This window comes from Candidatus Trichorickettsia mobilis, from assembly GCF_034366785.1.
Taxonomy (GTDB): domain Bacteria; phylum Pseudomonadota; class Alphaproteobacteria; order Rickettsiales; family Rickettsiaceae; genus Trichorickettsia; species Trichorickettsia mobilis_A.
Genome location: NZ_CP112936.1, coordinates 1 through 57,671, shown reverse-complemented (window position 1 = coordinate 57,671; position 57,671 = coordinate 1). Strand labels below are relative to the sequence as shown.

The following is a 57,671-nucleotide window of genomic DNA, read 5'->3' as shown; positions in this document are numbered from 1 at the left end:
CAAAGAGAACATAACGGCGAGAGTTTTGCATATGAGAAAATGGGTGAGCAAGGCGAGTCATTCCGTCAAGCAGTCAATCATGCTAAACAGTTGCATGATACCAAAGGATACGGATGGCAACAAGCAGCTAATAGTTCTGCAGAGATACACGCTTCAGCAGGATTTGGTATCGGTGGATTTGGCGGCGGTGTTAGTGCTAAAGCAGGTGTATCTGCAGAAAATAATAGCAATCAATCTGTTGGAGGAGGTACGCAGATCAGTAGAGACAATAGTACTGAACAAAATAAAAGTAATAGTGAGTAACTAACTCCAAATAATCAAAGATTTATAATTTATGCAAAATGTAGTAGAGCAAAAAGTTAGGTTAGAACAAAAAAAGAATAGACTGATTGCGGAGGAAACAAGGTTAAAACTCAAAGAGCGTAAAATGCGTACTAGGCATTTAATAGAAGTCGGCGGATTAGTTACTAAGGCAGGTTTAGATTATTTACCTACCAATACTCTTTACGGCGCATTATTATCAATTGCCTCATCATTAGAAACTAATCAAACAGTTAAAGATGAATGGGCTAGAATCGGTAAAATTAAGCTAGATCAAGAACAAACAAATAAGCATGCCGTGATTTTAAAGTTTGAACAAGAGCCGAGTAGTGAAATTCGTAAGTCTATTAGAAATCATGGTTTAAAATGGAACAACTTACGAAAAGAATGGTACGGGTTTATTAGCGATCTTGATTCTCTAAAAGTAGAGCTTAGCACCGCCGCTCATAATCTTGAAATTATAAATTAAGCTTAATCCCAAATCTTTTGTACTTATTGCTTTCTGTAATAATAGAGTAATCTTATTGTTATAATATGTAATATTATTATGCAAAATATAGATTAATTATTCTTTTAACTCTATCTTACTTATTGTAGTGTCTCTATAATACATAGTTTTATTTTATCTTACTTTTAATTATGCCCCACGTGGGACAATTATCTCGACTAAGCGATATTATTATGTTATTTATATTATAATCTAATCATACTAAATAGACTATATGCAGATAATTGAAATCAATCCTAGAGATTGCACTAGATGGAAATATGCAGATCGAAGTCATTTTGAATTCGGCAACACAGGTAGCCTTAGTGAAGATATCAAAGAAAACGGACAGGTAGAACCCGTTATCGTTCGCCCTCTCCTTAATAGTCAATATAAATATGAGATAATTGCGGGTAGTCGTAGGTTTCAGGCTTGCTTTAATGCGGGGCTAATGCTCAAAGCCGTTATTCGTGACGTTTCGGATGAAGAAGCCGCTATTATTCAAATTAAAGAAAACGAGCATATTTCGATCTGTGATTACTCTAAGGGCATTTATTACGCAAAACTAATGAAGGATCAAAAAATAACTCAGGATAAACTATCGCAAGTAATAGGCTGCTCAAGACATAAACTTAATAGCTATCTTTGTTTTGCCAAAGTCAGCGATACTATTTGGAAAGCGGTCGGTAATACTTCTAAAGTATCGGCTAAAACCGCAGAAACAATACACGCACTTGAGAAAAACGGTAAAGCCTATGTCGATGCTTTAATTGATCTTGCCGAAGAAATTCGCAAAGGTACCGGAACTCATAGGCTAACAAGGATGGTCAACGCTATTATTGTCGGTGAGGATTCAGAAATTATAGAAGACGGCGTCATTAAATTACCGTCCGGAGCTATTATCGGTACTTGGAAAAACAACAACCTAAAGTTAGCTAAACATCTAAATATTGACCAAGATAAGTTTATTAAACATTTAATCAAGTTTTTTTAGAGAAACTGTATGAATAGCATCCAACATTATAAAGACCGCAATAACTTTATAGATCATCCGCTTGCAACTTTGTTTTATCAATTTGTTGAAACTTTAGAAAAACGAGGCTTTTATAAGGAAGCCGAAGACTTACAAAAAATAGCCGAAAAATATTATTTACCTGAAAACCGTACTATAATTTTTAAAATAATTATTGAGATGCAAAGGGCTGTCGTCTCTGATGAAGAAAGCAAGCTTGAACAATTGTTGCAACAATTATAAATTAACGTTATTATCAACTAAATTTGAGGAGATTCTTATGATAAATTCAAATTACGGCAAAACATATAATACTTTTGCGGAACACCCTCTTGCACCGCTATATTTTAAATACATAGATATTTTGATAGCTAAAGATTTAAATCAAGACGTACAACATTTATTAGATATTGCAAATAGTCCTTTAACTAATGAGAATATCAAAGTCATAGTCGAAATAGTAGCGAGTATGGAAATGTTGATTAAAAACGATTATAATGAATTTAGTGAGTTAGCGGAGTTATCCGGTAACCCGAACTAACCCCATATAATTAAACTGTTTGAACACTCTATCTCTACATAGAGTGTTCAACGTTTAGTTGTTAATTTATATTAGTCTTTTTATTTTTAAACAAGCTGCATAAAGCATATCCCTAAGATTGCCGTTAGCTTTGCAGGTAATACCCGTTCTATCGTACATCGGCACGATTTGTAACTCGCCTAGTACATGCTCGGGATGATCAATAAAATATTCATTCATAGGTTTGGTACGTCCACCTATGGTAATATTTTTAGTCGTTAACCATTTTGTATCGGTTTCGGCTTTTTGTAAAAAGACTATATCAACCGTTACTTTGGCATTAGTAAAAAGATTGTCCGGCAATCTATAGGCTACCAGCATATTTACGCCGCTGTTATTGATAATATCCCTTGCGTGGTCTTTGATATTGTCAAGAAAGAATTGCGGCATTACCATTGCTATAATACCTTTGTCTTTAAGTATTTTGGCGGATTTTGCAACAAACCAGTGATGAATTATTAACCGTGATAAATCGGTATCAAAGATGTCATTGATTGCCTCTCGACCGTACGGTGGATTAGAAACAATCAAATCATATTTTTTCTTACCGAAATAAACCGTTTCAAAACCCGAACATATTAAATTAATCTCCGGGTGTTTGTTGACTAAAATATTGCAGGTTACACTGTCAATTTCTATAGCGTCGATATTACTTGCCTGCTTTATTTTCAACGGCATATGATCTAAAAATATGCCCGTTCCTACGGCAGGTTCTAATATATCCCCTCTCTCAAAACCCATACGTAGTAAAGCCGTCCAAATGAATTTTACCAATAGCTCGGGGGTGTAATAAGCACTACCTAAAGTTTTTTTAATAGAACTTATCTCGTCGTCGTTTAAATGCTTTTTTAATTCCCGATATATTGCGGGTGTGAAAATTGCATCCCTCAAACCTCCCCAACCGGTATAACTCTTAAGCGCATCGGGACTAATCGTAGTTTTGTTATTATTTGCTAGAGCTTCTAATGCTTTTAAATTTTGCTTTACTCGCTGAGACGACAAGACGCAATCGGCATATTTTCTTAGTCGTTCGAGCAATTCCTCCTCGCTGATTTCGTCTATCACGGTTAATAGCTCTAATTCACCTTTGCTAAAAGGAAATAGACGACAAGCTAAGGCTATTTTCTTATCCAAGATTTTTGGTTCGTAGGATATTAGTTCGTCTATATTGTGTTTAGTAAAAAAGTTTTGCATAAATTTGCCTCATAATGAACGGTTAATTTGAAACAATAAGGATTTACTCCTTATGAATGCAGCTTGTGCATTCATCTTGAAGCGGGAAAAGCGTAAGCTTTATGAAAACTCAAGTGCGCTGAAAGCGGCAAAGCGTACACTTGAATTTTCATAAAGGTGAAGCTATTAGGATTTGATCTTACTTTTCTGACTATTTATCCGGTTCTAGCAATTTTGATCTTGTTATGATAGTATCCCGATGAACGGTAAGTGCCGTTTACGGCAAATATAAGTAAGCATCCGAAATGAATACAAAACCTCAGGATACGATTAATAAATCACTACTGCTTAATTGGATTTATCAAGCTGACAAAGACCTGCCTCTTAATGAAATTAAGCATAAGTAAATATGAAAACTCATGATCTAAAAAAACTAGCAGCAATTTTAAGTGAATCCGATCAATATCGAGTTACTGAAAAATATCAAAAGCCGGAGTTTTATAATACGGACGATGCTAGTAACAAACTAATAGGAGTGTTTCTAGATATTGAGGCTACGGGCTTATCACATAGCAATGATAAACTTATCGAGCTGGGCATGGTTAAGTTTGAATATACCGAAGACGGTCCTATCTTTCGTTTACTTGATGAATTTAGCGGCTATCAAGACCCAAACATACCGATTCCGGAATATATTACTAAACTTACGGGCATTACCGACGAAGCAGTCAGAAGTCGACAAATAAGCGAGGTCGAGGTTGCCGAGTATTTACAAAATGTTGATTTAATCATCGCTCACAATGCTCAGTTTGACAGGGCTTTCTTTGAGATGACTTTTCCTTCCGTTCCTGCGAAAGCTTGGGGTTGCTCGATGTACGACGTCAACTGGAGTGTGGAAGATATTTCAAGTCACAAACTAGAATACATTGCTTATAAATATGGCTTTTTCTATGAAGGTCATCGCGCCGTTATCGACTGTTTAGCGGGAATTCATATTTTGGCTCAAAGCTTACTGAATTCACAAGAATTAGTACTAAAGCAATTACTCACCAATGCTCTAGCCGTAAGATTTAAACTATATGCAACTAATTCCCCCTATGAAAGTAAGGATTTATTAAAAGCGCGCGGTTACAGATGGAGTATGAATCAAAATTATAAATATAGGGCTTGGTCTATTGAACTGACGGAAGATAAAGTGGCGGAAGAAATCAATTACTTACGCTCAAATGTTTACGGCGGGTCTTCTGTTAATATACGGGTAGAGATATTCGATGCCTATAGTAGATTTTCTAACAACGGTCAGCATGATCCTCTAAAGTACCGAGATAAACTAGACCGGTTTCAAACTCTCTGTTTAGGATAGATTTATATAATAATCATGAATATTTTTGTAACTAGCGACTGCCATAAACTATCAGCGCAAGCTTTGGATAACAAACGTGTCGTTAAAATGGTGTTGGAGACTGCTCAATTATTAAGTACCGCTATATTTATTAATAGTACTATTACTTATGATAATCTTTACAAACCGACTCACGTAAAACATCCGTGTACTATTTGGGCAGCATTAAACCTAGGAAATTGGGACTGGTTATTCGAGCATTTTATAGCTTTATGTGAAGAATATAATTTTCGCTATAACAGACAACATGCTTCTGAAAAAATATCACCCTATTTACTGAAGCATCGAACAGATATCAAGAGCGGATCAATAACGGCTTTTGCTAATTGCACTAGATCGGAAGCCCTGCAAATAGATTTCAAACATATACAAGATACTTGCGAAGCTTATAAGAAGTATCTTGTTGCCAAATGGTATTATGACAAATTGCCGCCTAAATGGATTAACAGAGAACCGCCTTCATGGTATAATCGGAATTTTTTATAAAGCACAAATAAGGTTGTAAATCAAAGATTTTTAGTGCGGTTATTTTTAGCTTTGTGCAACAATTTATGCTATAATAGCAGGGAATATAGAAAACACAAAAAACATTATGAGTAACGACAAACCGCTAGTATCCTTCGATTACGGGATCAAGTATCTTTTAAGAGATAAAGGAGATTATAGTGTAGTAGAAGGCTTTATCTCCGCTTTGCTCAAAACAAAAGGCTATAAAAATGTAAAAATAGTTGCTTTACTTGAATCCGAGAGCAACAAAGAAGATTCTAAAAGCAAAAGAAGCCTAGCCGATTTAATTGTTGAGGACGAAGATCATAATAAATATATTATCGAGATCGAGCGTAACGTTAAAGATTCTTTTATTCATAAATCACTGTTTAATACCTCAAGACTTATAGTAGATAATTTAGCTCAAAGAGAAGATTATACTCAAATACTAAAAGTATTTCACATCTCCCTGCTATATTTTCCGATCGGCAGCGGTAACGGGGCTATTTATCACGGTAAGACCATTATTCATGAAATAGAGACTAACGAAAAATTAAGTGTACATATCAAAAACCAAGAAACCGGTAAAGTATTTGAGGCTACCGATATTTTACCTGAATATTTTTATATTTCCATACCTCTATTTAATGATCGTTTAGAGAAAGAAATAGACGATTGGCTACACGTCATGAAATATGACGAAGTACCTACAAACTATCACTCTCCTTATATGGTACAAGTAGCTGAAAAACTTAGTATCCTCAAAATGACCCCTGAAGAAAGGGCAAATTACTCTTATTATCAAAAGAAGTTATATAACGATAGAGACGAGCTACAAGCTGCCGAGTCTAGGGGTAAAGAAGAAGGTATACAAATCGGCGAAGCTAGAGGCGAGGAGAAAAAAGCCCTGACTATTGCCAAAAACCTTTTGTCTCAAAATATAGATATTCACACTATATCTAAGGCTACCGGTTTATCTGTTAAAAAAATCAACGAACTTAAGTCCTAATTATTGATAGATATTTGCGGTTTTTGCTGTCATATAAGTAAGTTCCTAGAATTGCTAATGTCGGTATTCTAGATACTTTATCTTAAATTTTAATGAGGTATAAGCCCAATAGCTTCGTGAATGAATTATTTGATTTTTTATGTTGTTCTTTTACAATTATCCATTCGGTACTTTAAAAATAAAGCATTTCCGTGCCTTCTTTAGAAAAGTGGCCCCTCATCGCTTGTTCCGTAACACTGGGCCTGAAGAAGATTTGCCTAAAGATTTTGATTCCAACGCAGAATATTATTATAAAAAACTGGGGTTACCGATTGATGGTAATGACTATGTACAAACTTTGCAAGCAAGCTTAGATCATAATTTACAACAACTCAACAATAGTATTACTGATAATAATAAAGTAAAGATTGTCCTGACTAAGAAGAATAATGTCGGGAAGATTAAGCTCATGCCGTATGATGCTCAAATTGAACCGTCTAACTTAATAGCGTTGCAGCAAGCAATCAATAGACGTTGGTCGACAATAAATTTAATAGATATATTAAAAGAAACAGATTTACGTGTTGGTTTTACCAAGCATTTTCACACGGTTGCTACTAGAGCAAATGTCAGCGAAGATAAATTACTCAAACGTTTACTACTATCTCTTTATGCTATCGGTAGTAATACTGGATTAAAACGGATAAGTGCCGCGAATGATGACACGAATTATTCAGATTTGCGCTATATCAAGAGACGATTTATTAATGTTGTTAACACAAGACAAGCTATTGCCGAGATAGTGAATGCTATTTTAGAGATAAGAGATCCGCGTATCTGGGGAAGTGCTACAACAGGTTGTGCCTGTGATTCTACCAAGGTGAGTAGCTGGGATCAAAACCTGATGACGGAGTGGCATACTCGCTATCACGGTCGTGGCGTCATGATTTACTGGCATGTAGATAAGAATGCCGCTTGTATCTATTCACAGTTAAAAACATGCTCTTCTTCAGAAGTAGGTAGCATGATCAAGGGTGTACTTGATCATTGCACTAAAATGGATATGAAACAAAGTTATGTAGATACTCATGGGCAAAGCACTATCGGGTTTGCTTTTAGCCACTTATTGCATTTTGATTTATTGCCGCGACTTAAGAATATAAAAAAGCAGAAGCTTTATTATTCTACAACAAAAGATAAAGGTAATTATAAGAATTTATCTTCCATTCTAAAATCATCCATCAATTGGGATTTGATTAAAAAATACTACCACGAGGTAGTTAAGTACGTTGCTGCTCTAAGAACCGGTATGGTAGAACCTGAAGTAATGCTTAAAATAATGAGCAGCGATAATAATGATCATCCCGTGTATCAAGCTCTTACTGAGATCGGCAATGCGGTAAAGACAATATTTTTATGTCGTTATTTGATGTCTGAAGAATTACGTGTTGAAATTCATGAAGCGCTGAATGTTGTTGAGAGATTAAATAGCATCATGGGCTTTATATTTTATGGCAAGCTCGGTGAGATTTCTACCAATAATAGAGAAGATCAGGAATTAGCAATAGTTTGCCTACATCTACTACAAGTATGTATGGTATATATTAATACGCTTATTATCCAGGAGGTTTTGTCCGATCCAATCTGGCAAAGCAGATTAACGCCGGAAGATATGAGAGCGTTAACACCGCTGATCCATAGTCACATTAATCCTTATGGTTTGTTCCCATTAGATCTAAATAAGCGTTTAATCATAGAACAACATAAGCAAGTAGCCGCATGAGCGATAGTATAAAACGTACACCGGTTCGCCAAAAAGCTAAGCAATTTGCTAAATTTTTAAAGCAGGAATATCCTGATTATGATTACTTACGTGAGCTTTTTTGTCATTTACGGAAAGAGCTTAGTGTTGAAGTTACTAATAAAGCTAAAAAGCTACCTTACGTTCCTACAGAGGAAGAAATAGATAAATATTATAAAGTAGTTTGGCAAGCTCGTAACATGCAGCATGTAGTAATGATTAAGACTTTATTATATACCGGTGTTAGAGTGAGCGAACTGGTGAATATTAAGTTAAGCGAAATTGATTCGGATAGATGCCAAATACGCATCATCGAAGGAAAGGGGAAAAAAGACAGAATAGTTCCGTTTCCTAATAACTTCAAGGAAATATTAGCGTTACATATAGCTTCAATGAAGTCGAAAGGAGCGATATATCTGTTTGAATCTTCGTGGAAAAAGTCATATACGGATAGAGGTATTAGAAAAATTCTTGCTCAGTATACTAAGGAAGCCGGTATTGTAGAATCAATCTCACCGCATAAATTAAGACATTTTCTATTTACCTGGCTAAAAAAGCAAGGAGTGGAAGATGCCTTGATTCAGCCATACTCAGGGCATGAGAGCCGTCAATCTCTAGAAATATATTCCAAATTATCCATTGGTGATGCACAGAAAGAATATGATAATGTAATCAAGAAATTTCCGGTTTAATAAAAAGTGACCCCTTATCACTTGTTCCGTAACACTGGGCCAATTCGGGATAAGAGCTATTGGTTCTGAGAGTGAATAATTAAAGCTCATTGATGGTTTGTGCTTTTTCATGGAATAAGCAACCAGAGTAGACAATATGTGTACAAAAGCATTAATGGATGACCTATGTCTTGTATGTTCGAGATTCATTTTATTCTTCAGATAATCAAAAACTGTTTCAATGATATTACGTTTTCTCAGTAGGATTTTTTCGTTTAAATCCATAAGTTTATTTTTCATATTTTTCTTAATTCCATGAATCATCTTTAAGCCTTGTTCATATAATTCGATAAATAAGTTTTGCTTAATATAACCTTTGTCCGCAGCCATTATACCAGTTAGGCCATTAGCTAGCTCAAGTACTGGCGTTCGATCATCGACATTTCCTTTAGTCATTTTTAAAGCTATAAATTCTCCCTTATGGTTAATAATTGCGTGTAACTTAAATCCATAAAAATATCCCATAGATGATTTACTAGACCTGGCAAGCCCTGCAAATGTTTTATTCCTGTACCTTCGTTTGTTATGACAAGCTTTAATAGTAGTAGAATCAATAAAATATATCCCCGTTTGTTCACCAAATAATAAATGTAATAAAATATTTAATGGTAAAAACAATCTTGGCATCAGTTCTACAAAACGGTTATAACTTACAGCATCAGGAAAATCATCTTTATACCAATGTTCAATATAGCTTTTATAAAAATATTTAAAATTCTTGGGATAGGAAGTATGAAACATTATCATAATTGTTAGAATCTCACCTAAGCCCATTGCACCTTCACGACAACGTTGTCTGTTTGATGGTAATAGTTTCTTTTGTTGATTTTGTTCATAAATTTTAGCAAAATCATCTATAAAACAAAAAACTTCTGTGATATCCTTATACATGTTGAGTTACCTTTTTTGTGCTAAAAATATGATAACTCAACGCCTTTCTCTTTGCAATTCCCTATAGCTATTATATCTCCCACAGTTTCTTATCCCGAATCGGGGTATTTTGCTAGTCTTGATACTATACAACCTTCTACAAAAGATTCAGTCACTATTTGATGCTTCAGTTCTTCTGCAACCTTTCCTCTAATTTTTCTCATCACTCCTTAGCTCATTAATTTAATGCGCTAACATTAACAATTTATCCCTTGCATTAATAGACCAGGTTGCCCAGACGCTTACACTTGTTGCTTGATAAACAGTTTTTAAATCTACCATAAATTCTTTCTGATTTTTACTAGCTACGTTCTTCAGAGAATTACGAATTTGATGTACTATGCAAAGCTGTACTTCAGTTTTAGGAAATGCCGTACTGATCGCTTCTGGAAAACCTTTGAGACCATCTATGCAAGCAATTAATATATCTTCAATTCCACGAGCTTTTAGGTCATTTAACACTGATAACCAAAAATGAGCACCCTCACTTTCACAAGCATAAAAACCAAGTATATCTTTATGGCCTGATTGGTTTATTCCCATTATATTATAAATCACCTTAGTAATTACTTTATTATCCTGCTTTACTTTAAAAAACATTGCATCTAAAAATACTACTGCATAAACCAGTTCCAGCGGTCTTGCTCGCCATTCATTTAACATCGGCACTAGTTTATCAGTTATACTGGAGATTGTAGCCGCTGATACTTCTACACCATAAATTTCTTGTAAGTGACTAGCTATCCCGTCATAAGACGTTCCCAAGCCATAAAGTGTCAGTATTTTATTATCAAGCTCCTCATTTAATATTGTTTGGCGTTTTTTAATTAATTGCGGTTCAAAACTACCGTTGCGATCTCTTGGTACTTCAAGCTCAAAAGCACCGCTACCGGTTCTCATAGTCTTAGTAGCAACGCCATTCCTGCGATTACCACCTTGCTCAAGCGTATCTTCTTCTAAATGAGAATCCATCTCACCTTGCAAAGCTATTTGCGTTAAGCCTTTAACTAAATTTGTTAATAGCCCACCTTTACCAAGTAATGGTCTGCCTTGATAGAGACCTTTAACAATCTCGGCTAACGCTTCATTTTGAGTTGAAGGTAACTTTGTTACTTGTTCCGCTAATTTGTACTCAGTTAAATTATTACCGGTTATATTCTTCTTCATGTCAAACCTCTTTTTTTATACAGTTTATAAAGATAAATTACTTTTTAATTTATCTTTATCCTGAATTGGTTTCATCAATAATTTTTATTATTAAAAATTATTGTTTCTGGTTTGACACAGTTTGTTGAACGTCCTCATGGCTATTTATCACCGGTAAAATATGAGGAAATGCAAAAATGTGCATGACACGCTGTCTGGAAAACTGTTGACAGATCATAATTGCACAATAGTCTTCGCGAAAACCCTTGAGCTGTACTACTCAATATTATACTTCCTTTTTCAATATTTGTATAAGCACTGAAGCATGGTCGCTTTTTACCTCGTGTTGCTCATTCGTAAAGGTCAGTGGTTCTCCTGTAGTTAGTACTGAGTAATAAGGGTTTTGCAGTATATATTGCCCGATATATTTATCTTTCGTATCACTCACATTTACCTCGAGGTTGTATTTATTGTCTTTTTTGTTTGTGGTACCGTAATTTTTAATCATTGACATATCAGCTTCGTCTACGTCTTCATTTTGCTTGATGGGAGAATAAAATAATTTATCATTGTATGATACTAATTTTTCTAAGTTGCTTTTGTTCGTTTGTGCATTGTTGTTTTCTTGATTAGGAAGCAGAGTAGTATATCGAGTTAATCTTATTGGCATATAGTCGTACTTGTGCCCGCATACATCTAGTGTTTGTTCTTCTGCTGCTATGTTTACGTCACCTATGATTATCAACGGCAAAATACTTGTACGGTTGATACATTTTTCTACTATATCTTTTGCCATAGATTGCAGCATTATAGATTTAAATCCTTCACTGAGTCCTGTATTAGTTGCAGGGGCATGCATAAATGCTAATAATATCCTACCGCTATTATTATTTTCTGGTTGGATGGTTAGTGCCCCCCATGTTTGTTCTTGTATTCGTATATCTATTTTTGCGTCTTTCGGTATAGAACATTTTATTTTTGAGGCGGGGTGTGTGTTATTGTTTACATCATAGGGAAATTCGTTTGCCAGGCTAGTGTCGCTCCAGGTTTTTTTTGATGGTAGTTCATTCAACACGTATAGATTGCATTCTCCCAGTTTATTCATTGCATCGAGTGTTAATTTTCTGTATTCGATGTGTGGATCTTTCGTATATTTTTTTGTGTTAGGATTTATTTTATTAGTTTCTAATTCTTCGTCTGGGTTAGTGAAGTTTGTTTTGTTGAGCATCATATTTTCAGGAGTATCGACTTCGTCGTCTTCTGCGTATGGTCCACCAGTAACCTTATGATTTATTAGACCAATTAATAGTTTGGTGCTGAAATGTTGGGTTTTCATAGTTTTTGTCGTTTTTTACTTAGTATTCGTTTTCGTGTTGTTTTTTAAAATGATTTTTCTGTAGTTTTTTCAGCAATTTCAAATATAAAAGGGAGCATAAATATATTGTTGATACTATGTAAATTAGAAGCTAATCTGTTTTAGAGAACCAGATTATGTAAAATTAGCTGAAGCTCAAAAAATATAAGGCTTCAGTAGACGTTATCTACGATAACATCATTTTACTTCTTTGGCTAGAAAGATTAAAAAAAAGCGGTTCTGTCGGGCAGCTATAAGTTGAGCATTACTAGCCTCGACATTTCATCCCGCATTGTTTGTGTAAGTCCGTGGTTTATTCCTAGTATATGCGCTATATATTGGTATATGTCTTGTATTTCGTCGTATGTGATTTCAGTAATTTTAACCCTATCTAAGCGTGTTTTTATGTCTCGTAAGTCTCGTGGCGGTTGACCAGCATTTGCGCCATGTTTTACCCTCGGTGCCCGTGTTATATATTCGTTTACCTTCTCTCTAACAATCATGTAAAGTTGTTGCGCAGCTACGTTCATCGTTGTTATTTCGTCACGTACTAATTCATAATCATTGTATAAGGTCTTATTCTGCAATTGTTTTAGTAATACTTTGTTTTCAACGTTACTTTTCTGGATTCTACCAGGAACCTTTGGCTTAGTGTATTTGTAGTTTATGAATTTACTTAATATAGCACTTATATCATAAATTTCTGATTCTAAGAATGCTTTTGTTATTGTTTTTTTCTCTCCTGTTCCCGTGAATAAGATCTCAGCGGGTTTATATATATGCATATGTACGGAATCTTGCCAAAAAACAGCTACGTTAGTTTTGCTCATTACCCACGGATCCACCACTACGGCATCATTGGGTATGATAAAATATTGACTTTTTAAATCAGTATTACCAGTATTTACAATTACACAATAATAATGTCGTTGCCCTATTTCACCACCTTTTATTAGAAGTGTAGATGAGCGCTGTGTTAGTTCCTGTTTAAGCAGTTCGTACGTCACTGCTGCATATTCCTGGCAATTCCCAGCACCATAGTGTAGTGCTATGCCTGCCGATCGTTCTGGTTTATAATCTATCTCGCTTTGTATTATAGGCCTGTAATATAGCCCCTCTCTCTCCTCTATGTATGTCGTTCCCTCTTGGAAGGCTATAATTGAATTCGTATTTATTTTTGCCCGTTCATCTTCATCGTCATTGTATATATAGCTTTTTATCTGATTTCCTGGTGATGGCATATAATTTAGTACCGTAGATATTACCTTGTTTCCGATAGCTAACCTGCTGTGTAGTAGTTCCATGTCTTTTGGTAGTTTCGTTTTTTCGTGTTCATCGATTATTGGTTTCATACATCCTTAGTTGTTATTAATATAGTATTTTCAAAAGTTACAAAGAATTGAATATACGGGCTTTGTTCGGAAGGGTACAACTTTCCAAAGTTTGGAAGGAATTATCCTATTTTGATGGAATTGCACTGGCCGAATAAGTTCCATAAATTAATAATATTAGCAATAATTTTTCCTTCTGTGATTTGAGATTCTTGTCTTGGTGTGAGCAAAGAATTACCTATACCTCTTTTGATTCGGGAATTTTGTGATTCGATCAAGGCTCTCTTACCATAGCAGTATTTCTTGTGAAATGCATATACGCTACCTTTATCTTTTATATATTGAACTATCCTATTATGCCAACTTCCAGGATGTTGAGGGTCTATTACGGCATGACGCAGTGACGGTATAATCGCTATAATTCTGGCCTGACAAAGCTGCTCTGCTTTCTCCATATCATAATATCAGACGTCAGCTATAAAGCTCTTGATATTCAAATTACCCATTGTTGAATGAATTGCTCGTGACTACTACTATAACCCAGCTTCAACCCAAGATACCCACCAATTTATGTAACGACCAACACGCTGATCTGACACATTTTGTTCATAAAGCTTAGCCGTTTTTTCTATAAAATTCCTAATTGTTTTGGAGCAATACCAATTATACCTGCTCGCTAAAACGATAACCTAAAGAGTCAAACCCCTTTTTTATCCTACCTATATAGGTCTTATCGTAAGCTAATTTAAACCTTAACTGATGCATGATTTTATGCATATCCTTAACTAGACGACGACATTGTCCTCTAGTTTTAGTTAATATCAACCAATCATCCATATAGCGCACGTAAGCACAACCATTGTGGACAATTTCATCCAATGACTTTAAAATTAACGCACCCATTAACGGCGATAATGAGCAGTCTTTGGATATTCCCTTGGTTATAAGCTTATATTCGCCTTCATATACTTTTAAGCGATTCATATATTGATGTAGAATTGATATTACTCTTTTATCTTTAATTATCTGCTTGCAATAATCCAGTAATATTTGATGATTTGTGCTTGAATAAAAATCGGCAACATCTGATTTAATCATGTAGGTATAATTCTCTATTTCTGTTACTGCAACTCGAACGGCACCCTTTAATCCGCCATTGCCCTTAAGGTGAAAGCATCTATTACCTACATCTGTTATTATCACTGGGTCTAACACTATTGATAACGCTTTTAAAACTATGGCATCTTTAGCGTACCAACTCGTATAATATTTATTATCTTCACCTCTAAATACGGATAATTGTGATAACTTATAACTACCTGCAAGTAATTGCTCTCTAATTATTTCTCTATATTTAGGGCAATATAAAGTTAACCTCCAAATATCACTATTATGCGAATCATTTTTTCAACCGTGATAAACATGTGCCAATGCTCTATCTAAATTGTCACTAGAGACTACTTCACTCATCAAATTAGAGAGAAACACCTTCCTGTAACCGTCAATTTGCTTGCTATACGTAAAAATAATCAGCCATCTGCCAAAATAGAGATTCATTTAATTTTTTATTAACTCTCTATCTAGTACTTGAATCTTAATTAGCTTTTACTATTCAGGAATTCTTGCCACTAACCTTAATGAGGTAGTTAACTCCTCTAACTGTAACCACGGCCTTAACCAAGCTATAGCGTTGTAAGACCCAGGTCTACCAGGGATTTCTTCAACAGCAATTTTGGCAGCAGCAAACGGGAACCTTGACTTTAATTGTTGTCCGGAATCAGGGTTAGAGTTAATGTAATTAAGAATCCAGTCATTTAGCCATTTCTCGACGTCTGAAAGCTCCATAAACGAACCAATCTTATCCCGCGCTATTACCTTTAAGTAATGCGCTACCCTGGAAGTAGCTAAAATATACGGCAATCTTGCCGCTATTTCAGCATTGGCAGTAGCGTCAGGATCGTCATATTGCTTAGGCATGTTGGTAGTCTGAGCACCGAAGAATACTGCATAAGCTTCGTTTTTATAATGACATAACGGTAAGAACCCTAAAGCACTTAGCTCTGCTTCACGACGATCGGTAATTCCAACTTCGGTAGGACATTCCATATCAATGTCACCGTCATCGCTTAAAAATACATGTACGTTCAGCCCGTCTACTTTACCACCATTCTCAACACCTCTAATTGACGTGCACCAACCATACTCAGCAAAAGCTCTTGTTAACATGGTAGCATGTACGTAAGCAGAATTCATCCAACAAAAATGCTCATGTGGATTCTTTTTTGCTTGTCCCTTTTCGTTAAGATCTACTTCTTCATAATTAAAGCCTTCTACCGGCACAGTATTTTTTCCATATGGTAACCGTGCTAAGGTACGCGGTAAAGTCAAGCATACAAACCGTGATTCTTCGCTTTTACGAAAACTATTCCAGTTAGCATATTCTGCCGAAGCAAATATACTGGATAAGTTACTTGGCTTAGCTAATTCTTCCCATGAATTAAGCCCCATAAATACCGGTGCTGCTTGAGAAATAAAAGGAGCGAAGGATGCAGCAGAGACTTCGGCTATATATTGCAGTAATTTGATGTCCTGCGGATGATTGGTAAAATCATAATCACCTACTAATACTCCGTATGGAGCTCCACCGGCACTACCATACTCTTCCTCGTAGACTTTTTTAAATAAATCACTTTGATCAAACTCAATAGCTTTATCAAAATTCTTGAATAAAGTTTCCTTATCAACATCAAGTAATTTAATTTTAAGATCTGATCCACATAAAGTATTTTTAACCAGATATAACAAACCACGCCAGCTACCTTCAAGTTTTTGGAGATTTGGATTATGAAGAATCTCGGAGATTTGATTAGAAACTAAATCATTGATTAACTCTACTGCTTTATTAATAGTATTAGTAAAGTTCTTATCCCAAACTACCGTACCTTTTAGAGATTCTTCCACTAATACGGTTAGTAATTCTGAGATCTGGGCTTTATCTATTCTTGCTACCTGTACCACATTATCTAATATACTTAAAGCTTGGGCTTCAGTGGCGGTATTTTCTGCTGTTACTGTTTCCATAAAATCACTCTTTATTCCGGTTTAGGGGTTACATCTTTTGTACTACTATCCTCAGGGTTAATACCTAGATCAGTAGATAAAGCTTTTAACTGACTATTGTCATTTAATATTTTTTCCAACGCTGCCTCAAGATCTTCAGACCGATCTGCTTTACCTAATAGCTCTTTCAGTTTAGTTCGTACATTCAAAAGTTTTTTAAGCGGTTCTACCTGCTCTGCTATTCGATCGGGGAGAAAATCATCCATAGAGGTGAATTTTAAGTTAATATCCAATTCACTACCATCGTTTTTGAGAGTATTTTTAACCTTAAAATTCAAGCCAGGCTCTATTTTAGCTAATACATTGTTAAAAGTACTACCTTCTATGTTAATAAATTTACGTTGTTTGAATGGCTTCAAAGGAGTAGCCGGTTGTCCTGAGAAATCTCCAAGTACACCAACCACAAAGGGTAATTCCTTTTTTTCTGACTTACCGCCATCTTCTACTTCATAGGATATTTGGACCCTAGGTTTTTTTACTTTTTTTATTTTATCATATACGTTGGCCATAAAACTCCTTAATTAGGTTTGCATGATAAATTTATTATATTCTTTCTTCTTCATCTTCTTGTTGATAATCCGATCTGGTGTCTATAAACGGCACTCCGGAAATTTTGCAAAATTCCGCTCGGGCTTCATCCGACATCATTTCGCATATTACTTCCGGTAAGCTTAAGTTACACCAACCTAAAGCCCGCTCCAAAATATAAGAAACCGGTGAATGCGGTTCATTTTTCCTAAAAAACTTTACCAAATTAGCTAAAGCTTCAATTGCTGCAACCTTGTCTGGTATTTGGGTTGAAATAACTAATGATTGATGATTCTTATTATCCCCTTCATTATGTTTTTGTTCTACCACCGTAGTTAGAGAAGAAAGATTTTTTTTCTCTTCTATTATTGCAGAAATAACATTTACTAGGTTAAAGCAATAGTTTATTACATTAATTAAATTTTTTAAGTTAGGCGCTTGTGCGCCAAAGTTATTATTAATGATTTTGCTTAATATATTTATATTTTCTACACAACTAGAAATCTCTAGTTTAGATATTAAAAATTCTTCCTCCGTTAGTAAAGAAACAATAGACATTAATTCTGCAGATTGCAAAACAATTTCTTTTGTCACCTTATAATTATTTTTAACTTTGTTATTACTTTCTAATATTTTCTTTAATGACCAAAGATGATATAAATCACCACTAGTTGTGGATAAAAAAGGAGAGAAATAAATTGGCACTATTATACTACCGTTTTCATATTTACCGCTTAGCATGGATATGGCAGCCAATTGGATTTCCATAGATTCTTCAGTACTTTTTTGTGGATGAACCTCATGCTCGTGTTTTTCAAGCAAGTAGCAGATAATTTTTAAGCCAATGTTTAATCCTTGAAATCCTTTAAGCCTAGTTAATCCTTCTAGAAGCCAAATAGCTATTTCTAGGTCTTTGGAGTAGCTAGCCAATAAATTTTCTGAAGAAGCGATTATTTCTTGCCATGAATTAGTGTCAACAACCAGTGCTTGATTATTCTCAAACTTATCATCTTCTTCATTAATTATGTTTGAGCGATGATCTTTTAATCTTAAATAAAGCTGAAAATTTTCATTATTATCTTTTCTAATATCTACACCGGTGGGGGAGTTCTCACTAATCGGTTGTAAAATTTTTTCGTAGTCAGTCATGTAATATTCCCGGTTAAACCTAAAATTTTATTTTCAACCTACATCCAAAGTAATTTGTCCGGCAAAATCAAAGCTCACAATTCCTCCATAAGCACACATACATTTTGATTGCTCGTTTACAGCCGGGATATTAGCAACCATTACCCCTATGGCGCCTATAAACCACGGAGTTACAATATTAGGTATACATGGAGCCGGAAAGCCAAAATTAGCGATAACTAACGGATTTAATGGTGAAGAGCAGGTAGCAAAAGTTGGAATATTCAAGAATGGCTTATTATCCATAATATTAGCAGCAGGTGTGTTGGTAAAAACACCGTTAACAGGTAAAACATTTAAGGGAATAGGACATAGGCCAAAGCTACATCTCATTATTCCACCGGCACAACATTGTTTAGGCATCTTCTACACCGATTAATTGATTATTAGAGTACTTTTCTATCTTTAATATTTGATTATCATGGTAAGTTATAGTAGAACCGTGAAGTTGGCCTCCTCTATATTCTGCCTGATGAATAATGTACCCTCGGATATCAAAATAACAGACAGTACCGTCAAGTTTACCTAGAGTATAATTCATGGTGCTTTGTATTATCCTACCGGGGTAATATGTTCTAGTTAAACCGTTTAACTTGCCGTTTTTATATTTACTATAAGACACTAGTTCATTGTTATTAAATAATAAAGCTCGACCATGAAGAACGTTTTTTTGAAACCTTAGTATTTGGATAATTTCCTCATTATCATCATAAAAGTAACAAATACCGTTTAATTCTCCCAGCTCATAACCCATTTTACATTGTAGCTTTCCATTTTCACAATAACCTAAATATGGCCCATGCAATTTCTCATCTACTACATGATATCTTGCAATAATTGAGTTATTTTCTCTATATTCAATTCTTTCTATATTATTCAACACAATTATAATTTCAATATATTACATTGAGATATTGGTAAAAGGAGCGTTGACCTTAACAGTAGCTTTACCTTTAATTTCGGTTACAGCACTATCTATACTTGCCTTAGCATTGGACTTGATATTAATAGAGGTCCCTGCTTCATATGCTGCTGCCATACCGGCCTTATTGTTGATGTTTTGTGAAGATTTAACCGTAACATTACCGGTAGCATCGATAGCAGCGTCACCCTGAGATTTTACCTCATACTTTCCCTTGGTGTTAATATAAATTCCATCTACCGATTCAATGTTAATTTTTCCCCCGGATTTTATACTTAAGTCAGATTTAGCATCAATCTGGATTTGATCCTCAGAATTTATACATACTTTTGCTTTACAGGAAAGATGATAATTACCTTCCTTTACCTTGATCAGGATATCCCCTTTATTTACTTCCAAAATATCATTACCTTCTTCAATGGTAATTGTTCTTATATTTTTTATAGACTCAGTACTATCGTTTTTAATAGTACTGAGTCTGTTGTTTTCTATCTCCAAATACATATCTTTCCGCGCTTGGACTTTTACTTCCTGTTCATCTTTTTTATCTTTAAAGGAAATAAAATTATATAAACTTGCTTCGCTACTGGCCGGATAGGTCATATAAATATTTTTATACCATTCTTCCTTGTTATTGAAATCCATTAATCCTTCATTACTTATCCCAACAATTACCGGAATATCATTATACATATTGTTATGAGGAAATAATACATAGGCTAGAGAACCTATGCGCGGCAAGGTAAAACTATTGCTGGTACTTAAAATATTGGCTTTACATATATTACTATCGTTGCCCCATAATAATTTTATATATACCCGGCCTTTTTCATCGCAATACGGTTCCTGACTACTGCTTTCACCATTGCCATTAACTACTAACGCAAAATGTAAGCCCTGAATAACCGGTTTACATATTGGCTTAATAGCGGCAAATATAGTGTCACTTGCAATGGCAACAAAGTTATTTAGATATTGTTGTTCACTAATATTTTCAGATACTTCAAAAGCCAATTTGATAATTACGTATTCTGTAGTCTTAAGATGTTCAAAGAATTTTCCTTGCAGGTTAAATTTTTTACCGATAGTAAAGCGCATATAAGTGCTGGTTCCCTCTATGCTTTTACTGAAATATTGATCTTTGATAGCGTTATTTTCTGCAAATTTAGTAATTTGAGCAGTATCTTTTATTTCATAAGTATAGATGATTTCTTCGTTTTGAAGATTTAAAGGAACCTGCACTTGATGACTTACTTTAGAATAAGTGCTTTCTACTATTTTCTCAGGGTTAGCATAAGAAAAAGCTTTAACCGTATAATCGGTAATGTGATTAGAATATTGGAAGGAAATATTATGTAAACTTAGGATATTTCCTTTATCATAAATATGTTTTACTGATTTATCGTCCAAATCCGAATAAGAAGTTAGCTGGTTGGAAATAACCATAATATGTTTCTGCTCAACATGCTTGAAAAAATAATAGAGTCCAGCTGCATATAACAACCGGTAAATAAACTCATAATCTGATTCGTTATATTGAATGCAGTTTTCTGCAATCAACTCCTCAGAATTTTTTATGTTACACTCATAATCAATTTTGTAATTTTTAAGTACAGTTTCTATGATAGTTAATAATTTTTGCTCAGGTGCATGAAATATTCGAGAATGCTTGACCATGGTGGCGTTAAACAGTTGTGGAACCACTTCTAGACAGTATTCAAATTCATGGTTAGCTGAAGCTTTTGGATTTTGTCGTTTGCTAAAGTGAGCTTTATTTACTATACCGCTAAAGGTTCTTTCGATTGTTTTTTTAGTATCAATAGTTGAACTTATAGCAAAGGAGATAATTTTACCACATAACGCTTGAGCCATTATTTCTTTATTTACCGTAAAAAGAGTTAAACGATAGTTAAATAATTCTGAAATTTCCTCTAAAGCTTGAATTTTTATTATTCTACCGTAAAGATCTTGATTATCCCATTCTCCTAATAATTTCAAATTTAGCTTCTGTCCATGACTAAAATTACCATTCATTTTCAATAACTATTCCTTAATAGACTAAACGAGTAATCATTTATCATTGTAATGTCCTTTAAATCCTAGAATAGTTATAGATATTACTTCAAAGGTTAAGTTCTAGTGGTGATTTAGCTAAGTAGCACTCCTCAGCCATATTTAAAATTGCTGTGCCAATACTCACCGTTCCTTAATTGAATCAATCTGATATTGCATATCGACCTCTTGCCCACAAAAAACCATAGCAATTTTTACAATCTTCTTAACATGCAAATGTTCCTTAATTTTTATATCATATTGTTTATTCAAAATCTGGTTTAATCCTATCCTAGCTATATTGCTTAAGTCTTCTATATTTTTAGCTATTTTATACTCAATGATAATAGCGAGATCACCTTTGTTAATTTTAGGAATTAACATAATATCGGCTCTGCCTTTACCGGTTTCTCTTTCACTATCGATAATATGGCTTGGCGCCAGGGTGTTAACTAAGCCAAGCATAAAACCACTATAGAATAGCTCAGCTTTTCTCTCTCCGGTTTGGTAAAAGCTAGTGGCGTTATGTAATAATTCCTGTAAGTGATCTTTAAACTCTTCTATTTTACCGGCGGGCAATAAACCGATAAAAGAATAATATCTAGAACTGTCTACGTTCAGCTTATTGGTCACCCATTGTAATACTCTTGTTTCATAAATATATTTTATTTCCTGATTAGGTACTGATAACTGATAAATATTTGCCGTCGGTTCAATGGGAATAGGATTCAAATAACCGCTAAACAATAATAAACTAAATAATCCTATCGGTTTATTAATATCATTAAAACTAATTTGCTTCGTAATTTGAGTTGTTATACTGCCTCCTGCTGCTAGTTGCTGCAAATTTTCTTGCATTTCATCGGATATTAACATTTTGTCTATTAAACTAGTACCACCGCTATCAAGCCAGTAATGATCAAGCTTGCCCTTGTGAGCAAGGCATTGCATAATTGACCATGGATTATAGATAATCTTACCACCAAATGTATAACCGTTATACCAATCTTTAATTTGCTCTTTGGCGATTGTAGTCGGTATCTTTATCAATAATTCGTCTACTTCTGCTTGGGTAAAGCCATAAAACTCAGAAAAATCTTCATCAACTAAAGTATATTCGGTGACATTATTTAAGTCAGAAAATAAATTAGCTTTTGCTATTCTAAATATGCCGGTAATAAGCCCTCTGTCTATATATGGGTTACTTTTTAGACTATTACCCAACATTCCTCTAAAAAGCTTAAGAACCCGCTCAAATTCTTCCAGTTTATGCTCAAACTCTAGGTAAGTATTATTAATTGGCGTATCATATTCATCAATTAATATATAGCATTTTCGGCCAAAGTGTTGGAATAATAGCTTGCTTAGAAAAACCAAGCTATTCTGCAAGTAAACTAAATCTACATTGCCGATAAGATAGTTCTTAAAATCATGCTTGTCTTCTTTAGTGATTTTCTGACTATCCATTAAATAATCATAATTTTCATACAAGTTTCTCACACTAAGTCTTACTTTGTCTTCTATTTCTTGATAATTTGTACCTTTAACATTTTTTAGATTTAGTAATATTACCGGGAACTGACCCTGACGTTTAATTATATTGGTATAACTATTAATTTTTAAAGGCTTTAATTCTTTGAACTCTCCAAATCCTAAATCTATCCTGCCGCCTGCAAATAGTTTATTATTAATCCTCTGTTCTAGGGATAAGTAATTACCGCACTCATCTACCTCTGCTTCAAGAAATCTTCTGATCATATCAAGATTAAGGCTCTTGCCCCAACGCCTAGGTCTGGTGATTAAGATGACATCACCGCTATCTTCTATCACTTCTTTGATTAATAAACTCTTATCAACAAACACATCACTGTTTAAGAGTAATTTCCTAAAATCGTCAGTACCTATTAGCATCCTTGGTCGACGCTTGTCATTACTATCTCTTGTTATTATTTTATCCTGCTCTGTCATACTTACTTAGGAGACCTTTTTCTGTGTGAGAGGTCGAGATCGTGAGATCCTCCTACTCGATTGATACCGCTACTATCCAATATTACCTTACCTACCATCAGCTTTATGTTACATACCACTATTCTTCAAGCTCCTGTTATACACACCTCGATTTGTAACTTTATACTTACCATAGCGTAGCTTATTCATAAGCCTAAATTCTAATATTCCGGTAACCCTCCAAAATATAATCTATTCTCCAAAAAACTTACACCTTAATTATTTGTGTTACAAATTACCATTCATTGGAGTAATCCTGGATATTTACAATCTGTTGCGGTATGATGACGTGCTTACTATTCAATAATGCCAATCCGTCCTCGAGTTCCAATTTACTAATAAATTCAAACCGGCCTAAAGCAGTATTTATTATAGTTTTATTGATTAAGTCGTTATTGATAATTCCACTGAGATCATTATAATCAAATTGAAGAAATCTATACCAGGCCCATAATCCTTCATATGTTAAGCCAGTTCTCTTTTTATCCTCACTTAAAAATTCAATTTTGATATACTCGCCGTCTTGCACTGCCGGTGGCCAAACAAAAGAATAAGTATTAAATTCTTTAGTAGAAAAATTTACTTCTTTTCCCGCTATTAACAGGGTTATTTTCTGTAAGTTACTATCCATTCGTAAAGGAGTTATACTAAATTTTATCTGTAGTTTTCCTTCTTTACTAAACCACTTATTTTTAATATCTGCTGCATAATTTAAAAAAGCGATAACTTCCTTATTAAGGTTTATCCCTTGTAAATTCAAATGTTCAGCGGTAAAACTATCTATAACTCCGTTCGGCTTAAATAATTTTATAAAATCTTGTAAAACTACCGGGTCTTCATATTTTTCTACTGCAAACGGGTATTTCGTTTTAATATTACTTATATAAAATTCATATATATTACTTTCCCAAGTTTGGTTAACATAAGAATAAGCATGTTTATATAACAAAAATTTTATGTTATAAATTAGCTCACTGTAAATTCTTTCAATTAAACCACTGGGTAACGAAGCAATAAAAGCTTCTGCTTTATTTAAAGGTGTATCTTTTAGATTTTCATACTTTTTAATTATATGAAAGGCAGCTTCATCTATATCTGTAGCAAATAAAGTAGATTGAACCAGGCCAGTTAACTCTTTTATATTTTCTGTAAGTTCTGCTTCTATTTTAGGAACCGACTCCTGCTTTAACGGATGAAAGATAACAAAATTTTCAATAGCTTCTGCCACTATGTTGTTACCTTTGGTTTTTTCTAGGTTAATTGGTAAAACTTCTTTTATTTCGTCTAATAAATTATCAGCTGGCTTAATAAAGATGGTGTTAGGTAGTTGCTCAAGGAAATTAAATATTAAAGAATAATTTGTAGAAATAGCTTGCAGTAAGTTAAGTGCATCTTCTAGAGTATCAACTCGCTTAATCGATATTAAATTAAAGAATTCATTCCATTTAGTAGAATAATTATTTACATAGTTGGAATTAATTTCTTGAATAGATTGTTCGGTAACCGATACATTAATCTGCTGTCTGAAAAAGCCAACTTTTAAAAATTTTTTAAAAACTTCAGTTTGATAATTAAGATACTCCTTATATCCGTTAGCGGTATAAAAATAAGGTATGCTTATATTAAATATCTCTGCTGTGAATATTTTTGTTAACTCAGGAGATAGTAAATCTTTAAGGTTAATTTGAGGCTTATGCTCTAAAAGGTTTTTCATTCTTGAGAAAATTATTGAAATAAGCTCATTATTAAATACTGATAATAATTTTTTGCTTAAATTCTTGGATTGTAAGTTTACAAATATTTTAGGGGTGATTATATCGATAATCCGTTGCAGTTCTGAACTGTTTATTTCCGTATTTATATACTCTAGATATCTCGTATACCATTCCTGGACATGTTTTTGCTTAAATGGCTCAAGCTCAGTAATCATTAAATACACTTTCACTGCCTCCAGTACCTCATTTTGATCAAAATTATGCAAATTATTTTGAATAAAATCTTCCAGATAAAAAAATAAAATAGGAGCAACAGTATCTTGGATATACTTATCTGCTCGGATATCAATCAGCTTGATTACCTCTTGATTATGCTCGGCAGCACCATAGAAGTAATTGAACCAGCTGTGATCATGCGCAAAGATCTCCTTAACTTTTTCTACCCTAGTTAGTGCCCCACTAGTATCTATATTAAACGATGGTGTAAAAAGCATCGCTCCTGCTTTTATACGTTTGATATTTTCTTCATAGGCTAAATAGCATAGTAATATTGCGGCCATGGTGAGCCCTATAGCCAGCATAACTTTATTTTTTATTTTGCTATTTTTGTTCTTTTGATATTCATCAACACGCTTACTAACATTTGGAAGATAATCTTTAAAAAGATTGTCAGTAAAATATTGTGGTTTATTCTCTTTAGCCATTTTTTATTTTCAACTCCTCAATGTGAGGTTGTAGCCATGGAGATATTAAAGGTATAATGTTATTATTTCTATTCTGACTATTTATAAAACTTATAGTAATTAATGGTTCATGTTTTTTACTTAGCAAAATATTGTTTTTAGAAGTTTTAATACATTGCAATAATTTATTTATCGGAACTTCAAGGTTGGCTAGTTGCTGAATAAACATATAAGCAAGTTGATACTCCGTAACTGATAAATAAGTACTATGGATAAGTATAGTTTCTAAGCGCTGTAATAGATCTTTAAACTTTTCAGCAAACTTTTTTATCGTAGCTTCAGTATTATCTAAATCAGCAAAAAAACATATTCCTAAGATTTCATCTTGTAGGGCTTGGTGATTGGCAAATAAGGCAGCAAAGCCTTCTATTTGAGCTATATTATCAATAATTAAATTGATGTTAAATCTGCTGCTACCTAAGTGGTTATTTATCGATTGTATCCCAAGATACCAAGCTCTATATAACTCTTCCTGATCATCGGTATTTTTGATTAGATCATCAATGCTGACCAATAAATTAATGTTGCTACATTTATTTTTTCCTAGACGCTGAAGTAATTTAATTATTAAACCTGAGGATTCAGGATTGGTACTCAGCTGTCGAAATTTTTCTAAATTAAAACTAATGACTAATTTATATAAATCATCAAATATCTGGATGCCATTTTCTTTTCCATTGATTAAATCCCATGCGCAATAATTAAATTTAGGTAAAATATAGGCTAATGAAGAAGTTGAGGTAGCTAAAAAGAAAATACAATTTCTTCCTATTAGTTTCTGGCTAATCGAAGTTAGGAGATTATTTTTTGCTAGAGTGGACAGTGATGATTCAGCCTCCTTAACCACTGCAGGAATTAATAAATTTGGGTTAGTAGTTTTTATTCTAGAAATTAAGATTTCTACCAATATCATAATTAGTATACAAATTTCAATTCTAATATGCCAAAGCTGTAATCTACCGCTAAATTTTGGTATGATGATGCAGATAATAAAAAAAGCTACAATACTTCTAATAAATATACTTAGCAGATAGGGGCTAAAAATTAGAAATGAAAATCTTTTAAACATTATCAGACTGCTCAATTAATTTATAAAACCTATCGAACTTTTCTTTTAATTCTTGATTAAATAACCAATAACTTAAACCTACCACTATCACTAATGATAAAAAAACAGCTATTAGTTTAGTCCTTGATTCTGTTTTTTCAGGACATGAAATATCATTAATAAACAATGGTAATGTCTTGATAATGGGTTTAGGAAACAACGAGTAAATTTTAATTTTAATTGCATTTAACTCTTCTTTACCGTTTTCTTTTATTGCATACATTCCTAAAAAACCTAAATTTATAATATGATACCCCAGCTCTAGAATCTGCATATTCTCGATAGCGTCTTTAGATAATTGCTCTAAGATTTGAAAGAAATTTTCTCCACTAAGCTCTTCATGATAATAATAACTAATCAGGCTTTGTGAGTGATCATTATTTAAGTTAGTTGAGTGGTGAATTCCGTAAGCTTCATCAAAAGCAGCGCAGATAAGATATTTAAGCTGATCAATTTTTATCATCGGCAGAGTTTGAGCAAGAAGCTCGGTAAATTGATCAATTCTTTTAGCAAATACTGACGGCAATGCAATAAACTTAATATCGTATTTTTCTTGCCTGAGTAAGGTAATTATATACAATAATTCTCTGATTGGCTCTATTGTGATAATGGATTTATCCATAGGGTGATCTTCTTTACTTCGTTAACTTTTTGTCCTAAATAAACCGCAAAGTTTCTATGGATAGTAACCTGTTCCCAAAGTTTACCGGTTTTTTCGATTTTCAGGTATACGGTATCTTTTTGATTTAATATATAAGATGGTGGAATAGCAAGAACATCAAAATTAATTCCCGAAACTTTTAAACGAATAATATCATCTATATCATTGATTGCAGCAACTTTAATAGGGCTAGTAATTTTAGCTATTTCTTCTAGGTTATTCTTTAATTCCAGTCCTAATATTAGTTCAACATTTTGCCACGAACCGGTATCCTGCGACATTATTCCGGTATATATTCCATCTCCACGGTTATTTAATTCATATTTAAAAGAAGAGCTGTGATCTAGAGCATGAAAAATAGCTGTAATTTTCTTTAATAGCGATGCAAATGACTGACTAATAGCCAAGTGATCATAATTCAAGCTTAGATTTTCTGCTGACGATTCTTTAGTAAAAATATTAAGCGATGCTATCAGGCATAAGGCATGCTCAAAGACGTGATAAGGGGTAAGAAATGTACTGTGTGACAGTAAGTCGAATAAAGCTTTATATTTACTTACCGTTTGTAATATCAGCAGATTTTCTACTTTATATATTCGGTTAGCGTCGGTTTCTGCTATTCCTACTATTGAAGAATGAGTATGTAAATAATTTGTTAATAAGCCGGCTATATTATTTATATGCCCGAGTATTACTCTTGAAGAATGTAATCTTAAACAAGGCGGAATATAATTTGATTCCTGCTTTATACCTTCATCAGAACTTATAATTTTAATTAGCGGCAATTTTATTATTTGCTCACTATCTTCTTCTTCTAAAAAGAAATTTAGATTCAATTTACTAAGAGCAATATTCTGTTTTTCTTCATTGTCAGAATTATTATCCGGTAACCCTTCTTCCTCACCATAGTAACGAAAACCCGTTTTATCTACGTGTATAGGATTAAGCCGGTGGTTATTATTAATTGGAATTCCTAAATATACCAATTTATTATTGTAGCCTTTTGGAATTTCTATAGGTTGAGGTAAATTATCTCTGTTTGGAATATCAAAAAACATACCGTTAGGTAATATACCGCTGCATTTTCTGAGTAGAACTTTATTTAAGCTCAAATAGGATTCGTCTATTTCTAGCTTAAGTATACCCCAATTAGGATAAGGCTGTAACGATTGGTAATTATTTATCAAGTTTTCGTAATAAAAATCTTGTTGTTGAAAATGCTGGGGATACATAAACATCCCATCTTTCCAAAACACTTTATTTGCTTTAATCATAAAATCCCTGTATATACAAAAGTTCCTAAGGCTTGATGCTGATACTGTCTCTATCAACTTCTATATTTAGAATTTTTAATTTTTTAATATCAAAATTTGTGATTTTCTTAGCAATTATTTTGTTCTGTATTTTAAGAATCACCAGAATTACTCGCATATCTTTTTCTACGGCAATTTGATCTCTTATCACGGTGTTTGGAATAACCCAATAACTATAGTAAGATACTAGATCTTTATTTTTTATTTCTTCTACCTCAGTTGAAATTAGAGTACTTTCAATTTTATCCGTACTTTTAGCACCAAAAAGATAGCGCTTATTGAAAAACAATATCTCCAATTGTAAATTATCGGATTTTAATGCTTTATTACTCTTTATTAAATTGGTAGAGTCAATAGTCACTAAAATGCTTGGAGTTTCTTTTTTTTCTGCAAATAAACTACATCCGGAGATACTTAAAATTAGCCAAATTAAAACAAATAGTGTTTTCATGCTTGTGTTACATAATTATAAAATAAATTCTTTAAGTAGAAGCATTTATTCAGGTGCATTGGATACATAATTTTTGAGTTAAGATATTTTTTTAAGCCATATATTTTTTCCCAGTAGTTTTACCTTATTCGAACTTAATTGAGTAGGCTTGTCCTTGTCTAGCAATAGAAAGAAAAGTTGGTATTTAATTTCAGCACCTAAATAAAAATCTAAAATCTGATTTAAGGTATTTCTAACTTCTGACTCAATTACCAATTGAGAATATATAGATAAATTCATCGGACCGATAATAATTTTTATTCTATTTTGATAAAAATATGCTTTTTGTCCTAGATATAAGGTTACTCCTAGTTGATTATTTATCTTGGCAAGTTTTGAGCACTCCCTTTTATCAAGTGTTATGGATTCTGAGATAAATTGTTGTATCTCCACTGGAAGCGCAAGATAATTAGATAATATTATTTTTAAATTATAGCCGGATCTTGAGCTATTAAGTAGTAACCCTAGATAATTTAATAAAAAGCCGGGAATAGCTTTGTCTGCTATTTTTTTACTCACTCCTATTAAATTAGTTAATGGCAGCCAGCTATGTATTGAATTGCTTTTACCACCTAAAACGTAACTTTCATATCCTAAATGTATATCATATTTTTTGATAATATTTAAAAATAGCTTAATTATTTTATCATAAAAGATATCTATAAAATCTAATAATTCTCTATCTTTTACTTTACCGCCTTCTATTATCATTTCTGTATAATGTGCTGGTAGTATACCGGTTGGACCAATAATACCTAAAAAATTAGCAATAGCTTTAACTTCAATATTGTTATTATGAGTTAGTTTTATTGTACGAATTTCTGCTGCCGGGAAACTAAAATCTATAGCTGAGACAAAATTAAATTTTACCGGAGATTGCGTTTTATATTCTAAATAATTTATTAGTTTAATAAATTGTGGAGCATTAAAATTTACAAACTTTTTTTTTGATAATTGGTGGTTAATTATATCACGCATTTCAAGCCATTCATTAGATCACCGTGATAAATTATTTGGTTTTTATTATTTTGTGCTACTAATTGAGTAAAGGAATTAATAGAGCAATAAGCAGCTAGGAGATATTCTAGTACACTTAAAAATAATAAAACTACTCCTTCTGGTAGTGGTAACTCATTAAAATATAACTCAATTACCTTACCTTTACAAAATTGATAACTTTTATCTATTTTAATTTTCTTAACTACTTCTCTAATTTTAACATTAATTATATTTTCGATTATTAGCTTATTAATATTATTAATATTAAAGTCATACATTGAAAGCAATTGTTTTAATAATGACTTACCGTAAGTATCATTCATTATATTCAGGTAATGCGGTGACATATGGGCAATCATATCCCATTTCTGAGCTTCATCTTTTAACGGATTATTAGCCCGATTAGGTTTGATCAGGCAGTCAATGTTGTTGATCGGTAAAGTATGATCGGCAAATGTAAATTTTGTAATACCGTTAGAATAAATAGTATAAGGTAAATTATTATTGAAGCATTTAACTTCCAGATAGCAATATTGCTTAGATTCTTCTATAAAAGACAAATCTTTATCTATAATAGAAATATACAATTCAGTTTTTTTGCCTACATTTTCATTAATTAATTTTTTCCTGCTTGTACTATACCAAAATAAATTAGAATTTTCATAGTTTCTGCGATAATCCGTATTCCATAGAGCAAAACCTTGTTTTTCTACTTCTTTACTTACTAAAGTAGCTTTTTCGATAGAATAAATCTCATAACTCTCAGGTGCTTTATGATCAATAATTATCGGATATTCTATATTATTACCACTTAATGAGATCGGATCACTTTCGACAGTGGATAGATTAATTATTGGGACTGTATTTAATACAAAATTATTAGCAGAGACTAAATTTTGTAACTTTGTGCTTCCTAGATAAAAGTGTAATTCTATGTTGTTGGTAAAATTTATTAAATTATTACTGTTAGTTAAATTAACATCAAAAAACAGGAACTTGTCGGGAAAAGCAGAAAATTCGGTAATTAACCGATATCCGATAAAAGAATTTGGATTAGCCGGAAAGATATTCTCCTCCTCGGCAAAACCCACTTTTTTAATGCAATCCTTATCTAGAATGATATAGTTATCATTGTTATCGGGGTCGGCAATGGTAATAGTTAATACCTGCGTTACTATAACCTGGTATATTGCATACTTTAATTCTTGTGACCCTTGAATAAAAAACCTTAATTTATTTAAGTTGAGTTTATTAAATTCAGTTTTATTTAAGGCGGCTAAATGTATGCTAAGTAAATTTTTAGCATTTAGGTTACCGATATTATTATGAGTAGTACTATCATGACAATAAGCTTTGGTAACCTGGACTGGTAATATTGTAGCCTCATAACAGGTTTGGAAATTACAGCTTTCTTTGCTATTACGTCCTAGTTCCAGGATTTTACCCTTAGGTAAATAGAACGGAGCTTTGGCTTTATCGCTTGGCTTTATCTCAATGATAGCCATCGACGGTATTGGAGAATTATAGTGAGGATATAAAATATTAAATAAGTTACTGATAAATTCAATAAAACTTTCTTCTAATTTTAGATTGAGGTTAGCATGCAGCAGGCTAAATGTCTCAATTAATAAAGCTACATGTGGATTATCTAGAATATTATGAGCCGCACCCGCTCCGAGTGTAGGATGGCTATCGGTAAAGCCTTTAATTTCTCTATGCAGTGATTCCAGTTCGTTTTTATAATAAGAAAGAATATTGCTCATTTAAAACTACTCAATGTTATTTATAGTTAAAAAAACTTTATAAGGGTTAGTAGTAAACCTTGATTCCAATACTATCGGTATTAAATACCGGGGTAACGACAATTTAGCTGAAATTCTGAAGCTTAACACCGCCTCCGTAAGCAACTCGGGTATTATAGGACTCACCTTTATATCGTGTAGCCTAGGTTCAAAGCGCTCTATAGTTAATTTGATAAGATCACTTACTTTTATCTGATCTGCGCTAGAATATGCACTGTAAATATGAAGCCCTGGTAACCCATAATGGACAATATTCATATCCAATTTTTCTTCCGGCGGCTCCGAATATAATGGGTGAGCATTAAGTAAATTACTAAGATCAGCGACTACAGAATTTATAAAGTTTTCTTGATCGGTTTTCTTAATTCCAAAAAATCTTTCTAAAGAGCTTAGGCAAGATGCTGATTGTTCAAAGCCTTTTTTATACATCACCAAAAATCTATATACTTGTTCATAACTAATGTATAAACATCTAGCTAGAATATTCAATTATTAAATGCGATTACAATTTGACAAAAAAATTTTATCATTTTAATATACGATTGGTTTTAGGTACTTTTGATATATTGCTATGCAATCAACGCAACATATCAAAAGTAAACCATAATTGTAATTTTTACAGAAACAGAGAAATTTATGAGTGATACGGTTACTGCTTCCGAGGAGTATTTTTTAATAAAAATAGACGGTAAAGATTCGACAGGTGCACCACGCGGACAAAAAGGCGCATATCCTATAAGATATATAGAATTCCCCGATGTTGGAACTAGAGTAAATTTATCGGATGATTCTACTTTTTCTAATCCGCGTTATCCTTTGTTTGCAACACTTACGGCAGAAGGGGGCGGGGCGGGTATAGCTTCAGCTACCTTAATAGAAGAATTAGATAAAATACTCGAAGGCTTAAGGCTTAAACAGGAGCCGCTAAAAGTTACTTTAATGAGAGTAGTAAATCAAACGAAAGACGGTAACCTTGATGTTAAGCAATATGAATTAGATAGAACCGTAGAGCTAGATAAAGCAACTATACATTTAGCAATGGGTGCAAGCGATACTTATCAAGTGCAAGCTGTGAAAGCAATTTTAGGAACCGGTGATAAGGCAACTAATAAAATTGAGATTGATTATTTAAATAAGACTTAATTTTTCATATACTATAGGCTTGGCTTGCTTAGAAAAACTATCAGAAATTTGATTGCAGCTATTGACCTTATGATTAAGGCTCAAGTAACAGTTATTCTTGAAAATACTAGCTTTAAAGATTTAAGTGCTACTTGGGCAGGGCTTTATTACTTAGTAAAAGTTGGCTATCACAATTCTATTGAAATAAAGCTCCTCAATATAAAATGGGAAGAAATACCTTATCATATCAATAGTACTAATACTTTAGATAGCCCTCTTGCTCATAAGCTGTTAGATGAACTGGAGCTACCTGGGAATAATCCGTTATCACTTATAATTGGAAATTACGATTTAAACGTCTCGTGTCCCTTTACTATAGGTGTATTAGAATCTTTAGCTAAAATTTGTGCCACTGTCTTTTGTCCTTTTATCAGTACTATTACCCCCGATATATTTGATATTGATAATTTTGCTCAGCTAGCTAAAGTGAATATTGATTTACATCATCATAAAAAATTTAAATATCTGCTCCAGTTTGCTCATGATAAAAATTCTAGTTTTATTGGGCTAATTATTCCCAGAGTATTGTATCCTTCTTTGGTTAATTATAAGAAAAAAAGTTATTGTCCTATATTAGGCGTAGATATAGCGCACTATAATAATATATTAGGTAATGCTGCTTATGCTTATGCTGCAGTAGTGATTACTTCTTTTATTCAAACTGGGTGGTTTCTGGATACTACTGGCTTACCTGAAAACGATAACGAAGAGCTCGGCTTAGTTCCTAGATTAAGAGCAGAAACTTTCTTTGAAAATAAATGTAATATCCCTTTTGGCTTTTTTAAGTATATCACGGAATTTTATATCTCCGATCAAAAAGAAAAAGCCTTGGCAAGACTAGGTTTTATTCCATTATGCCAAGTAAAGAATCGAGATATTGCGGTGTTTTACAGCAATAATTCCATCCGAAGCCTGGAAATAGAAAGTAATAATTATTTAAAATATGAAACCACAAATTATTTGTATACTTTACAATATATGCTATGCGTATGTAGAGTGGCTCACTATATTAAAATAATTGGTAGGCAAAAGCTCGGGCTTTATAGCAATATTGGTGAGTTTCAAAATTATCTCAATAATTGGTTGTTGCAATATATCTCGTCCAATATTGAAACTCCTTTATCTTTAAAGCATAAATATCCACTATTAGCAGCTAAAGTAGAAATTTCACAAGGAAAATCCTTAAAAGATAGCTTTAACTGTATGATTTATTTACAACCGCATCTGATTTCTATGCAGGCAGCCGCAGAAATTGTACTCAACACTAAAATAGATCCGCTATAGCTGAATGTAATATATCATATTACCTTTTACAGAAGAGGTAGAGCCTCTTCTTGAGATAATATTTTATATCTCCCAGTTTCTAAAATCAAAGTATAAATAGAATCTTCAATAGCTTCTTTGATAGTATCCAACGGGGATTGGTTATTATCAAGATAATGAACAAAGGGGTTAAGAGATATGCTACCACATTTCAGTTTTGAAAAGCTCATTCTAATTTTCTTTTCTACCTCTATCTCATAATAAGAGCTCGTTATTTCTATTACTTTACATTCATGTCTTAAACCATTTAGCTTTACTTTTCTATATACTTCAAATATTAAACACTCATGATTTACTTCTTTTAATTTCTCATCTAAAGTTTGTATAAGCATATCCCAAAAATATTCTTGTTCTAATACTTTAAGGTGATTTTGAGGTAAGAAGCGTAGCATTTCGTTAGTAAATTCTAAGAAGACACTGCATTTATTCTCTTTAAGATTCCTTATCTTTAAATCTAATTTTGTTATGAAGTCTTCAAAAATACGGTTTCTATCCTTTAATTTATTGGGGATAAATTCTAGTCTTGGGATAATACCTTTACTTTCTAACCAAAATATATCCCATAAATCACGATATTGAATTCTATTTCTAAATGCCAAGGCAATTAGCTTATCCACATATATTTCTTCTAAACTTTCTCCTTGTATAATTAAACCAGATACCCCCATTTCCACTTCGTAATGATTTAAAAGAAAACACGCCTTCTTCTCATATGATGCTAAAGCGCAAATATCAATATTAATGCGTTGACTTTTCTCACTTTTACTTCCAGGTCGGGTTTCTATTTTTATTTTCCAGCTATTAGTATTTCCAGTTTCTTTAATAGGCTCAGAAACTTGAACTTCAAGGCCGTATTTTCGCTCCAAACTATCCTTTAGAGCTTCACTCATATTTGACAGATCTGATTTTGAAAAATCCTGACCTCCTGTAAAATCTAAATCCTCGCTTAATCTTACTCCACCATAGCAGATTCTTAAGCAGGTACCGCCGATGAATGTAAGCTTTTTAAGGAAGTTATTATCCCTCATGATTCTAAGGATATCTAAATGCAATAATTCCTTTTCTACGGTAATCCTTAAGTTATTAAGATCGCTTCTGCTCTCAAGAACAGTTGATACTAACTTATCGAACAAATTCACTTGCTAACTCCCAATTTATCAAGCTAGTGTTTCTATGAGCTTTTTTTATGTCTCTTAAAGCTTGAGCAATGCTTGCTTTCCAAAGCCTGCAATCCACGTCATAGTATAGATGATCCATGATTTCTTTAGGCTTTTGAACTGTATGTATAAATTCAATAGTCCCAAATGTACCGCAACTTATTTTATTACTTCGCCCTGACGTCATAATAGTAATATATTGCATAGGTATTTGAGAAATTATACCAGTATCGCTTAAGATTGTTTCAAGGCTAATATAGTTAAACTCCTTACTACGGAGATAACTAGCCGCATGAAACAATAATAGCCCATTAGAATATTTACTAGCTTTATATCCATATAAATTACGGCATATCCTATCTATGTGGCAACTGGCTGCTGCTCTAGAGAGTAGAGTCATGAATGCTGCATCTGAAATTCTTGGTAAAACTTGCCTTAAGTCTTTGTCAGAAAATAAGTAATGTTCTTTATTACAAGTTTTCTCAAGTAGATTAGTTAAAACTCTTAAAGGCTGCATATAATCACTACACATTAAATTACACTTATCGTAATTTAATGTAAAGTATAATAAAATTGAATTATATGCAATAAAATTTAAGAACAACTTCAAGGATAATGGAATACATGGAATTACTAACACCACTCTATAACATGTATATCTAAAGTGTACTCCAAATACTCATACTCTCTTCACCCTATTTTACGTGCATCTAGAGTTTGTTTAAATCTTTATATACAGCTCTGTACACCTGTCTTAGATTCTAGATATCCATATTGAGTGTTTTTGCTCCTAAAAGTAACCGGTATCGATTATATCTTACCTTAATAATAATGCTTTACCTTTTATTGTAATTTTATATAATAGCAATATGATGTAAGCGCTTGAAATTAGACATGTTTTATTATAATATCTTTATTATAAATATAATATGTTCTATCTATATGTATGTAAGCACAGTAACAATATCCTCTAAAGGACAAATAGTTCTACCTAAAAAGGTTCGTAACGCTCTTAATACTAATATTATATCTTTAATTATTAATGATCAGAATCAAGTTTTGATTACTCCAATACATGAGTTAGGTGCTAGCCTTGCTTCTTATTCCAAAGATACAGATCTATCTTTTGAGGAAATAAGAGAACAGGGTTGGAAAAATACTATTTTAGCTAAGACTAATGATTTTGCGAGTGAAGAATGAAATATTATTGTGATACTAATTTTGTTATTCGTTACCTATTAGGCGATAACAAAGAAATGTTAGCAAAAACTAAAGAGATTTTTACACAAGTACAAACCGGTAAAATATTTTTAATTCTTGAGCAAACAGTTTTTACCGAAATAGTTTTTGTCCTGTCATCATTTTATAAAGTTCCTAAAAATAAAATATCAGAAATACTATCTGAACTTTTGGCTTACAAGGGAGTTGCTTGTGAAGATAAAGAATCATTATTACTAGCTCTTGATCTTTATCATAAACAGAATCTGCATATAGTAGATTGTTTGCTTATTGCGAAAGCAGAACGGGCTGGTCTAGATATTTTTTCTTTTGACCAAAAATTGATAAACGTTAGTAACAAAAAGGAGAGGCTTAAACTATGACCGGAAAAACAGTAGGTTATATTAGGGTAAGTCACTTTGACCAAAATCCAGAGAGGCAGTTAGAAGGTATTAAGTTAGACAAAAAGTTTATAGATAAAGCTTCTGGTAAGGATATCAACCGCCCTGCTCTAGAAGAACTAATCGGCTATGTACGGGAAGATGATATAATTATCATTCATTCTATGGATAGATTAGCACGTAACCTTGATGACCTTAGAAAAATTGTAAAAACACTCACCTTACAAAAGGTACAGATTAAGTTCCTAAAAGAAAATCTAATCTTCGCCGGTGATGACTCTCCAATGGCTAATCTATTACTATCAGTAATGGGAGCATTCGCAGAATTTGAAAGATCTTTGATTAAAGAAAGACAGATGGAAGGCATTAGCTTAGCAAAAAAGAAAGGGCTTTACAAAGGAAGAACCGCAGTCCTTAATCAAGAGCAGCTCACTCTATTACAGTCGAAAATCAGTCTCGGTATTCCAAAAGCTAAAATTGCTCGTGAGCTTAATATTTCCAGGCGTACCTTGTATAATTATATTCTTGTTGAGCCGAGTAAAAGTGCAGATCACGTGTAAATATCATTTTAACTAATGCCTATAATTACCGATAAAAATGAAAAATCAGAAAAACTCAATTCCATCTCCTGTGACATTAGATACATCTAAATCTACAATTAATGTTCCAAACAACCGATGTTCGTGGGTACCTTTAGATAAGCCTGATTATATAGATTACCACGACCTAGAGTGGGGAGTGCCGGTATATGATGACAATAAACATTTTGAGATGCTAATTCTTGAAGGAGCACAAGCAGGTTTGAGTTGGTACACTATACTCAAACGCCGTGAGCATTATCGCGAGTTATTTAAACAATTTGATCCTAACAAAGTAGCTCTCATGAATGATGAAGAGCTGGAATCTATACTTATAAATACTGGAATTATTAGAAACAGGCTTAAGGTATTTGCTACCAGGAAAAATGCCCAGGTATTTCTTACAATACAAAAAGAATTTGGCTCCTTTAGTAATTATATATGGCAATTTGTTGACGGTAAACCTAAGTGTAATTTTCCCAAAACAATACAAGATCTACCTGCTCGTACCTCGGAATCAGATCTATTATCCAAAGACCTAAAAAAACGTGGCATGAGTTTTGTCGGCTCAACAATTATTTATGCGCATATGCAAGCTACTGGCTTGGTAAATGATCATACGGAAGATTGTTTTGTTCATGAGCAGATATCTGATAACCTATCTAATTCTGATGAATTGTTAAGTAATTAACTAGGAAATTAGATTTTCTAACATATTTAAGTAGCGTACTTTAGAATATTTATAAAAATATGTTCCATAAAACATACATGCTGTGGTTTTTTCTGCAAGATCTATTGGCACTAGTTTTAAAACAGATTTTCTTAGTTATTTAGGTAAAAATAGAGTTTTGTTTTGAGACACCAAAATCCTGTGTTTGCGGGACACGCATATAAAATAGCATAACAATTTAATTGCTTTCTAAATATAGTGTATGTTAAAATTAATCAATTATTGTTAAACTATTGATTCATAAGGGTAATATATGAAAGCTAAATTGTTTCTAAAAAGAGAAGGGGAAGATATAGAAGAGGATATCTCAAATGATAAAAATGAACTAGTTGAAAGTATATACAAAGAAATAGCTAATTATTCACTTACCCCTCGAAATACAATTAATAGAACACTACAATTCAATACACAAAAAGATATTGTAGATGAAGGAGAGCTTGTTTTTTCAAATACAATTCCTAAAAAGTCTAAAACAAAGCTGTTTGCCTTATCCAAGATAAAAGGACAAACAAAAGATTTAGTAATTGAAACTGCTAAAGCAGAGCTTGAAAACGAGTTTTTTAATCAAGTAAAAGAACAAAGTTACATAGAGAATTATAATCAAATACTTGAAATTTATAATACGCAAGAAAAAGTACCTTGTACTTTTATTGATAAGTGTTTAGGTGTAATACGTCATGGTATTAATATTCATGTGAGTACTAATATTGCTAATTCATATAACCATATACTAAATAAAATAATAGAATCACAAGATCAGACTTTAAATAATCTAGAAGGACAATCAAAAAAAGGAAGCGACAAAGGAAGTAAAAAAAGTGGTACCCAACAAGTCTCTGATTCTATAAATTTTAAAATATTACATCCGCTTGAAGTTTCATTATTAGCAGACGCTATAACTAATGCTCTACAAAATCAGCATAAAGCTATACTAATTGATATATTTGAAAGAAGTAAAGATGGTCTAATTTCAATAGATGAAGAAACGAATAAACCCAAAACTCATACTATTGTATTGTGTAGAAAAAATTCTATAGTCAATAAGGAAGATTTCACCTTTTTAATTATAGATCCAAGTAACTCAGAGTTTAGTCAACATCTAAATATGCTTGGAGTTAATAAAATAATTAGCTCATCACTAAAACAAAATATTCAAATAGAAACAAGTGCTAAACTTTATAAAATTTATGAACAAAATAGCCAAATTATACATAACGTGAAGTTAAGTGAGTTGAAAAAATGTGTTAACGAATCTTTATTACAACACACAAAAAATACAGAAAAATTCCAACAAGGAATAGAATTAGTTTTAAATTTGTGTAAGGAACATTTTAACCTTGGTATTTGTTCTAGTTTCAAGGAAGTACAAGCACTTATTAATGAATCTTTTAAACCAGCAAAAGTGAAAAACATTAAAAATGAAAAAGAATGGAACGATTGCGTAGAGCAAGTTTTACAATTATGTCAAAAATATTATAGTGTTGGCACTGGTCTTGCCTTTAACAAGTTTAGAGATTGTATTGATATAGCTTTTAAATTTACTTTGGCCATCAAAGATATGAAAGAAATAGAGTTAAGCTTCTCTTCTTTGGACAACATTATATTTGATCAAGTACCTATAAATAAGATTATCGCAGCTATAACAAATAATAAAAATTATGATAGTACAATAGATCCCAAAATGTGTACTACTAATTTTCTAGATTACCCATTCAGAGGAAAACAACTAACTGCTATTGAGAAAAGAGAAGAATTTTATGAAAAACAAATAGAATTATATAAGTCACTGCTTTCTTCAACAGATCATCTCGATAATCAACAAGTGTTAGAAAAAGTAGATAGCCTTTTAAAGGCTTTGCTTAATAATTCACAAATTGATACAATCGAGTTATCGAAGTTTATTAAAACATTTAACCACACAATATTACAGCAAAATGAAATACAAAAAATGTGGCTAGAAACAGTTTCTACCTACAATGGTATACAGCAAGAAGAAGTGGAATTGCTTGCTAATAATTTGAACGAAAATTTTACTAGTTATTATAATGAAATTTGAGGTATTATATGAAAGAACAAAGTTACTCTGGGTTTAAACTTGCATGCCAACGTAATAATGTTGTTATGATAACAAAGTTTCTAAAAAGTAGTACGAAAGAAGTCGGCGTGATTGATGTATTACATGAAAATGGTTTGTTTTTTAATATTGCAATTTCTCATAACAATACACCCCTGCTAAAGATATTACTTGATTACATGTATAATACAGAGCAAGTAGAACTCGATCCTAAAAACAATAACACAGAGCAGTCAATAAGGTATCATCAATTACAACAAATATTTAAATCAGCAAAAAAAGAGTATGTTGTTTCTGAAGAAGTTGATTCTCTTATAAGTAGTTTTTGTAAAGAAAGTAATTTTGACAGTAACGATAGTTATATAGATTATGGTAATTTATCTACCCATGATCAAGAATACCCTGAGCTAGATTTAGCAGGTAATTCAAAATTATTAGAAGATAATGAATTTTAAAAATTTTACTTATATTCTATAATTTCGATTATGACAATCACTCGTCTGATTTATTAGGTCAAGATTACCACTATGCTATATAAAATTATGCTGCACGAAAAATACCTGAAGTTTTTTTCCGTGCAACGTGCAGCAAAGCGGCATGTTTGACGTATAAACTTTAGATCTCTTTTAAGCCATTTTTTCTAATCCACCCTCCCCTATTGAAAATCACTTGTTTTCTGGACTAGTTAGTTATTATATCAAACAAAAAAATGTTTCAATTAAAAGTTAAATATTTACTATATATTTACTTTTAAGTTGTATAAACAATAAGTGTACTAAGCTTCGGGTACTTAAAATCTTGTCGGAGAAAATATAAAAAATATTTTCTAGATTCACTTTTACAAAGCTACTAATTTCTAGAATAGTAGCTTTGACTAATTCTATTAAATTCTTTAATCACTAATCTAACATTCTTCTTATAACTCTTAATATCTTACAAGCATCCCACCTTAATCTTTTAACTATATTAATTGTTAGTATAGTTATTACTATACTAATTATATTGCATATTTTTATTAAATTATTATAATTAATATAATATATATTATATAAACTGTTTATATTGTTTTTTATGAATTTATTAAATACTAAGATTATTACAATAGCTAATCAAAAAGGTGGGTGTGGCAAAACTACCATCACCATGCAATTAGCTGGCGCACTCGGCAAAGATGCTTTTAAAGTACTTATAGTCGATGCTGATCCCCAAGGAACTGCTACACGGTGGGCAGCAAATGCTGAGGATTCATCTCCTTTTCCGTCACATTTAGCTGGTTTAAGTGCCGCAGGAGCTAAAGTTCATAGAGAAATCAAAAAATATATAGGACTGTACGACTATATATTAATAGATTGCCCTCCAGCAGTAGATAGTGCAACACCTCAGTCATCATTAATGATATCAGACTTAGTTTTAATCCCTATAATACCAAGTCCGGCTGATCTATGGGCGGCCGTAGGTATTCAGGAATTAATCGAAAGGATTCAGCAGATTAATGAAGGATTAAAATCACGTATAATTCCAAATATGTGTCAAACTAACGTGAATTTGACACAAGAAGTACTAGAGGTTTTAAACGGTTTTGGGATTGAGGTTTCTAAAACACATTTATATTTAAGAACCGCTTATAGACAATCAGCAGTTTTAGGCAAAACAGTGTATGACATAAAAGGAGCAGATAAAGCTATTCAAGAAATAACGGCTTTAAAAAATGAAATAATTGAAATATTAACTATATAAATAGTATAAATAATATTAATTATACAAATAGTTTGTACATATGAAAAAAGATATGCTTAATTCTCTTAAACATAGCCTAGAGCAAGAACGTAAAGCCTCAAAAAACAAAACAGAAAAATCTATTGAAGATCGATTTTTAGCAGCAGATAACTTGTTTAATGATTCCTCTGAATTTCAAAAATCTACTGCATTAGAAACAAAAATTAATGTTATTAGAGACACCTTTACTTTGCCAGAAAGCGATTACAATTTAATAAATGTTTGTAAAACTAAATTATTAGAAAATAAAATTAGTGCTACTAAATCAGAAATAATAAGAGCTGGGCTTATTCTCCTAAACAAATTAACTGATGAGGAATTAGTAAGCTCTTATAAATTAGTAAATAAAATCAAGATCGGTAGGCCTAAGAATATTTAACTATTATTACTATACAAACAGTTAATACTATATTAATTGTAATCAATCATCTTCCTTATTATAAAACAAGCAATATGCAGAATAATATTATTATAAAAAATTTTCAACTAAGAGCAGCTCGATCTGTGCTAGGAATAGGAGTAAGGGAAATAGGTCATTGCTTAGGGTTAAGCGGAGCAGCAATATCAATATGGGAACATAAAGGTAACCTTGAAAATTTAAAGACATCCGCTGATAACATTTTACTATTAACTGAATTTTTTAAATCACATAATATTATATTTCCTGACGAGAATAGCGTTACTTTGCGTGAAGAGGTAAAAAGATCCAATAATGAGGATTGTGTTTTAACTAGATTTCAACTTAGAGCCTCTCGTATAGCTCTTAATATGACTCAAGTTGATTTAGCTAATTTCATAGGAGTAACCCGACAAGTCATTTCCAGAGCAGAACACTTAAGAAACAATGAATATATACGCCCTCTAGAAAAAGAAGCATCTCTTAAAATTAGGAATTGGTTTGAAAATAACAAAATATCATATAAAGATTGTTATACAATATCCTTATCAGATAAAAAATAAATACGAAAATTATTGACTAAAGATCGAGCATCAGTTAAACTCGTCAAATCTAACTTATTTGAATAAAAAAAGGCGCTAAGAACACAAGGAACTTAACACCTCATAAAACAAAAGTTTTTACTGTAAAATAAGATATCTTTGGACGGATACTTCTTATACATACAAACTACTCTATTTTATAGAAGAAGTCAAGCAATCTTTGATTTTTAGCTCCGTTATGGGGCAAAAAATGCAAAATTTATCACTAGTTGAGAGTAACTCTCAACTATTTACTGTAGATAATTACTTATCTTTTAACTTAAATGATTATACTAATCTTAGCCTTACCACGTTCCAATCTCTAACAGAGACAAAATCCTATATTCCAATCACTGGATGCGTACTTGAACACATTCTTACAACTACTAACCTTACCAATCACGAAAAACTCTACTACTTACTAGCCGATAGCCTTGCTTTAGTAAGTAAGAATAAAAATCACCATAGATCATGCGCTTTACCAAGTGAAGACTGGTCTGATCGCCTTGGATGTTCTCGTTCTTTAGTTTTTACTATGCAACAAAGCTTAGTACAGAAAGGCTATTTTATTATAAATAAAGATTGGGATAAAATAGGTAGAAACAAAAGAAATCTTATTATTCCGACTCTCCCTGTTTCCATCTTTAATCATTTAAATGATAAGTTTTCTGATAGAGCAGGGGAACATGATACTTATAATAAATTCACTGATTGTAAAAGGTCTTATCTAGATAGAACTAAGTTATTCATTAAACTTAATTATGATCTTCTTAAGATCATTACTTCTAATGAATATCTAAATCCTAGACAGAAGATTCTGTGGTTGAGTTTTTACACTAGGTGTTATAAAAACTATATGCTTCAAAACAGAGAAGTAGGCAAATATAGCTATAATAATGATTCTAGTTTTTCTTTTATCTCTTCTTACGGAGAACTTGCTGATCTATATTCTTGTGATGCCAAGCATCTATCTAAATCTATAAGAACCATAGAAAAGCTTGGGTTTATTAAAACTCAGCATTTCTATACTAGAAATAAGCATGAGTACAGCTGCATTGACCAAGAACGACAAGATCAGTCTTTATGGAAAATCACTCTTTCATTACCGAGTGATTGCTTTTTAAAATTAGAAAAAGTAAAAAATCGCTCTAATCTTAACCCAAATGATAGATCCGTCACAATAGCTGATAATACTATTGATTCAAGATTAATGGAAAATTATTTGATGCTAAATGGTATAAAGTTCAATCTGGATTTAGAGAAAAACTCTTCATTAGAATCAATAATTGATAATACTGATATTCCTCTCTCACCAACAGATAACTATATTGATTCTGTAATGAAAGAATTGGAAACATCAGAAGATCTTGCCTCGTCTGATTCTTTTTCTAAAACTTTACCCACTCTGGAAACCATTGATAATAAAGCAGAGAAAAACGATGGAATCAAATCTGACCCTACTTTCGCCAAATCTGGACTACTATTAAATAAAGACTTCTTATTAAAAATAAAAGATATTAAAAGTAACTTAGGGGCTACGCCAAAAGTTCTTTTTGCTAAATTTTTAAAGAGGTTTAAAGAAGATGATTGTAATAAGAATATCGATACTCAAAAAAAAGAGGAAGAATTTAATATTCATTCCGAACTGATTCAAGAAAAATTAAAAGAACTACCAAGAGATAAAGCCGATAAGGCTAGAAAGTTTGCCTATTCGCTTGTTTCTAAAAAACTTGCCAAAGGTTATGCCGAAAGATTAACCAAACATGAGCTAGCCAAGCAACTAATCCATCATGCTGCTAGCTGGAAACCTACTAAACTCGGTTTTATTTCTAGGGATAAAGAGATAGATACCGCATTGTCGGTAGCTTGGAAAGCTATAGTCGGCGGAACATGGAAAATTCCTCTAGAGCTAGCAAAAGCTGAGGTATTGCAGTATGAGTTCAAGCATTATAGGCGGAAATATCAAGAATCCGGTATTTTGTCTAGAGAAATAAAGTCCTTAGAAGTAGAAGTTAATAAATTACTCGGTAGATGGTGTGATTTGAATAGTAAGATTACCGAAGGGAGAGAAGAGAGCAAGAATGATATTGCTAATAATCAATATCAGATTGAGCTGGGACAAAATTACGGCATGCTTGATGATATCGGGAATAATTTAATCGATAGACACGATTACCGCCGAGACTTTAACTTACGGCATCGGTTAAACCGTGATGACCTTGATATTATAGATAATAGAACTAAAGATATTAACCTTTATGATATAGATTTATCGCATATATCAGATGAGCAAAGATATTTAAAACTACAAGGCAGTAATACAGATATAATGGAAATTGCTACCATTGACCATAAGCAATATTTCGGTAAACTTAAAACTATTGAAGTAAACGACTGCGGTGATTTAGTGATGACGCTAAAACCTATAAAAGACAAGGAGTTCTTTGGATATAGCACAAGATTACCACATATTAACAAAACCGAATCGGTATTAGATAATGTAGAAAATTTATCAATTTCCAATGTTGGTTATATAGATCCGGTTGAACATGATCAACAATCTCGGCAAGGGTTTGCTAAAATAGACAATGCTTTATCCGGTATTTTCAATGCTTTAAAATACAAGAAAATTTGATATAGGTCTCCTTTAAAGATAAAACTATAAAGGAGTACGGGATTATACGATGCAAATATTAATAATTAACTAACAACCGGCGTAAACCTAAGGTAGGTAATTTTGGAAGTACGATTGTTGATAATAAAATATATAATATTTTGTAAAGTTAAAGGAACTTGAAATGAATGATCTTTTAAAGTCCGCTTCTATAAAGTTTTTCTTTAAATCAGGTTCATATTCAGTTGTTTTAGGGTAAAATAGAGATAGTATTACTACTAATAGTTTAATTATTGATGAGTTTAAAAATAAACAACGACTAATAGATACGACATGTATCTTGAAAGAGAAGGTCAAATTTAGCACTTGATTCCTAAGACACTATCAGAACCAAAATAAATCAATAGTGGTCTAACTCTAGATATAATGCTGATTACACTTATTCATAAAAGTAGACACAGGTTAAATTTACTCTGTTAGCTGTAAATTTTTGGGTACCATTATATTGACTTAGCACCTCGGTATAAATACAGCATTTAATTATTTAAAAGAAAATTATAAAATAATGCTAAAATATCACTTTAGTTAATTATTTGTTAGTATAATTGTGTTTTTATTAATTAGTAAATTTTAATTCTTGTTTGCTAAATGATTAAACAATTTCTTAAAAAAGATATTATTGCTTCAACAATTTGTCTCTTTATATTATCTTTAATAATAGGAATTAGTTTTTATTATTATGAATATAATAGATTTAACAAAGATTTGATACATAGAAAGAATTGTTTGTTAAATTCATTTTTTAAATTATTAGCAGATGATTTTATCAAGCTAAAATATAGTATGGAAAATCACTCTGATAAAAATAAACATCAATTGGTGGTATATGACTTAAGTTATATAAAAAATTATAAATGTCTTTCTAAGAAGCATGATAATGAAAACGATTTTATTCTGGAAGAACCTATAAAAGATATAAAACAGTTAATATGGAATCATCGAAATAGCAATTTATCATGTATTATAGATGTGAACCTATTGAACAAAGAGTTTAAAAGATTTGATCATAACGTTAATCAAATAAGTTACTATTTAGAAGTACAAGACAAATTATTGCCAGAATTTATTAAAATACCTATCAATTTTATTCAAGATAACCATACTCAACTAATTTTGGAACAAAAAATCAAGATACTAACAGATGTTTACTTAGTATTTGGTTATCAAAATAGTTTTATAATTTTAGAAAAAAGTAAAATTATAAAATCATCAATCCTGCTGACACTAATAGTATTTGTTATAGTTAATTTAACATATTTCTTTTTAAGAAGAGCTCTTTTATATAGCTTGTATAACGACATAAGTAGCAGCAGAAAAGCCATAAAAAAAGAATTGGAAGAGTTGATTCCGAAACACAGACAACTTGAAGATCAATTGAATAATATTAAAGAAGAAACTAAAATCTTGCGATCAATTACGCATAATGTTTTTGTGCAATTAAAACACGAATTGAATACCATAAATAAAATTGCTGTACATTTAGATTCATTCCAAGAGCAAACAAAACATGATTGGCTTTTGAAACAAATTATAAATATTAGTTATCGGAATTCAGATAAATTAATTAAAGTTTATCAAGAAGAAATTATAGAAATAAAGAAATTTATCAATACAGGATTATCAATTTTTGCTCAGCAAATTAAGAATAAAAATATTGTTGTATCCTTAGAAATAAACCAAGTATTAATAGATAGTGATGTAAGTAAAGTAGCTTTTCAACAAATTATATATAGTGTATTAAGGTTAGTAATTACAAGGCTATTAAAGAACGATGAATTATTTATATCGTTAAATAAAATTGATAATCTTTATATTTTATATATCGAAGATAATAGTCTTAATGATATCATAGTACCTGTAGCAAGTGATGAAATATTTTTTCTCGGAATGGATGACTTGCAAAAATTATTAGATTTTTACCATATAAAATATATAAGCATAAAAGAAAAAAATTTGAATAAAATAAAGTTACATATACCGTTTAAACAAGTGAGCAAATACTCAGATAAGAAAACTCCTAGTAATAATAATGTGATAAATTTAAGAGATTACGCAAACGATGTATAAAAATATTGTAATACTATTATACATACTATCATCTTTCCTGCCCAGCGCTTTATCTGTTACAGATTCTGCTATCATAAACAATTCACAAAAACCGTCAAAATATTTTGAAGGTAGAGTTCTATATTTAAAACAAATCAAAGAATTATTAAATAAAAATAAAGTAGTGCATATAAGTGGTTTGGGAGGAATTGGTAAGACTCAAATAGTAAGAAAATATATTCAAGTATCACAAAATAAATATGATATAATATGGTGGTTTGATTGTGATAATGAATTAAACTCCCAGTTGGTTGGGTTAGCTGAAAAAATAAATAGCATTCCTCGCTTTAATGCTAAAATTAATACTTCGGGTAATATTATATTATATGAAATTAAAGATTTTTTTAAAAGCTATAATCCAAAAATATTATTAATATTCGATAATTTTAACAAAGATAATTTATGCGCAGATCAAATTTATACATTAACAGATTTTAAATCAACTAACTTGATTTTTTGTTCTAGATACAAAATCTCATATAATTCTTTTATTGACTTAGAACGATTTACCAGAAAAGAATCTATAGATTTTATCAATAAAAAACTGCCCAATAAACCAAACTCTTCTCTCTTAGCGGAAATATTGGGCGATTACCCTTTAGCTTTAGACCAAGCCATTGCCTTTTTACTTGAGAATCCTAGTGTAACTGTAAAAGAGTACGCTAAATTGATAAGTACTGCTAGTGATAAAGTATTTAAAGTTATAGATAGTCAGTATGAAGACAATTTATATAAAGATACTTTTTCTCATACTATTAGTTTAACTTTTAATAGAATTAAAAGTAATTATCCAAACTCATATAGAATGTTGTTGTATTGTAAATACCTTGATAATGAAAATATAGCCAATGATATATTACAAAACGCTTATATTGACTCAGTACCGGAATATACAGTCATAAAATATTTAGAAACACTTAAACCTTTGATAGGATATTCTATAATTAGTGTTAATGATGAGTTTAATGATAAAAAACAAAAATATTTTCAGATGCATAAATTAGTTCAAGTGATGTTAACGGAAGAAACAATAGAATTGTCTCAAGACAAAGAAAACATTCAACATTTATTGGAAGTAATATCAAATCAAATTCCTGAACCTGGAGACGCAAGTTATTTAATAAATTATGTACAAAACAATTCTGTAATAATAAAAAATGCAGAAAAAGTATTAGAAAAATCAAAAGCTTTTGAGGTAATTACAAAAGAGCAATTTGCCTTGGCAGTCAAATTATTACGTGTGTATATGTTTAATTTGCAATACGAAAAATCAGCAAAACTAGTGAAATATCTAGAACAAATGATTAATAATAATAATTATCAATTTGTAGACAATAAATCTAAAATGCATCTAGGAACATATTATATGTTAAAAGCAGTTTTGACTGATTTTGCTTACAGTGATTATAAAATTAGTATTCATGATCTAGAAAAATCAAGAGCATTTATTAAAAAATCCTGAAGGATTATCTATACAATACGTAACTTTATGTCAGCTAGCGCAAACATTGTTGTACTCTGGAGATTTATCCAATGCTGCTAATTATATCCTTGAAGTTGAAGAGATCTTAAAAAAATACTCTCCAAAAGCAAATACCGGCTTGTTTTATTTTATAAAAGCAAAACTTGAAATGGAACAAGGTAATTTTAATCAAGCTTTAAACACTATAAAAATAGGAAAAAGTTTTACAGAGCAAGAGTTTCCTAATGATAATTTCACAGTAATTCCTGACATTGTGTTGCTCTCAGAAATTTTAGTAAGGTTAGATAAAGTACAAGAAGCATATAATAACCTTAGAGGCTTATATAATGATTCTTTTAATTATGTTGATTCTGATCATGAACTTCAAGCTAGAATATTAATTACTTTAGCAAATATAGAAAATAAATTAGGAAAAATATCAGATGCTGATACTCATATCAGCAGAGCCATGAAAATAGAAGAACATACCTCAAATGCTGATCTAAATGATGATTTAGCATCGGCATATGTAGTATATGCAGATATTATTTATAACAAAGGTAATTTTAAATTATCTAAAAACTATTATGAAAAAGCATTAAAGATATATAACAAACGGTTTGAAGATAGAATTGAGTGGGATACTTTAAGTGAGCTTTATACAAAGCTTGCTATGATAGCATTAAAACTTGAAGATTTATATACTGCGACTCAATATTATGAATTACATAATAAATATTTTGGTATAAAGCACCCACGCACTAAAGAAATATATCTTGCAATACAAAGGCAGAAAGTAAGAATATAAAAACTATTTATTTATTAATGTTGTTTTCTATAAGCCACTCTATAAAATTAGTGCTTACTTCTTTGTTGTTCTTAATTAAAGAAAAAATATATGATTCTTTTATAAAAAATAAAAAAGTTTCAAAAGGGATCGTAACTTTATTTATTTTTATGTAATTCTCTACAACATTGACCACTTCATCAAACAGCTCTACTACTAATGTATTATATTCTATAGCCGGAGTAGTAATTTTTTCTTCGTTTGAGGTAGTTTCCCCCAAAAGCTCATCTATGCTGCATTCCAATACTTCTGCAATAGCGGCTAATAATTTAATTCCTGGATTTTTAGAAGTACCGTATATTATATTACGAATTGTATTTGGTGATAATTGTGCTTTTTTCTCTAAAGAAGATATAGATAAATTCTTGCCTTCTATCCTATTTAAAATCTGGTCTTTTATTTTTTCTGCTAACATCTATATACAAACTAAAATTTTTAGTATAAAAAGTATTGAAATTATTAAATATATGATATAATCTATTTTTTATAATTAGAAAGAATACACTTAAAAATATGAGAACACTAGGTATTTTAAAAAAAATGCTAAATTTGGAGAGTTGAAAACTAGAGTATTAAACAAAAAACAACAAGCACTATAAAGTTTGGTCGCTAGAAAGTACTTGTTGTTAAAACTTATAACCTAAAGAACATAGGTAATTATGCTTATAACACAAAACCATTCCGGCTGCAATAGTGCAGGCGTGGGGACTGATAATATTTCTCTCAGCGGGAATATAGTACCACACATCTGGTATCATAATCTAACTCGTGCAGGAGGAAAGTCTGATACTGTTGCTATTACCATTCTATCCGAATTGGTGTTTTTACATCGTTATCAGAGTAACAGCGAATTTCAGTTAAAGTTTTCATACTTCAAACAAAAATTCAATTTTGGTCTATCTCAAGTTAAAGCAGGAATAGTTAGGCTTGAGAAAGCAGGCTTGGTTAAGCGTGATCTTAGAACCGTGCGTATGTACGGTAGACTATTCACGAACGAACTGTTTTTGATACTTAATATCGTAGAAGTTTTAAAACTTACAGACCAACAACAGGCAAAAAAATTTCTCTTTAGTGATCGAAATGAGGATAACGGATGCAAAGAAATTTCTACGGATAATATAGATAAGAGTGCGCCAAGGAAAGTGCGTAAAATTCAGTCGGTGAGAATCCGACCTATGCAAAGTCTAACCAACATCATAGAAACGACTATTGCGCTACAGGAGGTGACAAATGTAGTGAAGCCAGTAGAAGTGACATGTCAGGCTGCAACGCAAGTGAAGGTGTTGAGCCCCGAAATATATAAAATCATAGAGGCCGACGTTTTTCTTAGTGCGGAAGGCAACATGAAGGGTGACATTATGGTAAGTCATCACTCACTCTATCGGGGTCTGAGTCCGTGGCATGATATGAGATGGAGTTTACGTGAACTTGGGAGATCTTCTGTGTTCTCGAAAGAGTATGTAAGAACAAGTCAAAATAGACAAGAACCAGCAAATGATACAGAAGAAGTCGGACTGACTGATAGTACTCGGAGTATAGGAAAGCTATGTGCATGGGGAAGCGGTCAGCAATGGGAAGCCTGGTTAAGTACCAGTCAAATTAACACGCTGAGGTTACGGTAATGATGCAGGTTAAACTTAATCAGATAGCTAGAAGAGCGAAGCAAGATAAACGGCTAAAATTTACATCGTTAATACATCATGTGAATGAGGCTAATCTTGCAGAATGCTATCAAGAACTAAAAGCTAATAAAGCTTGTGGGATTGATGGTGAGACAGTTGAATCTTACGGTCAGAATTTACAAGAGAGGCTTAGTCAATTAGTGGTATCAATGAAGTCAAAACAGTATCGTCCGAAACCGGTAAAAAGGGTATACATCCCAAAAGCAGGTAAAAATGAGAAGCGTGGGCTTGGTATACCATCAGTTGAAGATAAGTTAGTTCAAATTATGCTAAAGAAGATCTTAGAACAGATTTATGAAGCAGAGTTTTTGGATATATCTTACGGATTCAGACCTAAGTTGAGTTGTCATGATGCAGTAAAAGCATTAAACAAAGCGGTTATGACTAAACCGATTAACTATATCGTGGAAGTGAATATTAAAGGATTCTTTGATAATGTTAATCACTATTGGCTACAACGTTGCTTAGAGGAGAAAATTGTTGATCGTAATTTACTATGGTTAGTAAGGAGATTCTTAAAAGCTGGAGTAGTTGAGGATGGAAAGCAGTTAGTAACTGAGCTAGGAACTCCTCAAGGAGGAGTAATTAGTCCATTGCTTGCAAATATCTATCTTCATTACGTACTAGACTTATGGTTTAAGAAAGAAATTAAATCACAAGCAAAAGGACACATAGAGCTAATACGCTATTGTGATGACTTTGTAGTATGTTGTGAAAGTGAAAAAGATGCAAAGAGCTTTTTGGAATTACTTCACGCAAGGTTAGAAAAGTTTGGTCTACGGGTATCAGAAAATAAGACCAAAATTCTAAAATTTGGACGACAGGTATGGAAACAAGCTCAGAGAAACAAAGAAAAGGTAAAAACTTTTACCTTTCTTGGTTTTACGCATTATTGCGGTAAGAGTAGACAAGGATATTTTGTTATTGGCCATAAGACTAGTAAAGAAAATATGTGTCGGAAGCTTAAGGAAACTAAGGAATGGTTAAAGAAGATACGTAATAAATTGTGTCTTAAAGAATGGTGGCCAGTACTTAAATCCAAATTAACAGGACATTATAATTACTTTGGAGTTAGCGGTAATTATCGTTGTCTTCAACAGTTTTATAACAACATCTTTTCCATTGTATTTAAATGGGTAAATCGTCGCAGTCAGAAGAAAAGTATGAATTTCGACCAATATCTAAGATACCTACAATGGAATCCGTTACCAACACCAAGGATATGTTATGTGCTGTATTAATTCTAGCTTTAATAGCAAATGTTCCATTGAAGAGCCGTGTGCGGGAAAACCGCAAGCACGGTTCTCTGGGGGTACCATAGCATCGAAACTAATTTTAATTTAAATATAAATATAGAGTAAATGTTATGGTTTCTACCCGACAATATCTAAAAAAGAAATCTAGATCTAATTCTGAAAAAAATGATTTAAAGAAAAATTCAAAACAATTGGAATTAGCAACTCACACTCCTGTCACAACTACTTCAACAAACCTTGAACAATCACAAGCTTTTTTTGACGATCAGAATAATTCTCGAACCAACTCTGAAACAAACACTTCCTCGAACACCTATAAACCTAGCGCTTACACTAGAATCACTCAAACTCTGGGTAAAAAACTAACCGAGTTCCACCCGCTTGTTCAAGACGATGCTGATGTGCTAACCGGCAAATCAGGTCGTAACTTTGACCTGAACTTTATCAACCAATTGATGTTAAAACTGGCAAGTAAATATCCCGATCGTAAGTTTTTTAGCAAAAACTCAGTGTTGAGTTATATGAGCAAGATTCTGCTACACGAGATTAGAGATGCGGTTCAAGTCAGTAACGGTAACTTCAGATTTGGCAATGCTAACGAACAGTCATCGAAGGAAAAATACCTCCAAGCGATCGAAGCTACTACTGCTACTGATAATATTTCAAAATTAAAACGTAAAATTGCAGGAATTTTTCACACCGATATAGCTTATTCATTGCTCAACGGTGCCAGCTATAAAGTTAATAAAGAGAGACTAGTCGTTACTACCGCTGCAACATTAGATCTAACTACTCATCAACAAGATCTTTTGTTGCAACAGGCGCAGTCAGTATACGGCAATCACATCAGATATCTGGATATTTCAGTATTAACACCTACCGCCAGCAAACAACAAACAAGTTCAATAACCACGGCAGTATTTGAAGGAGTATGGGGCAAAATTAGAGAAAACCTTATTGATTATTACGGTTCTGGCGGACTTGGCCTTGATAAATCTTGGTTCAGTAAATTAACGGCTGAAGAAGATCCGACGCGTAAACAACTTACTTTAAAAGCACCGAGCAGATTTATTAAGGATTGGATACAAAGTAATTACTTACAGCTAATTGATAATATCTGTTCGAAAGAAAATTATCAATTAACGGGAGTGGTTGCTATATGAACAGAAACTTTAAGCGCCATTTAATTAAAATCGCTCTTGCAACTAGTATTCTCAAGCTTGTTGTTATGAGTAATTCATATGCAGCAGATATTAATCCAGAAATAGCAAATATCGGTTATTGGTACGATGATTCAGATGTGAGAGGAGTTATTGCCAACCGTCTCGGCGATAGGGTTTATGTTGCTCCTGCCGTGCCTAATTCTCCCTCATTAATTAGTGATGTGGCGGCAGCTGCTTTAATTGAGGCAAGAACCGGTAAACCTGCTTTAATACCGGTGAACTTAAATAATAATCACTGGACGGCTATTGCTATTAGGACAAAAGCGAGCGGTGATATCATGGTATTCTACAATGATTCGTTCGGTAGTAGCTTTGGCGGTACGACTAGCGAGAGCGGCAGGTACATAGAAGCTATTAAACAGCTTGCACCGAATGCCGAAATTATTGATCTGCAAGTAAATCAGCAAAATGACGGATCAAGTTGCGGCGCATTTACCGCCGAGAATCTAATAGCTCTTAGCGTGCTTGATCAGGCAAACCTAACTCCTGAGGCGGCAAGAGAGGCTCTTGCAGGCATTACCGACGCAAAAGCTATACGTATCCTGCAATTAAATAGTTTAGGTAGCCTATACAAAAAGATCATCGCCGGTGAAGATATAGCAAATAGCCGGCTTGCCAAGAGTAATATAGAGACCGCCACCGAGTCGGCTTTTAATGAAACGGCTAATCTGTCATCACTGCTTGCAAACCGTCTATCATATCTTCACTTAGCCGATAACCAAGGCACTGGAATATCTGCCGGTGATGAACCGCTAAATTACGGAGTATGGCTAGCGGGAAATATCGGCACCGGATTATTTAAAGGAAAAGATTCCGGTAAAATAAAACAACATTTAAGCGGAGCAACTATCGGTTTTGACGGCAAAATCGATGAAGATACGACTTTGGGTATAATGTTAAGTTCTAATCTCGGCAGCTTAAAACCAAAAGCTACTACTAATAATAGTCATACTAATTACTCTAATTTCTCTACGAACACTCGTTCTATAATCGGCTCTGTTTACGGAAGTATACAAGCGGATGAGCGTTTAGTATTAACCGGTAGTATCGCTTTCGGCAAACTTTACGGTAAGACTAAATATAAATCGTTCTTAAACGAGGATAACGGTTTTAAATTAAAAGGAGAGCTTTTTGGCGCAAATATCGGTGCTAATTATTATTTACCCATAGCTTCGCTAGTATTAGTGCCGAGCCTTACCGGCTCTTATGAGGGAGTAAAATTTGCGGCTATTAAACAAGGTAATTTAACTACCGGTAAAACCGGTATTCAAAAATTCTCTATTACTCCGGGCTTGTCTCTTGCGACTATATTTGAGTACGACGATTTTCAACTAATTCCGCAAGTTTCCGCTAGTTATAGCAACTCGCCGCTTATTAAATCAAAAAAACTTAACCTAAAGAATGCAAGCGGCAGAATTCTTTCTAACGACAAAATCTCCGTTGCTAAAGATTCATATAATTTGGGGGCAAGCCTGACTTTGGTTTCAAGCAGAATTGAAGCGAGCCTTGGATATGAGAGAGCAGGGCAAAGTAAATACTTAGGTAACACGGGTTATATTAAATTTAGAGTGAATATTTAATACGGAGAATAACGAATGGAAGTAGGTAAAAAGTGTACGAGTTTGAGCAAGCAACAAGGAGTTAATATCTTGCTAAGTATGGTTGCCGTTGCGCTATTAGCGATATCAGCGGCAAATTACGTCGATAATAGAAAGAGGATCGTAATAGAGGAAAAATTTATAACCGAAGCCTCATCTTTTATGGATATGCAAACGAAAAGACTAAAGAAAATTACCGCTAGGGAAGAATATTCCGACAAGCTCTTTATGACCGGACAATTCGACAGAGAGGCATCCGAGAGAATGACTATCCTTGCGGAATTTACCGGATATAAGTTCAAGGGCGAGCAAAACGAACTCGGCGAAGCGGAGGAAGAAGTATCGCAAAATAATAAAGATAGTAGGTAAAAAAAGGAGGTGCTTATGAGTCGTGCTATTGAAGAAATTAACGAATCTCTAACTCTAATATTTAATAAATTGGAGACTATAGAGTCTACGCTCAAGCATCAAGAAGAGGATATTAAAACATATACGGAGCAGAGTCCTAAGGACGAGGATTCTAACAAATTAATAATCGCGGGGCTAAAATCAACGAGAACTTCTTTCGAGTTGCTATGCGATGAAATAGAAGAAATACACTTACTGATAGCGGAATTATTTCAACATATAAAAAAGAAGAACGAGGGAGATAACCTATAATGATAACACCGTTAATCAACAATGATCATACAAATGAGTGCTGCTTTAGAAGGCTTTTCATCGTATGCGTAGTTAGTACTCTTACTTTAGCCGTAATAACGATATCGACTAACCGAGCTTTTGCTAAACAAGCGACCGTTAGCCGAGGGCTAGAGAAGCGACTAAACCTAGTAATCAAGCAAAATAACTTGCCTGAGCTAGCTAAGATTTTGGATCAAGGAGTAAACGTCGATACTAAGAACCGAGACGGACAAACATTGTTAATGATAGCGGGTGCTAATCCGGGATCGTTTTCGATAATGAAACTATTGCTAGAACGAGGAACAAATCCCAATGAACGTAATTCAAAAGGTAAT

Annotated in this window: 54 protein-coding genes and 3 pseudogenes (1 of these 57 running past the window's edge); 32 read left to right on the top strand and 25 right to left on the bottom strand. The window is 32.5% G+C overall.

Annotated elements, in window-relative coordinates; genetic code table 11:
• The 5 genes from Trichorick_RS07895 to Trichorick_RS07875 all read left to right on the top strand — a co-directional run.
• Nucleotides 1–307, top strand: part of the annotated coding region (locus Trichorick_RS07895; RefSeq protein ID WP_323739126.1) for a conjugal transfer protein TraG N-terminal domain-containing protein (this coding region is incomplete at its 5' end). The annotated region extends 759 nt beyond the left edge of the window; 307 of its 1,066 annotated nt are in view.
• 27 nt (nucleotides 308–334) lie between these two features.
• Nucleotides 335–790: a conjugal transfer protein TraD gene (locus tag Trichorick_RS07890; protein WP_323739125.1), complete on the top strand. Its 456-nt coding sequence runs from the start codon at nucleotides 335–337 to the stop codon at nucleotides 788–790.
• Nucleotides 791–1,043: 253 nt separating this feature from the next.
• A complete protein-coding gene (locus tag Trichorick_RS07885) occupies nucleotides 1,044–1,802 on the top strand; it encodes a ParB/RepB/Spo0J family partition protein (RefSeq protein WP_323739124.1) in 759 nt (252 codons plus the stop codon).
• Nucleotides 1,803–1,811: 9 nt separating this feature from the next.
• Nucleotides 1,812–2,063, top strand: a complete 252-nt coding sequence (locus Trichorick_RS07880) for a hypothetical protein (protein ID WP_323739123.1) — start codon at nucleotides 1,812–1,814, stop codon at nucleotides 2,061–2,063.
• 37 nt (nucleotides 2,064–2,100) lie between these two features.
• A complete protein-coding gene (locus Trichorick_RS07875) occupies nucleotides 2,101–2,361 on the top strand; it encodes a hypothetical protein (RefSeq protein WP_323739122.1) in 261 nt (86 codons plus the stop codon).
• A gap of 66 nt (nucleotides 2,362–2,427) precedes the next feature.
• On the opposite strand, the gene Trichorick_RS07870 is transcribed toward Trichorick_RS07875, so the two are convergent.
• The gene (locus Trichorick_RS07870) at nucleotides 2,428–3,594 is read right to left on the bottom strand and encodes an N-6 DNA methylase (protein WP_323739121.1); all 1,167 of its coding nucleotides are present in this window, start codon (nucleotides 3,592–3,594) and stop codon (nucleotides 2,428–2,430) included.
• Nucleotides 3,595–3,982: 388 nt separating this feature from the next.
• Between Trichorick_RS07870 and Trichorick_RS07865 the strand changes: the two genes are divergently transcribed.
• From Trichorick_RS07865 to Trichorick_RS07845, 5 genes are all read left to right on the top strand, one after another.
• A complete protein-coding gene (locus tag Trichorick_RS07865) occupies nucleotides 3,983–4,936 on the top strand; it encodes a 3'-5' exonuclease (RefSeq protein ID WP_323739120.1) in 954 nt (317 codons plus the stop codon).
• A 15-nt stretch (nucleotides 4,937–4,951) separates the two neighbouring features.
• Nucleotides 4,952–5,461, top strand: a complete 510-nt coding sequence (locus Trichorick_RS07860) for a pyrimidine dimer DNA glycosylase/endonuclease V (protein ID WP_323739119.1) — start codon at nucleotides 4,952–4,954, stop codon at nucleotides 5,459–5,461.
• 106 nt (nucleotides 5,462–5,567) lie between these two features.
• The gene (locus Trichorick_RS07855; protein WP_323739118.1) at nucleotides 5,568–6,470 is read left to right on the top strand and encodes an Rpn family recombination-promoting nuclease/putative transposase; all 903 of its coding nucleotides are present in this window, start codon (nucleotides 5,568–5,570) and stop codon (nucleotides 6,468–6,470) included.
• Nucleotides 6,471–6,609: 139 nt separating this feature from the next.
• The gene (locus Trichorick_RS07850) at nucleotides 6,610–8,232 is read left to right on the top strand and encodes a transposase (protein ID WP_323739117.1); all 1,623 of its coding nucleotides are present in this window, start codon (nucleotides 6,610–6,612) and stop codon (nucleotides 8,230–8,232) included.
• Nucleotides 8,229–8,942, top strand: coding sequence for a tyrosine-type recombinase/integrase (locus tag Trichorick_RS07845; RefSeq protein ID WP_323739116.1), 714 nt, complete (start codon nucleotides 8,229–8,231; stop codon nucleotides 8,940–8,942). The genes Trichorick_RS07850 and Trichorick_RS07845 overlap by 4 nt, the downstream gene beginning before the upstream one ends.
• Nucleotides 8,943–8,984: 42 nt before the next feature.
• Here the strand turns inward: Trichorick_RS07845 and Trichorick_RS07840 are convergent.
• The 21 genes and pseudogenes from Trichorick_RS07840 to tssE all read right to left on the bottom strand — a co-directional run.
• Nucleotides 8,985–9,872 (bottom strand): annotated as a pseudogene (locus Trichorick_RS07840) (IS982 family transposase); the annotation flags it as partial.
• A 285-nt stretch (nucleotides 9,873–10,157) separates the two neighbouring features.
• Nucleotides 10,158–10,982: pseudogene (locus Trichorick_RS07835) on the bottom strand (IS256 family transposase); the annotation flags it as partial.
• A 361-nt stretch (nucleotides 10,983–11,343) separates the two neighbouring features.
• Entirely contained in the window at nucleotides 11,344–12,393 is a 1,050-nt protein-coding gene (locus Trichorick_RS07830) for a hypothetical protein (protein WP_323739114.1), read from the bottom strand.
• Nucleotides 12,394–12,662: 269 nt separating this feature from the next.
• The gene (locus tag Trichorick_RS07825) at nucleotides 12,663–13,763 is read right to left on the bottom strand and encodes a hypothetical protein (protein WP_323739113.1); all 1,101 of its coding nucleotides are present in this window, start codon (nucleotides 13,761–13,763) and stop codon (nucleotides 12,663–12,665) included.
• Between the two features lie 101 nt (nucleotides 13,764–13,864).
• Nucleotides 13,865–14,197 carry a hypothetical protein gene (locus Trichorick_RS07820; RefSeq protein ID WP_323739112.1) on the bottom strand — a complete coding sequence of 111 codons (333 nt, stop codon included), beginning with the start codon at nucleotides 14,195–14,197 and terminating at the stop codon, nucleotides 13,865–13,867.
• A 208-nt stretch (nucleotides 14,198–14,405) separates the two neighbouring features.
• A complete protein-coding gene (locus tag Trichorick_RS07815) occupies nucleotides 14,406–14,945 on the bottom strand; it encodes a reverse transcriptase domain-containing protein (RefSeq protein ID WP_323739111.1) in 540 nt (179 codons plus the stop codon).
• A 405-nt stretch (nucleotides 14,946–15,350) separates the two neighbouring features.
• Nucleotides 15,351–16,823, bottom strand: coding sequence for a type VI secretion system contractile sheath large subunit (tssC, locus tag Trichorick_RS07810; RefSeq protein WP_323739110.1), 1,473 nt, complete (start codon nucleotides 16,821–16,823; stop codon nucleotides 15,351–15,353).
• Between the two features lie 11 nt (nucleotides 16,824–16,834).
• Nucleotides 16,835–17,371 (bottom strand): type VI secretion system contractile sheath small subunit, encoded by a 537-nt coding sequence (tssB, locus tag Trichorick_RS07805; RefSeq protein WP_323739109.1) that lies wholly within the window; start codon nucleotides 17,369–17,371, stop codon nucleotides 16,835–16,837.
• A 34-nt stretch (nucleotides 17,372–17,405) separates the two neighbouring features.
• Nucleotides 17,406–18,539 (bottom strand): type VI secretion system protein TssA, encoded by a 1,134-nt coding sequence (gene tssA / locus Trichorick_RS07800; protein WP_323739108.1) that lies wholly within the window; start codon nucleotides 18,537–18,539, stop codon nucleotides 17,406–17,408.
• A 33-nt stretch (nucleotides 18,540–18,572) separates the two neighbouring features.
• Nucleotides 18,573–18,941 (bottom strand): DUF4280 domain-containing protein, encoded by a 369-nt coding sequence (locus Trichorick_RS07795; RefSeq protein ID WP_323739107.1) that lies wholly within the window; start codon nucleotides 18,939–18,941, stop codon nucleotides 18,573–18,575.
• The gene (locus Trichorick_RS07790) at nucleotides 18,934–19,461 is read right to left on the bottom strand and encodes a toxin-antitoxin system YwqK family antitoxin (RefSeq protein WP_323739106.1); all 528 of its coding nucleotides are present in this window, start codon (nucleotides 19,459–19,461) and stop codon (nucleotides 18,934–18,936) included. Before Trichorick_RS07790 ends, Trichorick_RS07795 begins: the two co-directional genes overlap by 8 nt.
• 18 nt (nucleotides 19,462–19,479) lie before the next feature.
• Complete coding sequence (locus Trichorick_RS07785) at nucleotides 19,480–21,534, bottom strand: type VI secretion system Vgr family protein (RefSeq protein WP_323739105.1); 2,055 nt, start codon at nucleotides 21,532–21,534, stop codon at nucleotides 19,480–19,482.
• A 162-nt stretch (nucleotides 21,535–21,696) separates the two neighbouring features.
• The gene (locus tag Trichorick_RS07780; RefSeq protein WP_323739104.1) at nucleotides 21,697–23,520 is read right to left on the bottom strand and encodes an AAA family ATPase; all 1,824 of its coding nucleotides are present in this window, start codon (nucleotides 23,518–23,520) and stop codon (nucleotides 21,697–21,699) included.
• 274 nt (nucleotides 23,521–23,794) lie between these two features.
• A complete protein-coding gene (locus Trichorick_RS07775) occupies nucleotides 23,795–25,978 on the bottom strand; it encodes an ImcF-related family protein (protein ID WP_323739103.1) in 2,184 nt (727 codons plus the stop codon).
• Nucleotides 25,971–27,086: a type VI secretion protein IcmF/TssM N-terminal domain-containing protein gene (locus Trichorick_RS07770; protein WP_323739102.1), complete on the bottom strand. Its 1,116-nt coding sequence runs from the start codon at nucleotides 27,084–27,086 to the stop codon at nucleotides 25,971–25,973. Before Trichorick_RS07770 ends, Trichorick_RS07775 begins: the two co-directional genes overlap by 8 nt.
• Nucleotides 27,079–27,747 carry a type IVB secretion system protein IcmH/DotU gene (icmH, locus tag Trichorick_RS07765; protein WP_323739101.1) on the bottom strand — a complete coding sequence of 223 codons (669 nt, stop codon included), beginning with the start codon at nucleotides 27,745–27,747 and terminating at the stop codon, nucleotides 27,079–27,081. The genes Trichorick_RS07770 and icmH overlap by 8 nt, the downstream gene beginning before the upstream one ends.
• Nucleotides 27,723–29,060, bottom strand: a complete 1,338-nt coding sequence (gene tssK, locus Trichorick_RS07760; RefSeq protein ID WP_323739100.1) for a type VI secretion system baseplate subunit TssK — start codon at nucleotides 29,058–29,060, stop codon at nucleotides 27,723–27,725. Before tssK ends, icmH begins: the two co-directional genes overlap by 25 nt.
• A 25-nt stretch (nucleotides 29,061–29,085) precedes the next feature.
• Nucleotides 29,086–29,550 (bottom strand): hypothetical protein, encoded by a 465-nt coding sequence (locus tag Trichorick_RS07755; protein ID WP_323739099.1) that lies wholly within the window; start codon nucleotides 29,548–29,550, stop codon nucleotides 29,086–29,088.
• 78 nt (nucleotides 29,551–29,628) lie between these two features.
• Nucleotides 29,629–30,567, bottom strand: a complete 939-nt coding sequence (gene tssG / locus Trichorick_RS07750) for a type VI secretion system baseplate subunit TssG (protein WP_323739098.1) — start codon at nucleotides 30,565–30,567, stop codon at nucleotides 29,629–29,631.
• Nucleotides 30,555–32,351, bottom strand: coding sequence for a type VI secretion system baseplate subunit TssF (gene tssF, locus Trichorick_RS07745; RefSeq protein ID WP_323739097.1), 1,797 nt, complete (start codon nucleotides 32,349–32,351; stop codon nucleotides 30,555–30,557). Before tssF ends, tssG begins: the two co-directional genes overlap by 13 nt.
• A gap of 6 nt (nucleotides 32,352–32,357) precedes the next feature.
• A complete protein-coding gene (gene tssE / locus Trichorick_RS07740) occupies nucleotides 32,358–32,819 on the bottom strand; it encodes a type VI secretion system baseplate subunit TssE (protein ID WP_323739128.1) in 462 nt (153 codons plus the stop codon).
• A 207-nt stretch (nucleotides 32,820–33,026) separates the two neighbouring features.
• Between tssE and Trichorick_RS07735 the strand changes: the two genes are divergently transcribed.
• Both Trichorick_RS07735 and Trichorick_RS07730 read left to right on the top strand, forming a co-directional pair.
• On the top strand, nucleotides 33,027–33,533 hold the full coding sequence (locus Trichorick_RS07735; RefSeq protein WP_323739096.1) for a hypothetical protein: 507 nt from the start codon (nucleotides 33,027–33,029) through the stop codon (nucleotides 33,531–33,533).
• A gap of 24 nt (nucleotides 33,534–33,557) precedes the next feature.
• On the top strand, nucleotides 33,558–34,856 hold the full coding sequence (locus Trichorick_RS07730) for a type VI secretion system contractile sheath domain-containing protein (RefSeq protein ID WP_323739095.1): 1,299 nt from the start codon (nucleotides 33,558–33,560) through the stop codon (nucleotides 34,854–34,856).
• Between the two features lie 26 nt (nucleotides 34,857–34,882).
• Here Trichorick_RS07730 and Trichorick_RS07725 read toward each other — a convergent pair whose 3' ends face one another.
• Together Trichorick_RS07725 and abiEi are read right to left on the bottom strand one after the other, a co-directional pair.
• On the bottom strand, nucleotides 34,883–36,034 hold the full coding sequence (locus Trichorick_RS07725; protein ID WP_323739094.1) for a nucleotidyl transferase AbiEii/AbiGii toxin family protein: 1,152 nt from the start codon (nucleotides 36,032–36,034) through the stop codon (nucleotides 34,883–34,885).
• On the bottom strand, nucleotides 36,018–36,569 hold the full coding sequence (abiEi, locus tag Trichorick_RS07720; RefSeq protein ID WP_323739093.1) for a type IV toxin-antitoxin system AbiEi family antitoxin: 552 nt from the start codon (nucleotides 36,567–36,569) through the stop codon (nucleotides 36,018–36,020). Before abiEi ends, Trichorick_RS07725 begins: the two co-directional genes overlap by 17 nt.
• Nucleotides 36,570–36,994: 425 nt before the next feature.
• Here abiEi and Trichorick_RS07715 point away from each other — a divergent pair, with 425 nt between their 5' ends.
• The 13 genes from Trichorick_RS07715 (at nucleotide 36,995) to Trichorick_RS07655 (ending at nucleotide 50,857) form a co-directional block, all read left to right on the top strand.
• On the top strand, nucleotides 36,995–37,252 hold the full coding sequence (locus tag Trichorick_RS07715) for an AbrB/MazE/SpoVT family DNA-binding domain-containing protein (protein ID WP_323739092.1): 258 nt from the start codon (nucleotides 36,995–36,997) through the stop codon (nucleotides 37,250–37,252).
• Entirely contained in the window at nucleotides 37,249–37,653 is a 405-nt protein-coding gene (locus Trichorick_RS07710) for a PIN domain-containing protein (RefSeq protein WP_323739091.1), read from the top strand. The genes Trichorick_RS07715 and Trichorick_RS07710 overlap by 4 nt, the downstream gene beginning before the upstream one ends.
• Complete coding sequence (locus tag Trichorick_RS07705) at nucleotides 37,650–38,231, top strand: recombinase family protein (RefSeq protein ID WP_323739090.1); 582 nt, start codon at nucleotides 37,650–37,652, stop codon at nucleotides 38,229–38,231. The genes Trichorick_RS07710 and Trichorick_RS07705 overlap by 4 nt, the downstream gene beginning before the upstream one ends.
• 37 nt (nucleotides 38,232–38,268) lie before the next feature.
• On the top strand, nucleotides 38,269–38,940 hold the full coding sequence (locus Trichorick_RS07700; RefSeq protein WP_323739089.1) for a DNA-3-methyladenine glycosylase I: 672 nt from the start codon (nucleotides 38,269–38,271) through the stop codon (nucleotides 38,938–38,940).
• Between the two features lie 292 nt (nucleotides 38,941–39,232).
• Nucleotides 39,233–41,035: a hypothetical protein gene (locus Trichorick_RS07695; protein WP_323739088.1), complete on the top strand. Its 1,803-nt coding sequence runs from the start codon at nucleotides 39,233–39,235 to the stop codon at nucleotides 41,033–41,035.
• Nucleotides 41,036–41,043: 8 nt separating this feature from the next.
• Nucleotides 41,044–41,508, top strand: a complete 465-nt coding sequence (locus Trichorick_RS07690) for a hypothetical protein (RefSeq protein ID WP_323739087.1) — start codon at nucleotides 41,044–41,046, stop codon at nucleotides 41,506–41,508.
• Between the two features lie 616 nt (nucleotides 41,509–42,124).
• Nucleotides 42,125–42,790, top strand: a complete 666-nt coding sequence (parA, locus tag Trichorick_RS07685) for a ParA family partition ATPase (RefSeq protein WP_323739086.1) — start codon at nucleotides 42,125–42,127, stop codon at nucleotides 42,788–42,790.
• Nucleotides 42,791–42,830: 40 nt separating this feature from the next.
• Complete coding sequence (locus tag Trichorick_RS07680) at nucleotides 42,831–43,208, top strand: hypothetical protein (protein ID WP_323739085.1); 378 nt, start codon at nucleotides 42,831–42,833, stop codon at nucleotides 43,206–43,208.
• Between the two features lie 74 nt (nucleotides 43,209–43,282).
• Complete coding sequence (locus Trichorick_RS07675; protein WP_323739084.1) at nucleotides 43,283–43,789, top strand: helix-turn-helix domain-containing protein; 507 nt, start codon at nucleotides 43,283–43,285, stop codon at nucleotides 43,787–43,789.
• A 217-nt stretch (nucleotides 43,790–44,006) separates the two neighbouring features.
• Nucleotides 44,007–46,442 carry a hypothetical protein gene (locus Trichorick_RS07670; protein ID WP_323739083.1) on the top strand — a complete coding sequence of 812 codons (2,436 nt, stop codon included), beginning with the start codon at nucleotides 44,007–44,009 and terminating at the stop codon, nucleotides 46,440–46,442.
• A gap of 627 nt (nucleotides 46,443–47,069) precedes the next feature.
• Nucleotides 47,070–48,548 carry a hypothetical protein gene (locus Trichorick_RS07665; RefSeq protein WP_323739082.1) on the top strand — a complete coding sequence of 493 codons (1,479 nt, stop codon included), beginning with the start codon at nucleotides 47,070–47,072 and terminating at the stop codon, nucleotides 48,546–48,548.
• Nucleotides 48,541–50,049 carry a hypothetical protein gene (locus Trichorick_RS07660; protein ID WP_323739081.1) on the top strand — a complete coding sequence of 503 codons (1,509 nt, stop codon included), beginning with the start codon at nucleotides 48,541–48,543 and terminating at the stop codon, nucleotides 50,047–50,049. The genes Trichorick_RS07665 and Trichorick_RS07660 overlap by 8 nt, the downstream gene beginning before the upstream one ends.
• 46 nt (nucleotides 50,050–50,095) lie before the next feature.
• Complete coding sequence (locus Trichorick_RS07655) at nucleotides 50,096–50,857, top strand: tetratricopeptide repeat protein (protein WP_323739080.1); 762 nt, start codon at nucleotides 50,096–50,098, stop codon at nucleotides 50,855–50,857.
• Nucleotides 50,858–50,864: 7 nt separating this feature from the next.
• Here the strand turns inward: Trichorick_RS07655 and Trichorick_RS07650 are convergent, their stop codons facing one another.
• Entirely contained in the window at nucleotides 50,865–51,311 is a 447-nt protein-coding gene (locus tag Trichorick_RS07650; protein WP_323739079.1) for a helix-turn-helix domain-containing protein, read from the bottom strand.
• A gap of 244 nt (nucleotides 51,312–51,555) precedes the next feature.
• Between Trichorick_RS07650 and Trichorick_RS07645 the strand changes: the two genes are divergently transcribed.
• From Trichorick_RS07645 to Trichorick_RS07615, 7 genes and pseudogenes are all read left to right on the top strand, one after another.
• Nucleotides 51,556–52,518, top strand: a complete 963-nt coding sequence (locus Trichorick_RS07645; protein ID WP_323739078.1) for a hypothetical protein — start codon at nucleotides 51,556–51,558, stop codon at nucleotides 52,516–52,518.
• Nucleotides 52,519–52,520: 2 nt separating this feature from the next.
• Complete coding sequence (ltrA, locus tag Trichorick_RS07640) at nucleotides 52,521–53,819, top strand: group II intron reverse transcriptase/maturase (protein ID WP_323739127.1); 1,299 nt, start codon at nucleotides 52,521–52,523, stop codon at nucleotides 53,817–53,819.
• A gap of 125 nt (nucleotides 53,820–53,944) precedes the next feature.
• On the top strand, nucleotides 53,945–54,997 hold the full coding sequence (locus Trichorick_RS07635) for a DnaA N-terminal domain-containing protein (RefSeq protein WP_323739077.1): 1,053 nt from the start codon (nucleotides 53,945–53,947) through the stop codon (nucleotides 54,995–54,997).
• Nucleotides 54,994–56,637, top strand: coding sequence for an autotransporter domain-containing protein (locus tag Trichorick_RS07630; RefSeq protein WP_323739076.1), 1,644 nt, complete (start codon nucleotides 54,994–54,996; stop codon nucleotides 56,635–56,637). Before Trichorick_RS07635 ends, Trichorick_RS07630 begins: the two co-directional genes overlap by 4 nt.
• Nucleotides 56,638–56,652: 15 nt before the next feature.
• A complete protein-coding gene (locus Trichorick_RS07625) occupies nucleotides 56,653–57,024 on the top strand; it encodes a hypothetical protein (protein WP_323739075.1) in 372 nt (123 codons plus the stop codon).
• 15 nt (nucleotides 57,025–57,039) lie between these two features.
• Nucleotides 57,040–57,315 carry a hypothetical protein gene (locus tag Trichorick_RS07620; protein WP_323739074.1) on the top strand — a complete coding sequence of 92 codons (276 nt, stop codon included), beginning with the start codon at nucleotides 57,040–57,042 and terminating at the stop codon, nucleotides 57,313–57,315.
• Nucleotides 57,315–57,671 (top strand): annotated as a pseudogene (locus tag Trichorick_RS07615) (hypothetical protein); the annotation flags it as partial. The gene Trichorick_RS07620 and the pseudogene Trichorick_RS07615, both read left to right, overlap by 1 nt.

What these genes read in the sequence shown, in the direction of transcription:
- Trichorick_RS07795 (WP_323739107.1), bottom strand. Translation starts at nt 18,941, where the DNA reads ATGCCTAAACAATGTTGTGCCGGTGGAATAATGAGATGTAGCTTTGGC.
- Trichorick_RS07680 (WP_323739085.1), top strand. Translation starts at nt 42,831, where the DNA reads ATGAAAAAAGATATGCTTAATTCTCTTAAACATAGCCTAGAGCAAGAA.
- Trichorick_RS07850 (WP_323739117.1), top strand. Translation starts at nt 6,610, where the DNA reads ATGTTGTTCTTTTACAATTATCCATTCGGTACTTTAAAAATAAAGCAT.
- Trichorick_RS07700 (WP_323739089.1), top strand. Translation starts at nt 38,269, where the DNA reads ATGAAAAATCAGAAAAACTCAATTCCATCTCCTGTGACATTAGATACA.
- Trichorick_RS07635 (WP_323739077.1), top strand. Translation starts at nt 53,945, where the DNA reads ATGGTTTCTACCCGACAATATCTAAAAAAGAAATCTAGATCTAATTCT.
- Trichorick_RS07735 (WP_323739096.1), top strand. Translation starts at nt 33,027, where the DNA reads ATGAGTGATACGGTTACTGCTTCCGAGGAGTATTTTTTAATAAAAATA.
- parA (WP_323739086.1), top strand. Translation starts at nt 42,125, where the DNA reads ATGAATTTATTAAATACTAAGATTATTACAATAGCTAATCAAAAAGGT.
- Trichorick_RS07690 (WP_323739087.1), top strand. Translation starts at nt 41,044, where the DNA reads ATGAAAGAACAAAGTTACTCTGGGTTTAAACTTGCATGCCAACGTAAT.
- Trichorick_RS07865 (WP_323739120.1), top strand. Translation starts at nt 3,983, where the DNA reads ATGAAAACTCATGATCTAAAAAAACTAGCAGCAATTTTAAGTGAATCC.
- Trichorick_RS07860 (WP_323739119.1), top strand. Translation starts at nt 4,952, where the DNA reads ATGAATATTTTTGTAACTAGCGACTGCCATAAACTATCAGCGCAAGCT.
- ltrA (WP_323739127.1), top strand. Translation starts at nt 52,521, where the DNA reads ATGCAGGTTAAACTTAATCAGATAGCTAGAAGAGCGAAGCAAGATAAA.
- Trichorick_RS07845 (WP_323739116.1), top strand. Translation starts at nt 8,229, where the DNA reads ATGAGCGATAGTATAAAACGTACACCGGTTCGCCAAAAAGCTAAGCAA.
- Trichorick_RS07755 (WP_323739099.1), bottom strand. Translation starts at nt 29,550, where the DNA reads ATGAAAACACTATTTGTTTTAATTTGGCTAATTTTAAGTATCTCCGGA.
- Trichorick_RS07710 (WP_323739091.1), top strand. Translation starts at nt 37,249, where the DNA reads ATGAAATATTATTGTGATACTAATTTTGTTATTCGTTACCTATTAGGC.
- tssF (WP_323739097.1), bottom strand. Translation starts at nt 32,351, where the DNA reads ATGAGCAATATTCTTTCTTATTATAAAAACGAACTGGAATCACTGCAT.
- Trichorick_RS07785 (WP_323739105.1), bottom strand. Translation starts at nt 21,534, where the DNA reads ATGAATGGTAATTTTAGTCATGGACAGAAGCTAAATTTGAAATTATTA.
- Trichorick_RS07695 (WP_323739088.1), top strand. Translation starts at nt 39,233, where the DNA reads ATGAAAGCTAAATTGTTTCTAAAAAGAGAAGGGGAAGATATAGAAGAG.
- Trichorick_RS07665 (WP_323739082.1), top strand. Translation starts at nt 47,070, where the DNA reads ATGATTAAACAATTTCTTAAAAAAGATATTATTGCTTCAACAATTTGT.
- Trichorick_RS07875 (WP_323739122.1), top strand. Translation starts at nt 2,101, where the DNA reads ATGATAAATTCAAATTACGGCAAAACATATAATACTTTTGCGGAACAC.
- Trichorick_RS07880 (WP_323739123.1), top strand. Translation starts at nt 1,812, where the DNA reads ATGAATAGCATCCAACATTATAAAGACCGCAATAACTTTATAGATCAT.
- Trichorick_RS07630 (WP_323739076.1), top strand. Translation starts at nt 54,994, where the DNA reads ATGAACAGAAACTTTAAGCGCCATTTAATTAAAATCGCTCTTGCAACT.
- tssE (WP_323739128.1), bottom strand. Translation starts at nt 32,819, where the DNA reads ATGTATAAAAAAGGCTTTGAACAATCAGCATCTTGCCTAAGCTCTTTA.
- Trichorick_RS07855 (WP_323739118.1), top strand. Translation starts at nt 5,568, where the DNA reads ATGAGTAACGACAAACCGCTAGTATCCTTCGATTACGGGATCAAGTAT.
- icmH (WP_323739101.1), bottom strand. Translation starts at nt 27,747, where the DNA reads ATGGATAAATCCATTATCACAATAGAGCCAATCAGAGAATTATTGTAT.
- Trichorick_RS07715 (WP_323739092.1), top strand. Translation starts at nt 36,995, where the DNA reads ATGTATGTAAGCACAGTAACAATATCCTCTAAAGGACAAATAGTTCTA.
- Trichorick_RS07620 (WP_323739074.1), top strand. Translation starts at nt 57,040, where the DNA reads ATGAGTCGTGCTATTGAAGAAATTAACGAATCTCTAACTCTAATATTT.
- Trichorick_RS07705 (WP_323739090.1), top strand. Translation starts at nt 37,650, where the DNA reads ATGACCGGAAAAACAGTAGGTTATATTAGGGTAAGTCACTTTGACCAA.
- Trichorick_RS07890 (WP_323739125.1), top strand. Translation starts at nt 335, where the DNA reads ATGCAAAATGTAGTAGAGCAAAAAGTTAGGTTAGAACAAAAAAAGAAT.
- Trichorick_RS07625 (WP_323739075.1), top strand. Translation starts at nt 56,653, where the DNA reads ATGGAAGTAGGTAAAAAGTGTACGAGTTTGAGCAAGCAACAAGGAGTT.
- Trichorick_RS07670 (WP_323739083.1), top strand. Translation starts at nt 44,007, where the DNA reads ATGGGGCAAAAAATGCAAAATTTATCACTAGTTGAGAGTAACTCTCAA.
- Trichorick_RS07820 (WP_323739112.1), bottom strand. Translation starts at nt 14,197, where the DNA reads ATGGAGAAAGCAGAGCAGCTTTGTCAGGCCAGAATTATAGCGATTATA.
- abiEi (WP_323739093.1), bottom strand. Translation starts at nt 36,569, where the DNA reads ATGCAGCCTTTAAGAGTTTTAACTAATCTACTTGAGAAAACTTGTAAT.
- Trichorick_RS07885 (WP_323739124.1), top strand. Translation starts at nt 1,044, where the DNA reads ATGCAGATAATTGAAATCAATCCTAGAGATTGCACTAGATGGAAATAT.
- Trichorick_RS07645 (WP_323739078.1), top strand. Translation starts at nt 51,556, where the DNA reads ATGCTTATAACACAAAACCATTCCGGCTGCAATAGTGCAGGCGTGGGG.
- Trichorick_RS07830 (WP_323739114.1), bottom strand. Translation starts at nt 12,393, where the DNA reads ATGAAAACCCAACATTTCAGCACCAAACTATTAATTGGTCTAATAAAT.
- Trichorick_RS07870 (WP_323739121.1), bottom strand. Translation starts at nt 3,594, where the DNA reads ATGCAAAACTTTTTTACTAAACACAATATAGACGAACTAATATCCTAC.
- Trichorick_RS07775 (WP_323739103.1), bottom strand. Translation starts at nt 25,978, where the DNA reads ATGGCTAAAGAGAATAAACCACAATATTTTACTGACAATCTTTTTAAA.
- Trichorick_RS07770 (WP_323739102.1), bottom strand. Translation starts at nt 27,086, where the DNA reads ATGTTTAAAAGATTTTCATTTCTAATTTTTAGCCCCTATCTGCTAAGT.
- tssA (WP_323739108.1), bottom strand. Translation starts at nt 18,539, where the DNA reads ATGACTGACTACGAAAAAATTTTACAACCGATTAGTGAGAACTCCCCC.
- Trichorick_RS07675 (WP_323739084.1), top strand. Translation starts at nt 43,283, where the DNA reads ATGCAGAATAATATTATTATAAAAAATTTTCAACTAAGAGCAGCTCGA.
- tssG (WP_323739098.1), bottom strand. Translation starts at nt 30,567, where the DNA reads ATGCGTGATATAATTAACCACCAATTATCAAAAAAAAAGTTTGTAAAT.
- Trichorick_RS07780 (WP_323739104.1), bottom strand. Translation starts at nt 23,520, where the DNA reads ATGACAGAGCAGGATAAAATAATAACAAGAGATAGTAATGACAAGCGT.
- tssC (WP_323739110.1), bottom strand. Translation starts at nt 16,823, where the DNA reads ATGGAAACAGTAACAGCAGAAAATACCGCCACTGAAGCCCAAGCTTTA.
- Trichorick_RS07650 (WP_323739079.1), bottom strand. Translation starts at nt 51,311, where the DNA reads ATGTTAGCAGAAAAAATAAAAGACCAGATTTTAAATAGGATAGAAGGC.
- tssB (WP_323739109.1), bottom strand. Translation starts at nt 17,371, where the DNA reads ATGGCCAACGTATATGATAAAATAAAAAAAGTAAAAAAACCTAGGGTC.
- Trichorick_RS07660 (WP_323739081.1), top strand. Translation starts at nt 48,541, where the DNA reads ATGTATAAAAATATTGTAATACTATTATACATACTATCATCTTTCCTG.
- Trichorick_RS07825 (WP_323739113.1), bottom strand. Translation starts at nt 13,763, where the DNA reads ATGAAACCAATAATCGATGAACACGAAAAAACGAAACTACCAAAAGAC.
- tssK (WP_323739100.1), bottom strand. Translation starts at nt 29,060, where the DNA reads ATGATTAAAGCAAATAAAGTGTTTTGGAAAGATGGGATGTTTATGTAT.